The organism is Paraburkholderia solisilvae, from assembly GCF_902859875.1.
In the GTDB taxonomy this organism is placed as follows: domain Bacteria; phylum Pseudomonadota; class Gammaproteobacteria; order Burkholderiales; family Burkholderiaceae; genus Paraburkholderia; species Paraburkholderia solisilvae.
In genome coordinates this window covers 56936-111895 of record NZ_CADIKF010000011.1, presented here as the reverse complement: position 1 = coordinate 111895, position 54960 = coordinate 56936, and the positions used below count along the sequence as shown (strand labels likewise).

At 61.4% G+C, this 54960-nt stretch carries 58 protein-coding genes and 2 pseudogenes (2 of these 60 only partly in view); 21 read left to right on the top strand and 39 right to left on the bottom strand.

Translation table 11 applies throughout. From position 1 onward, the window contains the following. Positions 1–396, bottom strand: the start of a protein-coding gene (locus HV675_RS09525) for a hypothetical protein (protein ID WP_175110634.1). Its footprint begins 1725 nt before the window's first position; the window shows 396 of its 2121 coding nt (coding positions 1–396); the start codon lies at positions 394–396; its stop codon lies off the left edge, out of view. Between the two features lie 414 nt (positions 397–810). On the opposite strand from HV675_RS09525, the pseudogene HV675_RS32930 reads away from it, so the two are divergent. Then, a pseudogene (locus tag HV675_RS32930) lies at positions 811–870 on the top strand (hypothetical protein); the annotation flags it as partial. 180 nt (positions 871–1050) lie between these two features. On the opposite strand, the gene HV675_RS09515 reads toward HV675_RS32930, so the two are convergent. Beyond that, positions 1051–1608 carry a hemerythrin domain-containing protein gene (locus tag HV675_RS09515; protein WP_175110667.1) on the bottom strand — a complete coding sequence of 186 codons (558 nt, stop codon included), beginning with the start codon at positions 1606–1608 and terminating at the stop codon, positions 1051–1053. A 480-nt stretch (positions 1609–2088) separates the two neighbouring features. Between HV675_RS09515 and HV675_RS09510 the strand changes: the two genes are divergently transcribed. Next, positions 2089–2871: a bestrophin-like domain gene (locus HV675_RS09510; RefSeq protein WP_175110633.1), complete on the top strand. Its 783-nt coding sequence runs from the start codon at positions 2089–2091 to the stop codon at positions 2869–2871. 257 nt (positions 2872–3128) lie between these two features. Here the strand turns inward: HV675_RS09510 and HV675_RS09505 are convergent, their stop codons facing one another. The 5 genes from HV675_RS09505 to HV675_RS09485 form a co-directional block, all read right to left on the bottom strand. Next, positions 3129–3512, bottom strand: coding sequence for a nuclear transport factor 2 family protein (locus HV675_RS09505; RefSeq protein WP_175110632.1), 384 nt, complete (start codon positions 3510–3512; stop codon positions 3129–3131). Positions 3513–3545: 33 nt separating this feature from the next. Continuing rightward, positions 3546–4484 carry an aldo/keto reductase gene (locus HV675_RS09500; protein WP_175110631.1) on the bottom strand — a complete coding sequence of 313 codons (939 nt, stop codon included), beginning with the start codon at positions 4482–4484 and terminating at the stop codon, positions 3546–3548. Positions 4485–4989: 505 nt separating this feature from the next. After that, on the bottom strand, positions 4990–5292 hold the full coding sequence (locus HV675_RS09495) for a hypothetical protein (protein ID WP_175110630.1): 303 nt from the start codon (positions 5290–5292) through the stop codon (positions 4990–4992). 24 nt (positions 5293–5316) lie between these two features. After that, positions 5317–5529 carry a hypothetical protein gene (locus HV675_RS09490; protein WP_175110629.1) on the bottom strand — a complete coding sequence of 71 codons (213 nt, stop codon included), beginning with the start codon at positions 5527–5529 and terminating at the stop codon, positions 5317–5319. 178 nt (positions 5530–5707) lie between these two features. Continuing rightward, positions 5708–5995 carry a hypothetical protein gene (locus tag HV675_RS09485; protein ID WP_175110628.1) on the bottom strand — a complete coding sequence of 96 codons (288 nt, stop codon included), beginning with the start codon at positions 5993–5995 and terminating at the stop codon, positions 5708–5710. Positions 5996–6389: 394 nt separating this feature from the next. Between HV675_RS09485 and HV675_RS09480 the strand changes: the two genes are divergently transcribed. Next, positions 6390–7232, top strand: coding sequence for an STAS domain-containing protein (locus HV675_RS09480; protein WP_175110666.1), 843 nt, complete (start codon positions 6390–6392; stop codon positions 7230–7232). Between the two features lie 91 nt (positions 7233–7323). On the opposite strand, the gene HV675_RS09475 is transcribed toward HV675_RS09480, so the two are convergent. The 3 genes from HV675_RS09475 to HV675_RS09465 form a co-directional block, all read right to left on the bottom strand. Then, positions 7324–7731: an MAPEG family protein gene (locus HV675_RS09475; protein ID WP_175110627.1), complete on the bottom strand. Its 408-nt coding sequence runs from the start codon at positions 7729–7731 to the stop codon at positions 7324–7326. A gap of 243 nt (positions 7732–7974) precedes the next feature. Beyond that, complete coding sequence (locus HV675_RS32845) at positions 7975–8148, bottom strand: hypothetical protein (protein ID WP_343056778.1); 174 nt, start codon at positions 8146–8148, stop codon at positions 7975–7977. Positions 8149–8482: 334 nt separating this feature from the next. Next, a complete protein-coding gene (locus HV675_RS09465) occupies positions 8483–8941 on the bottom strand; it encodes a MarR family winged helix-turn-helix transcriptional regulator (protein WP_175110625.1) in 459 nt (152 codons plus the stop codon). Positions 8942–9311: 370 nt separating this feature from the next. On the opposite strand from HV675_RS09465, the gene HV675_RS09460 reads away from it, so the two are divergent. Next, positions 9312–10592 (top strand): FAD-dependent oxidoreductase, encoded by a 1281-nt coding sequence (locus HV675_RS09460; protein ID WP_175110624.1) that lies wholly within the window; start codon positions 9312–9314, stop codon positions 10590–10592. Between the two features lie 4 nt (positions 10593–10596). Here the strand turns inward: HV675_RS09460 and HV675_RS09455 are convergent, their stop codons facing one another. Beyond that, complete coding sequence (locus HV675_RS09455) at positions 10597–12093, bottom strand: aminotransferase-like domain-containing protein (protein WP_175110623.1); 1497 nt, start codon at positions 12091–12093, stop codon at positions 10597–10599. Positions 12094–12269: 176 nt separating this feature from the next. On the opposite strand from HV675_RS09455, the gene HV675_RS09450 reads away from it, so the two are divergent. Beyond that, positions 12270–12647 (top strand): hypothetical protein, encoded by a 378-nt coding sequence (locus HV675_RS09450; RefSeq protein ID WP_175110622.1) that lies wholly within the window; start codon positions 12270–12272, stop codon positions 12645–12647. A 17-nt stretch (positions 12648–12664) separates the two neighbouring features. Here the strand turns inward: HV675_RS09450 and HV675_RS09445 are convergent, their stop codons facing one another. The 3 genes from HV675_RS09445 to HV675_RS09435 are packed head-to-tail and all read right to left on the bottom strand — an operon-like array spanning position 12665 to position 16891. Further along, positions 12665–14122, bottom strand: a complete 1458-nt coding sequence (locus tag HV675_RS09445) for an efflux transporter outer membrane subunit (RefSeq protein WP_175110621.1) — start codon at positions 14120–14122, stop codon at positions 12665–12667. 17 nt (positions 14123–14139) lie between these two features. Further along, positions 14140–15732: an MDR family MFS transporter gene (locus HV675_RS09440; RefSeq protein ID WP_175110620.1), complete on the bottom strand. Its 1593-nt coding sequence runs from the start codon at positions 15730–15732 to the stop codon at positions 14140–14142. Beyond that, on the bottom strand, positions 15725–16891 hold the full coding sequence (locus HV675_RS09435) for an HlyD family secretion protein (RefSeq protein ID WP_175110619.1): 1167 nt from the start codon (positions 16889–16891) through the stop codon (positions 15725–15727). Before HV675_RS09435 ends, HV675_RS09440 begins: the two co-directional genes overlap by 8 nt. Before the next feature lie 95 nt (positions 16892–16986). On the opposite strand from HV675_RS09435, the gene HV675_RS09430 reads away from it, so the two are divergent. Further along, positions 16987–17742, top strand: coding sequence for a CerR family C-terminal domain-containing protein (locus tag HV675_RS09430; protein ID WP_175110618.1), 756 nt, complete (start codon positions 16987–16989; stop codon positions 17740–17742). Positions 17743–17855: 113 nt separating this feature from the next. Here HV675_RS09430 and HV675_RS09425 read toward each other — a convergent pair whose 3' ends face one another. The 5 genes and pseudogenes from HV675_RS09425 to gcvA form a co-directional block, all read right to left on the bottom strand. Beyond that, positions 17856–18215 carry a DUF4148 domain-containing protein gene (locus HV675_RS09425; RefSeq protein WP_175110617.1) on the bottom strand — a complete coding sequence of 120 codons (360 nt, stop codon included), beginning with the start codon at positions 18213–18215 and terminating at the stop codon, positions 17856–17858. Positions 18216–18775: 560 nt separating this feature from the next. Next, positions 18776–20158, bottom strand: coding sequence for a glutathione-disulfide reductase (gene gorA, locus HV675_RS09420; RefSeq protein ID WP_175110616.1), 1383 nt, complete (start codon positions 20156–20158; stop codon positions 18776–18778). Positions 20159–20255: 97 nt separating this feature from the next. Beyond that, a complete protein-coding gene (locus HV675_RS09415; RefSeq protein ID WP_175110615.1) occupies positions 20256–20942 on the bottom strand; it encodes a glutathione S-transferase family protein in 687 nt (228 codons plus the stop codon). 73 nt (positions 20943–21015) lie between these two features. Then, the gene (locus tag HV675_RS09410; RefSeq protein WP_175110614.1) at positions 21016–21642 is read right to left on the bottom strand and encodes a glutathione S-transferase family protein; all 627 of its coding nucleotides are present in this window, start codon (positions 21640–21642) and stop codon (positions 21016–21018) included. 234 nt (positions 21643–21876) lie between these two features. Then, a pseudogene (gene gcvA / locus HV675_RS09405) lies at positions 21877–22807 on the bottom strand (transcriptional regulator GcvA). Between the two features lie 203 nt (positions 22808–23010). On the opposite strand from gcvA, the gene HV675_RS09400 reads away from it, so the two are divergent. Next, positions 23011–23784 (top strand): SDR family NAD(P)-dependent oxidoreductase, encoded by a 774-nt coding sequence (locus HV675_RS09400; RefSeq protein ID WP_175110613.1) that lies wholly within the window; start codon positions 23011–23013, stop codon positions 23782–23784. A gap of 6 nt (positions 23785–23790) precedes the next feature. On the opposite strand, the gene HV675_RS09395 is transcribed toward HV675_RS09400, so the two are convergent. Further along, complete coding sequence (locus HV675_RS09395; RefSeq protein ID WP_175110612.1) at positions 23791–24564, bottom strand: class II aldolase/adducin family protein; 774 nt, start codon at positions 24562–24564, stop codon at positions 23791–23793. A gap of 450 nt (positions 24565–25014) precedes the next feature. Between HV675_RS09395 and HV675_RS09390 the strand changes: the two genes are divergently transcribed. The 3 genes from HV675_RS09390 (at position 25015) to HV675_RS09380 (ending at position 27413) form a co-directional block, all read left to right on the top strand. After that, the gene (locus HV675_RS09390) at positions 25015–25977 is read left to right on the top strand and encodes a proline iminopeptidase-family hydrolase (RefSeq protein WP_217478077.1); all 963 of its coding nucleotides are present in this window, start codon (positions 25015–25017) and stop codon (positions 25975–25977) included. A gap of 195 nt (positions 25978–26172) precedes the next feature. Next, on the top strand, positions 26173–26466 hold the full coding sequence (locus HV675_RS09385) for a hypothetical protein (protein WP_175110611.1): 294 nt from the start codon (positions 26173–26175) through the stop codon (positions 26464–26466). A 116-nt stretch (positions 26467–26582) separates the two neighbouring features. Beyond that, positions 26583–27413 carry a class I SAM-dependent methyltransferase gene (locus tag HV675_RS09380; protein WP_175110610.1) on the top strand — a complete coding sequence of 277 codons (831 nt, stop codon included), beginning with the start codon at positions 26583–26585 and terminating at the stop codon, positions 27411–27413. A 212-nt stretch (positions 27414–27625) separates the two neighbouring features. Here the strand turns inward: HV675_RS09380 and HV675_RS09375 are convergent, their stop codons facing one another. Further along, positions 27626–29008 (bottom strand): aminotransferase-like domain-containing protein, encoded by a 1383-nt coding sequence (locus tag HV675_RS09375; protein WP_175110609.1) that lies wholly within the window; start codon positions 29006–29008, stop codon positions 27626–27628. A gap of 53 nt (positions 29009–29061) precedes the next feature. Between HV675_RS09375 and HV675_RS09370 the strand changes: the two genes are divergently transcribed. From HV675_RS09370 to HV675_RS09360, 3 genes are all read left to right on the top strand, one after another. Then, positions 29062–29304 (top strand): hypothetical protein, encoded by a 243-nt coding sequence (locus tag HV675_RS09370; protein WP_175110608.1) that lies wholly within the window; start codon positions 29062–29064, stop codon positions 29302–29304. An 87-nt stretch (positions 29305–29391) separates the two neighbouring features. Continuing rightward, a complete protein-coding gene (locus tag HV675_RS09365; RefSeq protein ID WP_217478076.1) occupies positions 29392–29880 on the top strand; it encodes a PaaI family thioesterase in 489 nt (162 codons plus the stop codon). Positions 29881–30122: 242 nt separating this feature from the next. Continuing rightward, positions 30123–30545: a hydroxylaminobenzene mutase gene (locus tag HV675_RS09360; RefSeq protein WP_175110607.1), complete on the top strand. Its 423-nt coding sequence runs from the start codon at positions 30123–30125 to the stop codon at positions 30543–30545. 6 nt (positions 30546–30551) lie between these two features. Here the strand turns inward: HV675_RS09360 and HV675_RS09355 are convergent, their stop codons facing one another. After that, positions 30552–30737, bottom strand: coding sequence for a hypothetical protein (locus HV675_RS09355; protein ID WP_175110537.1), 186 nt, complete (start codon positions 30735–30737; stop codon positions 30552–30554). 346 nt (positions 30738–31083) lie between these two features. Here HV675_RS09355 and HV675_RS09350 point away from each other — a divergent pair, with 346 nt between their 5' ends. Continuing rightward, the gene (locus HV675_RS09350) at positions 31084–31668 is read left to right on the top strand and encodes an LOG family protein (RefSeq protein ID WP_175110663.1); all 585 of its coding nucleotides are present in this window, start codon (positions 31084–31086) and stop codon (positions 31666–31668) included. Between the two features lie 30 nt (positions 31669–31698). On the opposite strand, the gene HV675_RS09345 is transcribed toward HV675_RS09350, so the two are convergent. The 4 genes from HV675_RS09345 to HV675_RS09330 form a co-directional block, all read right to left on the bottom strand. Beyond that, positions 31699–32505 carry an isocitrate lyase/PEP mutase family protein gene (locus HV675_RS09345; RefSeq protein ID WP_175110606.1) on the bottom strand — a complete coding sequence of 269 codons (807 nt, stop codon included), beginning with the start codon at positions 32503–32505 and terminating at the stop codon, positions 31699–31701. Positions 32506–32661: 156 nt separating this feature from the next. Beyond that, positions 32662–33114 (bottom strand): carboxymuconolactone decarboxylase family protein, encoded by a 453-nt coding sequence (locus HV675_RS09340; protein WP_175110605.1) that lies wholly within the window; start codon positions 33112–33114, stop codon positions 32662–32664. 122 nt (positions 33115–33236) lie between these two features. Next, positions 33237–34658 carry a MocR-like pyridoxine biosynthesis transcription factor PdxR gene (gene pdxR / locus HV675_RS09335; protein ID WP_175110604.1) on the bottom strand — a complete coding sequence of 474 codons (1422 nt, stop codon included), beginning with the start codon at positions 34656–34658 and terminating at the stop codon, positions 33237–33239. A 148-nt stretch (positions 34659–34806) separates the two neighbouring features. Then, entirely contained in the window at positions 34807–35640 is an 834-nt protein-coding gene (locus HV675_RS09330) for a TetR/AcrR family transcriptional regulator (protein ID WP_217478074.1), read from the bottom strand. An 18-nt stretch (positions 35641–35658) separates the two neighbouring features. Here HV675_RS09330 and HV675_RS09325 point away from each other — a divergent pair, with 18 nt between their 5' ends. Together HV675_RS09325 and HV675_RS09320 are read left to right on the top strand one after the other, a co-directional pair. Further along, entirely contained in the window at positions 35659–37155 is a 1497-nt protein-coding gene (locus HV675_RS09325; protein WP_175110603.1) for an MDR family MFS transporter, read from the top strand. Between the two features lie 156 nt (positions 37156–37311). Next, a complete protein-coding gene (locus HV675_RS09320; RefSeq protein ID WP_175110602.1) occupies positions 37312–38529 on the top strand; it encodes an acyl-CoA dehydrogenase family protein in 1218 nt (405 codons plus the stop codon). Between the two features lie 21 nt (positions 38530–38550). Here HV675_RS09320 and HV675_RS09315 read toward each other — a convergent pair whose 3' ends face one another. From HV675_RS09315 to HV675_RS09280, 8 genes are read right to left on the bottom strand one after another with little or no spacing between them, the layout of a single operon-like run. Next, positions 38551–38850, bottom strand: coding sequence for a DUF971 domain-containing protein (locus tag HV675_RS09315; protein ID WP_175110601.1), 300 nt, complete (start codon positions 38848–38850; stop codon positions 38551–38553). Beyond that, positions 38847–39854, bottom strand: a complete 1008-nt coding sequence (locus HV675_RS09310) for a HEAT repeat domain-containing protein (RefSeq protein ID WP_175110600.1) — start codon at positions 39852–39854, stop codon at positions 38847–38849. The genes HV675_RS09315 and HV675_RS09310 overlap by 4 nt, the downstream gene beginning before the upstream one ends. A 55-nt stretch (positions 39855–39909) precedes the next feature. Continuing rightward, entirely contained in the window at positions 39910–40722 is an 813-nt protein-coding gene (locus tag HV675_RS09305) for an ABC transporter ATP-binding protein (RefSeq protein WP_175110661.1), read from the bottom strand. 2 nt (positions 40723–40724) lie between these two features. Next, positions 40725–41585 carry an ABC transporter permease gene (locus HV675_RS09300; protein ID WP_175110599.1) on the bottom strand — a complete coding sequence of 287 codons (861 nt, stop codon included), beginning with the start codon at positions 41583–41585 and terminating at the stop codon, positions 40725–40727. A gap of 51 nt (positions 41586–41636) precedes the next feature. Continuing rightward, a complete protein-coding gene (locus HV675_RS09295) occupies positions 41637–43064 on the bottom strand; it encodes an ABC transporter substrate-binding protein (protein ID WP_175110598.1) in 1428 nt (475 codons plus the stop codon). A 56-nt stretch (positions 43065–43120) separates the two neighbouring features. Further along, positions 43121–43366, bottom strand: coding sequence for a 4Fe-4S dicluster domain-containing protein (locus HV675_RS09290; RefSeq protein WP_175110597.1), 246 nt, complete (start codon positions 43364–43366; stop codon positions 43121–43123). An 11-nt stretch (positions 43367–43377) separates the two neighbouring features. Then, the gene (locus HV675_RS09285) at positions 43378–45117 is read right to left on the bottom strand and encodes a fumarate reductase/succinate dehydrogenase flavoprotein subunit (protein ID WP_175110596.1); all 1740 of its coding nucleotides are present in this window, start codon (positions 45115–45117) and stop codon (positions 43378–43380) included. Continuing rightward, the gene (locus tag HV675_RS09280) at positions 45114–45887 is read right to left on the bottom strand and encodes a GntR family transcriptional regulator (RefSeq protein ID WP_175110595.1); all 774 of its coding nucleotides are present in this window, start codon (positions 45885–45887) and stop codon (positions 45114–45116) included. Before HV675_RS09280 ends, HV675_RS09285 begins: the two co-directional genes overlap by 4 nt. A gap of 233 nt (positions 45888–46120) precedes the next feature. On the opposite strand from HV675_RS09280, the gene HV675_RS09275 reads away from it, so the two are divergent. Next, complete coding sequence (locus tag HV675_RS09275) at positions 46121–47461, top strand: LLM class flavin-dependent oxidoreductase (RefSeq protein ID WP_175110594.1); 1341 nt, start codon at positions 46121–46123, stop codon at positions 47459–47461. 47 nt (positions 47462–47508) lie between these two features. On the opposite strand, the gene HV675_RS09270 is transcribed toward HV675_RS09275, so the two are convergent. From HV675_RS09270 to HV675_RS09260, 3 genes are read right to left on the bottom strand one after another with little or no spacing between them, the layout of a single operon-like run. After that, complete coding sequence (locus HV675_RS09270; protein ID WP_175110593.1) at positions 47509–48282, bottom strand: ABC transporter ATP-binding protein; 774 nt, start codon at positions 48280–48282, stop codon at positions 47509–47511. Then, positions 48279–49232: an ABC transporter permease gene (locus tag HV675_RS09265; protein ID WP_175110592.1), complete on the bottom strand. Its 954-nt coding sequence runs from the start codon at positions 49230–49232 to the stop codon at positions 48279–48281. Before HV675_RS09265 ends, HV675_RS09270 begins: the two co-directional genes overlap by 4 nt. A gap of 9 nt (positions 49233–49241) precedes the next feature. Continuing rightward, on the bottom strand, positions 49242–50273 hold the full coding sequence (locus HV675_RS09260; protein WP_175110660.1) for an aliphatic sulfonate ABC transporter substrate-binding protein: 1032 nt from the start codon (positions 50271–50273) through the stop codon (positions 49242–49244). A gap of 292 nt (positions 50274–50565) precedes the next feature. Between HV675_RS09260 and HV675_RS09255 the strand changes: the two genes are divergently transcribed. The 3 genes from HV675_RS09255 to HV675_RS09245 are packed head-to-tail and all read left to right on the top strand — an operon-like array spanning position 50566 to position 52858. Then, complete coding sequence (locus tag HV675_RS09255) at positions 50566–51384, top strand: ABC transporter substrate-binding protein (protein ID WP_175110591.1); 819 nt, start codon at positions 50566–50568, stop codon at positions 51382–51384. A 14-nt stretch (positions 51385–51398) separates the two neighbouring features. After that, entirely contained in the window at positions 51399–52130 is a 732-nt protein-coding gene (locus tag HV675_RS09250) for an amino acid ABC transporter permease (protein WP_175110590.1), read from the top strand. Then, on the top strand, positions 52127–52858 hold the full coding sequence (locus tag HV675_RS09245) for an amino acid ABC transporter permease (RefSeq protein WP_175110589.1): 732 nt from the start codon (positions 52127–52129) through the stop codon (positions 52856–52858). The genes HV675_RS09250 and HV675_RS09245 overlap by 4 nt, the downstream gene beginning before the upstream one ends. A 216-nt stretch (positions 52859–53074) precedes the next feature. On the opposite strand, the gene HV675_RS09240 is transcribed toward HV675_RS09245, so the two are convergent. Further along, positions 53075–54196: an alkene reductase gene (locus HV675_RS09240; RefSeq protein WP_175110588.1), complete on the bottom strand. Its 1122-nt coding sequence runs from the start codon at positions 54194–54196 to the stop codon at positions 53075–53077. Positions 54197–54315: 119 nt separating this feature from the next. Beyond that, the gene (locus HV675_RS09235) at positions 54316–54687 is read right to left on the bottom strand and encodes a hypothetical protein (protein WP_175110587.1); all 372 of its coding nucleotides are present in this window, start codon (positions 54685–54687) and stop codon (positions 54316–54318) included. Here HV675_RS09235 and HV675_RS09230 point away from each other — a divergent pair. Next, positions 54662–54960, top strand: partial view of a LysR family transcriptional regulator gene (locus tag HV675_RS09230; RefSeq protein WP_217478084.1) — the beginning only. The gene runs 592 nt beyond the window's last position; only the first 299 of its 891 coding nucleotides appear in the window; its start codon is at positions 54662–54664; its stop codon lies beyond the right edge, outside the window. The two genes, HV675_RS09235 and HV675_RS09230, sit on opposite strands and share 26 nt — an antisense overlap.

Here is a 54960-nt window from a genome sequence, read left to right as displayed (position 1 = left end):
CCGATCATGAGGATTGCGAGCTTCTTCGGGCTCGCCGTGGGTATCGACAAACGGGGCGATGAGCCGCAAATGAGCGCCGTCGCGTCGGCGCCTCACATACCCGACCACCCTGCGGTGCTTATGCTTCGGGCTATGCGAATTGGGCGCCGCATCGTCGGATTCGCCTACCTTCCACACGAGAAGCCAGTCTTCGTAGGCTTCTCCGAACTCGCTAGGGCGCCTGAAGATCGCCGCGGCTTTGCCCATGGTCGGCGCCTGACCGCCTGTATCGACGCTATTGCGCACGAGTTCGTGCGGTAAAGCGGAGCGGATCACCTCAAGTTCGCTGGAATAACGGGCAACTTCGTGCTCGGGTATCAGCTCCCATTGCGCAACTTTCTCCTCACGCTTCGTCATCGGTTATCTCCTGCTACCGGATGTGTGTGCGTTCGCAAATCATGCGCGCGTGAGGCGGCAATAGCCGATGTCGCGCGTAACGGAAAATAGATGCGCAAAGCGCCTCTATTGAGTGCTTTCGCTTCTGGCGATGACCGCAGATAAGAAGTAGTAGGTCAGGTCCGCGTGTTCGAATGTGCGCCAACGCTCATATGCCGATGATTTGTGCGGTTACCGCTTGGGAAGAAACCATCGATTGCGGCGTTGACTGCTGTTCGCCTGCTTGGTGCGGGCGAAAGACAAGCCGTGCAGCTGATCATCAGCCAGCTTCGTTAGCGATCGTCCTGTCGACCGACGCAAGCGTTACGACAATTTCACGCGCTTGCGCAACGGCAACTTTCCTCGCCTTAAAACCTCTGTGCCACGCGGCTTGCAGTCGAAGCACACCAGCGCGGACACGGCCTTTCGGTGGATGGTGTGGTCGGCCCGAAAACCTGGGCGACGCTATTCAAGGACGCCGACGCGAGGCAGCCAGCCGAACCCGCGGTCAAGCGGGTGTCCAGTGCGTTGGTAGACAGGCACGACTTGCCTCTCGGACAGGGTCAGGGCTTGCGTCTGCACGCGTGCTTCAAGAGCGTGATGCTCTATGAAAGGGCATTCGCAAGCCGCACGGCATCACGCCGATCCGGCGAAAGCGATCGTGTTGTCGCCAACCAGTTTGCTGCCGGCTTCTTCCAGCTTGCTTTGCAATTGCTCCTTGCGGGCGTGAAGCTGCTTGCCCAACGCAAGCAAATCGGCGCCGCTCTTCTGAAACTCCGGGAAAAGCTCGTCTTCCTCTTCTTCGACGTGGTGACGCACCAGTTCAGACATCACCTTGAAGGTCGCGTCGAAGCCTTGTTCGCCGGGCTTGAGCGTAGTGAACTTCGAGATCAGCGTCTTGACCAGGAAATGTTCGACGAATGCCTCTTCGACGTCGATCTTGTCTTTACCCAAAGCCTTTTGCGCCGCGGGGTAGAGGATTTCCTCCTCGATGATTGCATGCACGGTCAGCGCTTCGCATGCTCGCTGTGCGAGCGTGCCCTTTGCCGCGAGGTCGTCGTTGCCGGCTTTTTCGAACGCGTCGAACAGTTTTTCGACTGCTCGATGATCCGCCTTCAACAATTCGATCGCATTCGATACAGGATTCGCCGTGGCGGACCCGGTGTCGGATTGCTTGCTCGTATCTTTAGCCATGGTGGACTCCTTGGATCGTGGGGTGGACGCGGCAGCTGACGGGCAGCCGTTGCGAACCGCAACGCGATGCTTGCCGCCGTCGTGCACGTGGAACGTGCAAGCGTCGTGCCGCGACGAGCGAACATTGGCTGCAACGAAGGGGCGACTACGTCATGCCGCCAGGCACGACAGATGCTGCCGACCGGCCGCTGATGTGGCGGCGCTCGGGCCCTATCGAGCCTTCCCTGCGGCTACACTGTGTCGTGCTTCTACGACGTCGAAAACCGGAAGGGGAGACCGTTATGCCGGCTGGGCGCCTGCGGCTCGAAGAAGCTTGACGGGACATGTTCCGGCAACCGGCGCATCCGGGCCGTGGCGTCGGCGACCGACGAGGCCTGTCAGTCATCCACATGCGGGTGACGCGGTCGACTGTCTGAAGAGGGTTTCTGTTGATCCACAAAAGCCCGATTCCATTTTTATCTACGTATGGAGCACGCTCAGATGATCGATACGTGGTTACACAATCTGCCTATATGGCAAATGGCAGTCGTCATTCTGGCTGCGACATTTCTGGCGGGTGCGGCGGTGCAGATCGTCACAGGTCGGCTTGCCGCCGGTCGACACGGCCGCTCCTTCATGGCGATTTCGCCTGGCCTGTTGTCGCCAATCGGCGTTATCTTCGGTTTGCTTATTGCCTTTACTGCTGCGCAAGTCTGGAACGATACGGAACGCGCGAATCTCGCGGTCGACACGGAAGCCGGTGCGCTGCGATCGGTCGTTGTGCTGTCCGCCGTTTTGCCGGACGACGCCCAGATCAAGCTGCAAACGCTGATTCGCGATTACATCGAGTACACGATAAAAACCGAATGGCCCATGATGGCGCAAGGTACCGTGACGCTCAAAATCAGTCCTCCTGCATTGAACAAGGCTCTTCAGTTCACGTTGTCGCTCGCGGCAAACACGCCAGGGCAGCAGACCGCGCAGCGTCAGATAGCCGTGTCGCTGGAGCAGGCGCTGGAAGCTCGCCGCCAGCGTATTCTTGTCAGCCGATCGGAAGTCAACGGTGTCAAGTGGGCATGCCTGATCTTTCTGGCCGTCTGCCTCCTGTTTTCAATCGCCCTGGTTCATTGCGGGAACCGGCTCACCTCTGCCGTCGCAATCGGACTCTTCTGCGCGGGGCTCGCGACGACCATGTTGCTGATCCTGTCGCACGATCGCCCCTTTACGGGAGACATTGCCGTGAAGCCGGAAGCGCTGATGCAAGTGATACCGGGGGATCACTAGCAGTACCCCAACGGGCCGTTTAGCCGGCCACGGGTATCGCGAATTCCGCCGCTTTGCCGGTGTTGTCGGAACAGCGCTGCATAACGCTTTTGTAGCGTGTGTAAAAGCGCACGGCGGCCTTCAGGCTTTATGTTTTTTCACTGACGCGCTAGCTGTGGCGGTGTTCGGCGGGCAAGGTCGGCTTGCGCGACAACGGTTAGTTAGCCGATGGACGTGCGGGCACGAGGCTATCGGGCCTACCGCACCGCAATGCGAGTTCACTCGATCTGTTGAACCCATTGACTTCGCCAACCCGGCGCCTCGAACGGATCGGAAAAATACTGGGTTTCGTGAACGACCTTATCGTCGCGGAACTCCATGATGCTCACCACGCATGTCGTTCGCCCGGTGTAGACAATCGTGTATTCCGTGATCCAGAGATTGCCTTCCCCTTGCATTCGCCTGACGTCGAAACCCGATGGCTTGTCCGGATGATGACCCCGCAGCGCCTGCAAATTGTTTCGCCCGATAATGCGTTCACCCGATTGAGGGTAATCGCAGATGGAGTCATCGCTATAGATATCGTGTTCTGCGTTGAGATCGCCGGCTGCCGATGCCTGCCAGTGCGCATTCAGCGCTTCACGGATTTTCGCTTCCTGCATGGGCCACCTCCGGACACGGTTTACATGGCGCAATCACGTACGTTGCGGAAGGAAGCCTCCGCTGCCGGTCTCGACGACCTGGTTGTACCGCTGCCTCGTCTCAATCCGATTGATCTCGTCAAACGCATCCGCCGGTAGCGCAGAGATGTCGAAATTCTCGTGCGCGCGCGCCGCACTCTTTGGCGTAGTCAGCAAAGCGCCGCCTCGCTGCACTGCCCACGCAAGCAGCACCTGCGCCGGTGTCTTGCCGATTCGTGCGGCAATCCGGGTGACGACCGGGTCCTCGAGCGGCCCGGGCCTGATTCCGTGACCCAATGGCGCGTAGGCCAGAAAAACGATCCCTTTCTTCTCGCAGAATTGCAGAAGTTCTGTTTCGGGAAGATACGGATGGGCTTCGATCTGCACCGCCGCCGGCTTGATTCGCGCCTCTTCGTAGAGCGACTGCAATTCGTCCAGCAGGATGTCGGATAGTCCGATCGCGCGGCATCGGCCATGATCGACGAGATCTTCCATCGCGCGCCACGTATCGAGTAATGTCACGCCTTTATCGTAGATGACGTCGCCGTTTTCATCGCGCGGGTCCTGCTCGTCCCCTGGTTGAAACGCAAACGGCGTATGGATCAGATGGAGATCCAGATAGTCGAGTCCAAGCCTGTTGCGACTCGCCTCGAAAGCTGGCCCGACGCGTTCGGGCCGATGATTGTTGTTCCACATTTTCGTGGTCACAAAGAGGTCTTCACGCGCGATTCCTTGCACAGCGACCCCTGCCCGTAGGGCCTCGCCCACCTCGCGCTCGTTTCGATACCGCTCGGCACAATCGAAGTGACGATATCCGGCTGCCAGCGCGTCCCGGGTGGCACGGGTAGTGGTCGCTCCATCCGGGATCAGCGTGCCGAATCCAAGCGCGGGCATATGGCCGCCGCCGTGATCGAGCGCTATCTTTCTGTTCTGGAAATCGGAAGACTCAATCATGGTGACACCTCCGTACGACTGGATGCCGTGCGACGAAGGATCGACGCCTGGGGCTGCAATGGCGGCGCCGGATCCATGAACGGAACAACGTCAATGTGTGCGAGTTGGTCAGCCGCTTTATCGCGAATGCGTGGCTAACGACTTCGTGAACACCCTACGCCGAAATTGATCGCTTGTCAGAAGGGCGGGCGATGATCAGCGCGTGCGACTTCGTCGCTTTGGCCAAGAAGTCGTTTCGACAATCCGCGCGTGCGCAAGCGTGCCGCGAAGCCATTCACTCGCAGGCCGGATGGTGTTTCTACGTGTGCAAGGGGAATCCGTTAAAGCGAGTCACGTTGACTCACGGCTCAGCCGCCATTAGGGGCAAACCGACGCCGAACAGGTCTGCTCGTCGAGATCAGGTCTGGCAAATGAATTGGGCCGCAGGAGAGCGCGGCAAGTGGATCAGCGAGGGATGACGACGGGGGGCGGCGTGGAGAAGGAGATCTGCGTGTGGCCGGGTGTGTCAGGCCGGCTCGAACGCGACCGCGCCCCGATCTTCAAAGTGTATGGCGCTGCGTACAAAGCGAAATACCTGTCCGGCGATCTCTATCCGGTTGCGGCCAGTCCGGGTGCGTTGAACGATTTCTCTCGCAATCGACGCGGCGATCGTCCCATGATAAACCAGCACGCTTTGGTCTCTGGATGCATTGCCAACGTACATCCCGCAGGACGCGTCACACTCCTGCATCATGATGACGCTTTCTCCCGCGCGCAACGGAAGCTCCAGATATTCGGCCAGACTTAACAGTGACTCGTGCGCTGACATGAGAGGGTCCTCGTGCATCGGTCGCTAGCCGTAACGCTTTTCGAGCCATTCCTTTGCCCAGTTGCTCGCGTACCGGATTGCGTCGTCGCGAAGATCGAAACCTGCGAGGTCGCCGCTCAGGTGGGTGAAGGCGGCGCCGCCCGACGGTGCGCCGCTGATTTTCGCGTGCGCCATATATTCGCCATCCGCGCGCCGTGGCGTCGGATCAATCACGAATGCAGCAAGATCGACATTCATATACCGCTCCACAGCGCTCGCGCGGATAAGGACCTGCGCCATGACGGTGTATCGTCGCGCTCGGGGTCGTCACGAGCCGGTCCACTACACGTCAAGTACGACAAACTGCACACATCGCGCACGGCATCACGGCATGCGAACCGGGCCGGCAGCTTTCAACCGCGCGTTTGGCTTCCTGCTACTCGCGATCCCAGATGGTTTGTCCGGACGGGCATCCGTCGATCAGGCCTTCGGCAAACGCGATCGACGCGCGTCTTGCATCACCGCCGTTCGTGAAAGGCCGATCGACTGCAAGCAGAAATACCCGGCTTCGAACCTCGGTTTCTGTTCGGTCGAGTTCATTGATACGAACCGCGGCGTCGAAGCCGTCGTCGTAGTTATGAGCGTAACCCGACCTGGTGGGGCGACGCGGATAAACAAGCGGACAGACTTGCAGTCCCCTGTACACGTAAGTGGCAGTAGCCATGGAAATACCTCTATAGCCGCGAATTCGCGACAGGGCTGACGGGGAGGGCTGATGCGGTATATACAACCGCACGGCGGGATTGAACAGGTGCTGCAGGCGAAGCTGTGGCAGCACTGACTTCAAGCTGGAAGAGACGCCCAGATAGACTCGGCGTCGACGAGCCCATGGTACGCGCTTCTGCGCGTTTGTACAGCGAAACTTTCGCTTTGTTTCCACGCGCAACGGTATAGCGGAAGAGGGTCTTATTTGGCGCTCGTATGTGGCTTTCTTATTTGCCTCAATGCGCCCCGCGCGATGGATGTGCAGGTTACCATGGGACGACGGTCATCCAGCCGTCTGCGCGCCGCCCTCAGCATCTGCCCCTCCATCTGCCCTCCATCGGGCAAAGGCTTACATGAATACTTTCTCTGGCGCGACGCTCTCCGCTTCATTGAACCGGCCCATCCTCCTTAAAGATTGGCTGGATCAGCATCTATTGATTTCGCTGGCACGAGGCCTGACCACCGAAGCGGATATGCGCAGCCAGTTCGCCGCGTTCATTGAGGTTTTTCTCGATACGCTGGAGTCCGCCGATTCACTCGATGCAAACCGCCCGGAATGGGTCGCCGTGCGCACGTTTCTGGGCGAGATGACGTCACACCGTGCAAGACAAGGATTCACGCCAGTGGAAACCGCGACGTTCGTGTTTTCGCTAAAGCAGCCGCTCTACGCACAATTGCGTGACGGGTCTGACGATCCGGCTGCGCTTGCCGACTGGAGCTGGTCGGTCAACCAGCTTTTCGATGCATTGGGTATCTATACGACAGAGGTCTTCCAGCGCAGTCGCGAAGCGATCATTCTGCGCCAGCAGGAGGAATTGCTGGAACTGTCGACGCCCGTCGTTCAACTCTGGGAAGGGATCATTGCCCTGCCGCTGATCGGCACCCTCGACTCGGCGCGCGCACAGGTGGTCATGGAAAGCCTGCTGCAAACGATCGTCGACACCGGCGCGGCGATCGCGATCATCGATATTACCGGTGTGCCGACGGTCGATACGCTGGTCGCCCAGCATCTGATGAAGACAATCGCCGCGGCACGTCTGATGGGCGCGGATTGCATCATCAGCGGCATCCGTCCGCAGATTGCGCAAACCATCGTGCACCTTGGTGTCGATCTATCAGGTGTGAGAACCAAATCGTCGCTGGCCGATGCATTTGCCGTGGCGCTTGAACTCACCGGCACTACGAAGCTTCGTTGAGCGGAACAGCGCGTATGAGATGAGCCGAAAGCTCATGCGGGCTTGCTGAATGGGTCCCGGGTTTTTTTCCGCGTCCACCCGTTCAGTCGGCTCAGAAGAAAGATTTCGCCATCGAGTGGGGGATGACCAGCCAGATAGCCCAGACGGCTAGTCCAAGCAGTACCAGCCAGGTCCCCAATGCGCCGATGAACTGCATCGTGAATCTGGGCCGCTCCATGCCGAACGCGTGCAGGATGCGCGCCGCGATGTAGACGGCGCCAAGTCCCTGCAGCCACGCCTGCGATCCGCCCGCATATTCGAGCAGCGCGGTGAGAATCAGCACGCAAGGCGTGTATTCCGCGAAGTTGGCATGCGCGCGCATGCGAGCCCGCAACTCGGGGATTCCGAGATCTCCTACCCCGCCAGGCCCGTTCAGTCGAATTCGTACGCAACGGTAAGCGAGCCACAGATTGAGTAGCGCGAGCGCGCCGGCAAAGCCAAGTGAGGTATGCAACGGCATGGCGAAGGATGCTCGATATGGGCGGCGGGGCAAGCAAGTTGGCCACGCCTGGTTTTGTTGATAAGGAAGTGCGCGGGGTACGGACCCGGAGGCTTGAGCGGCGGGGCAGCGATGTGCAGGAATTGAGCCCCCGAAATGGCTCGAGCCAACCCGGCCGATCAAATCAATCCTTTCGGAGCGGTTTGTGAGCAGGGTGCTTGAGTAACCAGGGCAGCCCTTCATGTTGCACTGCCCTGGCAAACATCATCCCACCTGCTTGTCACGTTGTACCTTGCCGAAATGAGAAGCAAGATACAGCCCCGTACCGACTGCACCCACCAGGGCAGCCACCACATCCGGAAGCGTGCCGGACACGCTCCAGTGACCGGCAATGGCTAGCGCGATGACGAGATTCGCGAATCCCCATAGGGTGTTCACGATTGGGGAGGAATCTCCCACCCCTCGTGGACGCGCAAAAGGCGTAGGGAAAGGATGTCCCTGTAGACCCGCACACAGATGCGGGACCGAATTACATAAAAACGCCCCGACAAGAAAAGGCCAGACATATTGCATGCGTTACCTCAGACATAGGTGGCGATAAAAACTGAAGGCAGCGGTATTGCGCGCTGCTTCAACTACTCGTTGAACCCTTCAAGAGCTTTTAGAACACTTCCGGAACAGCTCTGCTCTGAAGAAATTCAACGCTATTCGTGATCGCGCTCAGGGCAGTTATAAACAATCTGCAGAAACCGGGCTTGTGCGCGCTGGTCAATCAAAAATCGATGCGGCCGACCTCATCAAGGACGGTGCGCAGCGTTGCTGCTCTTCTTTTGCCGAACATATTTTCGAACTGGTCTTGCGCGATCTGCCAATACGTCATCGACTCCCGCAGCTTTCTCAGACCCTTCGGTGTCAGCCGCACGATTCGCGCTCGCTTGTTGTCCGGCGCGGGGTTGACCGAAACCAGGCCGTCTCTTTCCAAAGGACGAAGATTATGTGTCAGGGCACTTCGGCACAGCACAAGCTGATCGGCGAGTTCTCCCATGCTTGGCGAACTTGCTCGCTGGATGCACACGAGAATAGACAGTTGAGTCGCCTTCAGACCGCACGGCGCCATGTACGCGTCGTAGAGCAATGAAACTTTCCGCATTGCTCTGCGCAATGCCGTCGCATTGCAGCGCCCATTTTGCAAAATCACTTCCCTTAGCCCGGCGTATTCGGAGTCTGTCATCTTGCTTGCATCGTCAACATGATTGAATATTCAAGGGTTTATTTATACCTGTATGTGCAGTGGCATGCAACATTGAATACTCAAATGTTAATGTTTTATATTAGAAGCCATCACGCATGCGCACCAGGATGATGAATGAGCTCACCCTTCACAGGCTCTCCACGGGACTCCAGCACGACTCATCATTTCGAATACCGCTTTATCGAAAGGAATCAGTTCGCCATGCGCAGCTTCAATTCGGATTCAACTTGGGCAAGTCCTGATTTTTGCGTAAGGATTCGATGGTCTCGTTTCTTCTTCCACCTGGAAGAAGTTCGGGCGCAATACAGCGGGCAAAAACGTCATCCTAAATGGCTGGAAACTCTCTCATATGAACAGGAAGCCTTTGCGCGTCGCGATCATCGGCGCGGGAACGGGGGGTCTTTGCCTTGCGCACGCCCTTCATCGTCAGGGTATCGACGTCAATGTGTTTGAACGCGATCGCTCGCGCTTCGATGCGCCGCCCGGATATCGCATCGGGATCGATGGCATCGGAATGAAGGCGTTAAGAGAGTGCTTGCCTGAACATGTACTCGATTTTTTTAACGCGGCGTGCGCCCGTACGCCGCGATACCTGACCTACATGACTGAGCGGCTTCAGGAAACGCTCGGCGTGGATGTTGGCGATGTTGGAGTAGGACGTTCGACCACCCGCCTCATGTTGAGACAGGTCATGATGTGCGGCCTGGAAGACAGGATACACTTCGGCAAGAGCTTCGCCCGATACACCGAGTTGGCCGACCGCACGGTTACCGCGCATTTTGCCGACGGCAGCGTTGTGCAGGCCGATCTTATCGTCGGGGCCGACGGCGCTAATTCAAAGGTGCGTTCCCAGTTACTGCCATACGCGCGGATCGAAAATACCGGCATATTGGGGGTCGCGGGAACGACGCCGCTAAACGACCATACGCGAAAGCTGCTGTCGCCGAAGATGTTGAGCGGGATAACGTTGCTTCTCGCCCCAAAGGGCTTCGGCGCAGTCGTGCATGTCCTTGCGTTCGACAAGCCGCGAGACGTCTATGCCCAGTGGCCGGGAATGCGATACGTGGACAGGCGTGACGTCATCACGTGGGCGGTTTGGGGCGCCGCTTCCAACTGGCCCGCGAATCCGTTGAAGCAGGACACCGGGCATATCGAACTCGTGCTCGATGCGACGCGCGATTGGCATCCCGACCTCAGGGCACTTTACGCCGCTACCGATTCCGACAGTCTGTTTACCGCGAACATACGGACTTCGGTGCCGGTCGCCCCGTGGCAAAGCCGATCCGTCACGGTGCTGGGCGACGCCATTCATCTGATGACGCCGGGCGGCGGAGCGGGCGCCAATACCGCGCTGCGGGACGCGGCGCTGTTGTCGCGCATGCTGGGTAACGTCTCACAGGGCGACGGGACGCTCAGAGACGCGGTGGCCGCTTACGAACATCAGATGCGGCAATACGGTTATGAGGCAGTTTTAAAGTCACGCGAGCGCTTCAACGATCGCAGCCTGCTGCATCGGCCGGTCGCGGGACGCGCCACGCTTGGCCTCGTCCGGTTGGCGATGCGGATCGTCAACACAGTGCCCATGTTGAAGCGGCAGGTCGTGAACGAAACCCGACGCGAATTCGAATGATGCGTTAAGCCACGGTCGTGCGGAATGCGGATTCAACCGGCGCCGCGCCGCTGGCCGGCATCGCTTCCCTGGCGACCTTCCTCGCAACCGCCGCCACAATTGCTACAGCCTCCTCCAATCCCGCTGACCTTGGCGACCCGCAGTTAATCCGCAGACACGGCTCGAAGCGCCCGGAATTGGAAAAGATCACGCCCGGCGCCACGTACACGCCTTCCTGAAGCGCGCGCTCGAACACCTGCTCGGACGAAGTTCCGTCCGGCAGTTCCACCCACAAATGCATTCCGCCGCGCGGCACAGAAAGCTTCGTCCCCGGCGGAAACGACGTCGCGACTGCCTGCGCCATCCAATCCCGCTGCCTTTTCAGCGCAGCACGCAAACGCCGTAAATGCCGCTCATATCCACCCGAAACAATAAACTCCGCCACAGCGGTTTGGGTCAGCATCTCATTGGGTCGCGACAACGCGAACTTGAGCATCTCGATGCGCGCATGCCATTTTCCGCCGGCTATCCAGCCTAAGCGCATCCCGGGCGCTAGAACCTTATGCAACGACGAACAATAAATCACATTCCCGCTGCGATCCCAACTCTTCGCTGCGCGCAGTGCCATATCGCTATCCGCCGTCGCGCTGGAGCAGTCGTCCTCGATCAGCGCGATGCCGTTCTTCTCGCACCACTGCACGAGTGTTGCCTTCTGCTCGTCGGGCATGATGCTGCCAAGCGGATTCTGCAGATTGGGCATGGCCACCACAGCCTTGATGTCCTTATAACTGCGCACGGCCAGTTCCAGCGCCTCCAGCGATATGCCCGTCTGCGCGCTGCAAGGAATTTCCAGGGCGCGCACGCCCAGGCTTTCCAGAATCTGCAAAAGCCCGTAATAAGTCGGGCTTTCGACGGCGACCACGTCACCAGGATTCGCCACCGCGCGTAACGCGAGCTGCAGTGCCTCGGTACATCCGTGCGTGATGAGGATCTCATCGGGCGACAGTTGCACGCGCATGGCCAGCGCCAGTCGCGCCAACGCGGTGCGCAATGGATCGTGGCCGCGAGGTTTGACCGCCTCGCCATAGAGCATGGGGTCCCGTTGCAGCGCACGACGGGCCGCATTGCGCAAGGCATCGATAGGGTAGAGTCCGGCCGCGGCGCTGGCGCCGCCCAGATTGAACTTCACGCTTTCCTGCTGGCTGCGCGCGAGTACGTACGAGATGCGTTCGTGGATGCCGATGTACTGTGCCGGATCGGCCACCAGGTTTGTCGGCTCGTCGATTGATGTGATCGATGGGCGAGCCGGCGCGCACACGAAATAGCCCGAGCGCGGCCGCGCCTGCAGCAACCCTTCGCGCTCGAGTTGCCGGCACGCCTGCAATGCCGTGGAAAGGCTGACGCCGTGTGTCGCCATCAGCGTGCGTACCGACGGCATGCGATCGCCGGGCGCCAGGGTGCGAGCGCCGATTGCGTGACGATAGTGGTCGGCCAGTTGCTGGTAGAGCGGATCGGAGGACATGTCCAATGGTCCTTGGTTGATGCGCAGCAGAACAGATACAGAAAGCGTGCATTTGCATCGCAACAGACGGAGATTTTCGCATCTGTTCGGGTTTGACCGGGCGTGGCGTGTGCCTGTGAGCCGACGGCGGGCGCCGGTAGTCTCGATGTGTGTCCTTTGGCCTTCAGGAGCCGCCCATGCCACGCGATTCATTGATGCTTCCATGCGCTTCGCGATGCTTCGATCTGCAAACCGGGCAGTCGCTGCATGAATGGGTCGCGCGCGGCAGCGTACTGTATCTGGTCGACGGTCAAGTCGACGTGAAGCTGCCGCCGGTGTGGCTCGCCGAATCGATGTTCCAGCCGCATGACCGGCTAGGGCCCGGCTCGATGTTGAAGATCGAAACAGGCGGCTGGCTGAGCGTCACCGCGTCAGGTATTGCGATTGTGCACCTCGTACAACCGGCGCCGGCCGGTCTACGCCTGATCGCCTGGTTAGCGAGTGCCTTGAACAAGATCCGGTTCCGGGACGCGGGACGCCGTCGCAAGGATGTCGCTGACGTTCAGCGCTTTTAGAACGGGCGAACCCGGTGCTAAACCTGCCAGCCTAGACCGAGGCTTTTCTGCAGCGAGATAAAGTCCTTAAGCAACTCGGCCTGTCCTGCGACGACATTCTGCTGTGCGGTGAACTCCTGGCGCTGCGTATCAAGCAGATCGATCAGTGTGGCCACGCCGGCGGAATAGCGCTGGCGCATCAGGACCGCCGAGTGCGTGGCGGAGGCTTCCACCTTTTGCAAGGTGACCACGTGCTCTCGCTGGTGTCCATAGCGTGACAGCGATGAGTTCGCGTCCTGCAGCGCTTCGAGCACGGTCTTCGTATATTGGGCGTCGGCTTCGTCACGCGACGCCTGCGCGGCATGCACGCTGCCCAGCGTACGGCCGAAATCGAAGGCGTTCCATTGCAGATACGGCGCGCCGACCCAGCTGAAATTGCTCTTGCGTACGAGGTGGCCCGGGTCGCTCGCACTAAAACCGATGTCGCCAAACAGCGTCACTTTCGGGAAGAAATCTGCGATGTGTTCGCCGATTTGCGCATTGCTCGACGCGAGCCGCCGTTCCGCCGCGCGTATGTCGGGGCGCTGCTGCAACATTGCCGCCGGGTCGCCGATGGTGAGCGTCTCAGGCAATGCCGGCAGCGGGTGCGTGTCAGCGAGCTGTGCATCGAGCGCGCCCGGCGCACGGCCGGTCAGCACCGCGAGACGGTCGAGCGAGTCGGTTACTTGCGCATCGAGCGGAATGAGCGTCGCGCGCGTGTTTTCGACTTGCGTGGTCAGTCGTTCGACATCGATGTCCGCTGCCGTGCCGCGCTGCCTGCGCTGCTGCGTAAGCGTCAATATGCGCTGTTCGGTTTGAGCCTGGCGCTGCGCGAGTTCGAGGCGCGTCTGCTCGTCGCGCAGTTCGACGTAGGTGCGCGCGACTTCGGCCGCGAGCGATACCTGCGTGTCCGCAAGGTCGGCATCGACGGCTTGCGCGTTCGCCGATGCCGCTTCGATTGCGCGCCGTGTGCCGCCGAACAGGTCGATTTCCCAGGACGCGTCAAAGCCCGCGGTATAGAACTGCAGCGGTCCGCGTCCCGTCGACGATGAGCCGCCGGACGAGTTTCCCGAATTGAACGCGCTCAGATCGGGTTCGCGCGTGCGGAGCGCGGCTGCGTATCCCGACACCTTCGGCAATGCGTTCGCATCCTGCTGATCCAGTTGCGCGCGCGATTCCCGCAGCCGCGCCTGCGCGATATGCACATCGGGGCTGTGGGCAAGGGCTGCGGCAATCAGTTCGTTTAACTGTGGATCGTTGAGTGCTCGCCACCATTCGTTTGGCGCGGGCGCCGTGGTCATGCCCGCGGCAGGTGCGCGGACGAACGTTGCGCCGCTGATCGCATCCCGCGCAACGACGGGCGCGCCGTGATAATCCGGGCCGACCGTGCAGCCCGACAGGACGGACAGACATGCGGCGGCAGCCAATGCGAAACGCGTGGAACGGTTGAACGTCATGGTGAGATCAAAAGACATTAGTGTCCGGCTGACGGAGGCGGCGGCGCGTTCCGGCGCGGCGTTTTCAGCAGCAGCGCAAGCGGAACGCACGCAAGCAGCGCAATGCCGAGCAGATAAAAAGTTTCCGAATAGGTCATCACGGTGGCCTGCAGCTCGATTTGTGCCGCGAGCTGGCCCAGCGCGCGCATGTGCGAGTACGCCATGTCTCCCGTATGGGCAAACCAGTTCGCGGCGTTTGCCGCAAGCGTCTCCTGACCGGTCAGCGAGTTCGCGCTGACCGATTCGCGGATCATCGCGGTATGAAATGTCGTGCGCCGATCGATCACGGTGCCGATGATCGCAAGGCCGATCGATCCGCCGAGGTTACGGGCCATGTTATAGAGACCCGCGGCGTCGCCGGAATCTTCGCGCGCGACGGCCGCCATGGACGCCTGATTGAGCGGCATCATCGCGAGCATCTGTGCGATACCGCGTATCAGTTGCGACCAGACGAAGTCGGGGCCGGCGCTTTGCGCGGTCAGGCCGATATCGAGCATGCAACTGATCACATATAACAGCAGCCCGGTGATGACCAGCAGGCGGAAATCGAACCGGGTCAGCAGTCGCGGCAAAACCGGCATGATCATAAAAGCGGGCAGGCCCGACAGCAGCATGATCGCGCCCGACTGCTCAGCGTTGTAGCCCGCGACCACGCCGAGAAACTGCGGCAGCAGATACGACACGCAGTAAAGCGCCGCGCCGACTGCGGAGACGATCACGATCACGCTTGCGTAGTTCGGATTGCGCATCAGACTCAAGCGCAAGATCGGCTTTTTCGCGGTCACCTGCGAGGCGGCGATCAGCAACATGCCGAACAGCGACACGCACGCGAGCATGACGATGACCGACGATTCGAACCAGCGTTCGCGCTGACCTTCCTCGAGCACCACTGTCAACGAACTCAGGCCGATCGCAAGGCCGGCAATGCCGAGCCAGTCCGCTTTGAAAAACGCGTCCCAGTGCGGCCGGTCCGACGGCAGGCCGACCACTAGCAGCGTCATTAGCGCGAGGCAGATCGGCAGATTCATAAAGAAGCACCAGCTCCAGCTGATGTTCTCCGCGAGCCAGCCGCCGACGACCGGTCCGAGCAGCGGGCCGAGCAGCACGATCAGACCGAACACGGTCATGCCGACCGGCATCTGCGATATCGGCAGACGCGTGCGGATGATGGTCTGCGCGGTGGGAATCAGCGCGCCGCCGGTGAAGCCCTGGCCGATACGGCCGGCGATCATCATCGGCAGCGTGTGCGACCAGCCGCACATCATCGAGAACGCAATGAAAAGCGCGGAATTCGTGAACAGGAAATTGCGCAGGCCGAAGACGCGTGTGAGCCAGGCGGCCAGCGGAATCATCACGATTTCCGACATCAGGTAGCCGGTCGATATCCACGTGCCCTCGGTGCCGGTCGCGCCGATTTCGCCCTGGATCTGCGGCAGCGCGGAGTTCGTGATCGAGATGTCGAGCGTTGCCATCAGCGCGCCGAGCGCGCCCGCGGCGACGGCGATCCAGTCGCTCGTGCTGGCGCGCTTCTCAGCGTGCGGTGCGGCCGGCGTGGCAGTCGAATCAGCCACGATGGTTCTCGGCATCGACGCGCGCGTCGCGGTCGCGCGCGGAACGTGTGTCGACATCCACCGTCACCGACAGGCCCGGCAGCAGCACGCTGCGCGTCTCCGGGCCGGTATCGATGCGAATCCGCACGGGTACCCGCTGTACGATCTTCGTGAAGTTGCCGGTCGCGTTCTCCGGCGGCAGCAGCGCGAACTGCGAGCCGGTACCGGGCGAGAAGCTGTCGATCACGCCGTGCAGCGTATGGCCGGGCAGCGCGTCGACCTGCATGTCCACCGGCTGGCCGATGCGCATTTGGCCGACCTGCGTCTCCTTGAAATTGGCCACCAGGTAGGTGTTTTGCACGGGCACGACGGTCAACATTCGTGTGCCGGGTTGCACGTACTGGCCCACGCGCACCGTGCGATCGCCGACCTTGCCGCCGAGAACGCTGTGCACCACGGTGTTGTCGAGATCCAGCCGCGATTGCCGGGCGCTGGCCTCGGCCGCTTCGAGCTGCGCACGCGCCTGCGCGAGCTGCGCGCTTGCCGATGCGATTTGCGCGCGTGCTGCATCGACCGCCGCCGCGTTGGCGGCCAGCGTCGCATTCGCCTGATCGCGGCTGCTGGTCAATTCCGCGAGCCGTTCGCTGGTTTCGGCGCCGGTTGCGATGAGCGGGGCGTAGCGCCGCACTTCATCGCTCGCGTGCCGCGCGCTCACGCGCGACACCTGCTGCTGCGCCTGGGTCTGGGCGATATTGGACTGCTGCTGTTTGATATCGGCCTGCGCGCGTTCGATGTCGGCCTTGCGTGCGTCGATCGTGGCCAGCGCCTGTTCGAGTGCGACCTGGTACTGACGCGCGTCGAGTTGCACGAGCGGATCGCCCGGCTTCACGACCTGGTTGTCCGCGACGTAGACCCGGGTGACGTACCCGGCGATTTTCGGTGCGACCGTGACGCTGTCGGCCTGCAAATAGGCGTCGTCCGTGCTTTCGATAAAACGGCCCACGGTCCACCAGCGTGCGAGCCAGACCGCCGCGACGATCAACGCGACGATGCCGAGTGCGATCAGCACCGTGCGCCGGTTCAGGCGCTTCGCGCTCGGCGCGGGGGTGTCTTTGGCGGGTAACGGTATCGAAGCCGGCATGGAAGCCGGCTGAGGAGCAGAGCCTGCGGTCGTTGACATTGTTATCGGTCCAATTTTTTCCACTTGGCATAATTATTCCAGTTGTTCAAATTGTGTCAAGTGTTATATTTCCTCCGAGTCACGGAGAGAAATGCATGAACCCCGCAAAGAAGCTGCGCCGTTCGCCGGAGGGCGGCTATGCGCGCGGCGACGAGACGCGTCATCGGATCATCGACGCGGCAGTCGAGCTGTTTGGCGAACACGGTTTCGAAGGCGCGTCGACACGCGATATCGCGGCGCGCGCCGGCGTCAATGCGCCCGCGCTGCAGTACTACTTCGAAAACAAGGAAGGGGTGTATCGCGCGTGCGTCGAAGCGCTCGCCGACGAAGCCTTGAAGACGTTCGGTCCGGCCATCGAGCATGCGCAGGAACTGCTGCGCGGGAACGCCGATACCGAGGCGCTGATCGACGCTTTCCTGCGCATTCAGGCAGCGATTGCGGATGGCGCCTTTGCAAAAGCGAGCAAGCCTGGCCGGCGGCTCTTTTTCGCACGTGAGCAGGCCGGTTATGAACCTGAAAGCGCGACGCAGATTCTTGCCTGCCGGATTCGCGAGCCGCTAAACGATGCGAGCGCGCAGCTTGTCGCGCGAATTTCCGGGCGTGCCGCAGACGATCCGCTGACACTGATCCGTACGTTCAGTCTGCATGGGCAACTGGTGATTTTTCACGTCGCGCATCGCTCGATGCTGACGATGCTCGGCTGGAAAAGCATCGACGCGGAGAAGGCCGAGCAGCTCAAAACAATCGTGCGCGAGCAGACGCGCACACTGCTTGAACTGTGGAGTCTGGAGCGTGACGAGGCGCGTATTGCTGACGGGCGAACCGCGGGTAAAGGCAAAGCGCGCAAGTAGCCGTTCATTTCGCGTCGTCGCGCTGCGAGCGTTGCGTACGCAACGATGGCGCTGCCCGCAGGCAGCGCCACGACCGTAACGGCCGCGCATCGACGCGGCGCTGCAAGTGCCGCTCAATGCCCGAAATACACGGGCTTGGTGCCTGCCGCTTCTGCGGTGTGAGCCGGTTGCATCGGTTGCTCCGGCGCGCCCGACGCGGACGATCCGGGCATCACGCCGCCGTATCCACCACTCTCGGCTTCACGTACCTGCTGCGCGCCCACGCGTGCTTCGGCGGCCTGCGCCTCGCGTGGGTACGACGTTTGATCGCCTGCCGACGGGTTGTAGCCCGCCTGCTCGACCGCGATCAGATCCTGACGGACCTGCGCGCGGGTCAGCGAATCGTTCGACTGTGTGTACGTCGTCTGCGCGAACGCGACGAGCGGGGTGGCAACGAGAACGGCAACTGCGGCAACGAGTTTGATCGACTTCATCGTAGTCCTCCTTGAGGTTGAGGTTACGTGAAGTGTGTCCGCATGCACTGTGCCCGCGGTCGCGACCAGTCGGCGATGCGACACGGGTATCTGCAAGTATTTCCTGTGCACCAAAAAAGGCGGGCATCGTGACTTTTGAAAGTCAACAGTGCTTTCAGATACGTTGCCAATCAACCTTTATCGCCTTTGTGATCCAGCCGGTTGAGCAATGCTTACCTTGCACTCGCTGCGTTTGACGAACTGACGCACACGACGTTATGCAGGTGATGTCGTATGGCTATGTATCGTTAGCGTTGCCGCGAGTGCCGATTAAACGTAACGCAACCAGAATCGGCACGCACAATACAATTCGTACAAGTCATCGGCAGATGTCTGCGCGCAGCAACGCGGAAAGCAACACGAAAGTGTTTGGCGCAGCGAAGATGAGCGGCGTCGCGAAGCGCGAAGCAGAGACGGCGCGACGCGCTTCACGCCGGACTTTACATATGGCTGAATGCCGCGTCAGGGGCGCGGTCCCGGTTCTCCGGGCGGCGGAGGGCGATGCGCAGCGCGCTCTGCGCTCACGCCATGAGTTGCGAGACCGGCGGTCGCCACTTTTCTCGCATCGTCACGAGCTCTTCCGCGAGCGTCGGATGCAACGCGACGGTGGCGTCCAGATCGGATTTCCGCACGCCCAGCCTGAGCGAAATGGCCAGAACCTGCACGATCTCGGCAGCGTTGGGTCCCAGAACGTGACAGCCGATGACGCGGTCTGTCACAGGGTCGACGACAATCTTGAACAGCACATGCTCGGCGCGGCCCGATAGCGTGTTCTTCAACGGACGAAATCTCGATTTGTAGATGTCCACTTCCCCATATCGTTCGCGCGCCGCCTCTTCGCTGTATCCCACCGTACCGATCTCCGGTTGGGAAAATACGGCTGTGGGTATCGCGTCGAGGTTCGACGATCCCGGATTGTTCGCATAGTTTGCTTCGATAAACGCAATTCCATCGCGAATGGCAAGCGGCGTCAGGCTCTTTCTTCCGGTGACATCGCCGATCGCATAAATACCCGGCACCGAGCTCTGGTAAGAATCGTCGATTACGACTTCCCCGCTGGGGCCGCATTGAATACCAAGCTTGTCGATGCCAAGGCCGGCCGTGTTCGGCACGCGTCCCATCGCGAACATGACGGTGTCGCTCGCAATACGCATTCCGTTAGTGGTGACAAGTGCGAGGCCGGCGTCGTTTTTCTCGATCGCGCCGACCTCGCTATCGCCGGTGATCCTGATGCCCTGAGCGAGCAAGGTCTGGATCAACTCGTCCCGCAGATCATGGTCGAACCCCGGCAGGAACTGTGTGCCGCGGTGGACGATGTGGACCTCGACGCCAAGGCCGTGAAAAATGCACGCGAACTCGATGCCGATATAGCCCGCACCCGCTATGACGATTTTGCGCGGCAGCGTGTCGAGATGAAACGCTTCATTGGAGGTAATGGCGAACTCGCTGCCGGGAATGGAGGGAATGAAGGGACGTCCGCCCGTCGCGATCAAAATGCGTTCAGCCGTCACGGTTCGGTCTTCGCTAACGAGGTAAACCGTATGGGGGCCGCGTACTTCGGCACGGCTCTCGAAGACGGTCGCGCCTGCAATGGCGACATTTCTGCTGTAGATCGCGCTGAGCCTGTCGACCTCCTTGTCCTTATTTTCAATCAGCGTGCGCCAGTCGAAGCGCTTGGTTCCCGCGTCCCAGCCGTACGATCGGGCGTCGTCCGCCATATGGCCGAACTCGCTCGCATACACCAGCAGTTTTTTAGGCACGCAACCTCTGACCACGCACGTACCGCCAAAACGATGTTCCTCGGCAATCGCAGTGCTTACGCCGCGCTGCGCTGCCAGTCGTGCGGCGCGCACTCCGCCGGAGCCGCCGCCAATGACGAAAAGATCGAAGTCGAATTTGGGCATGAGTAACCTTTTCATGTTTCGGGGAACATCTGGCTTGATGGAGTGGTCAGGCAAAGTGCGCCGGTGTCGCGCTGTACAACAGGAAACGCACGGGTGCCTACGCTTTTTTCACTATGCGTTGCGGTTCAGGAGATGTTCTGCAAGCTTGTGGTATCGCCTGACATCGAGTGTCGCCGGGTACCTTCATGCCTTTTTGCACGGCGGGTCGCGCTTCGATTGCCTGCATCCAATGTTGAAGCGCACTCAGCCCTTCGATGGAGACGCCACACCGGCTGTGCCACTGCGCCCAACACCAGTTGGCAATGTCCGCGATCGTGTATTCCGGCCCGGCGAGCCAGGCGCTTTCACGCAAGCGGCGATCGAGAACCGTAAGAAGGCGGCGCCCCTCATTCTGGTAACGATCGATAGCGGGTTGATAGCGCTCATGCCAATTGCGATGAAACAGGTTGGCCTGGCCCATCATCGGCCCCAACCCGCCAATCTGAAACATGAGCCACTGAATGACGCGACTTCGCCCGTCGACATCCGACGGCATCAGGAGGCCGGTTTTTTCGGCGAGGTACATCATGATCGCGCCCGATTCGAAGACCGGAAAGCCAGCCCTGGAATCCCGATCCACAATGGCCGGAATGCGGCCATTCGGATTGATCTCGAGAAACCAGTTTTCCTTTTGCTCATTCTTCGACAGAGTGATCGCATGCACCCGGTACGGAAGGGCAAGCTCTTCCAGGGTGATCGACGCCTTCCAGCCATTCGGTGTCGATGCGGTATAGAGATCGATCATGGCAAGCTTCTCCCCAGCTCGCGGAGAGCCCGGACTTTTGATTCCATCGTGCGTTGTCCGCCCGTGTGCAAACTCAAGCCACTGCGTTGATGCTCGGTCGCCCGGCAATGCGATCCTGCCAGGCCCTAAGGCTGGAGCAGGTCGAGGGCACGCGGGTGTCGAGCGACGCCGCAAAGGTAATGCCGACAAAGGCGGTAATGTCGGCTACCGAGAATTGATTGCCTGCCAGATAAGGCTGCGTAGCGAGCACGCCGTCGAGATATTCCATGCAGTGCTTCGCACGTTCGAGGCTCTTCTCACCCCACTCACGGTTTTGATAGAGCTCGATCTCGGGACCGAGCCCGGGAGTCGCGTGGTGATAGTAAGCGACCACCGCTTCGAACAAACTGGCTTCCACGCGACGTTGCATCATGTGGATCAGCGCGCGATCTCTCACAGTCTTTCCCGTCAGGATCGGTTCACCATCGATATGGTCCAGGTATTCCGTGATGGCCGTGCATTCCGCAATGGTCGTCCCGTCTTCCAGTTCGAGCACGGGCACGAGGCCGAACGGGTTCTTCGCGAGAAAGGACGGACGTTTATGTTCGCCTTCCGGCAGGTTGATGCTGACGAATTCCACGCGATGGCTCAAGCGCTTCTCAGCGAGCGCAATCCGCACGCGAGTTGGATTGGGAAACCCTTTAAAGTCGTAAATCTTCATCTTGCTACACCCTGTCGGTCTGGTTTGTGTTCCGCGAGACGAACGCCTGAATACATTTCAACGTTCGGAGAGACCACAAAGTGAATCGGTCTCTTGCCCACCTGCATCCTGCCGACAAGAATAGATGACCAGTCGTCTTGTGTCAACGTAAAGCGTGTGCTTTTCGGTCGCAGGCTTTTCGTCGAGGCGGAACGGTTGCGCTAGCGATGTGGAAGGCCGCGCGATGCGGCGATTCTATTCGGCGTGCTTTCGCGAATATGCGACGGCTTCGTTGAACAGCCAGTCACGGAAAGCGGTGAGTCTTGGCAGACCAAAAGATTCAGGTCGGTACACGACGTAATAGGCGAAGGCCGAAGCGAAGTTTATGTCCGGGAACAAGCGGACGAGCCGTCCTGCTGCGAGATCGTCATGTGCCATCACGCTGCGTGCGAGCGCGACGCCAGTCCCTTCGATTGCCGCTTGCAGGACGGCGGCCGAGTTGTTGATTTGCAGGCCTCGCGTTGTCGCAACGTCAGGGAGCCCCGCTTTTTGCAGCCACAGGTTCCACGAAGGGAAGCCGGTATGACTGTCCATTGTCTGGTCGTGGATCAGCGTCGCGTGGATCAGGTCTTCAGGCCGCCGCAGGCGTCGATGCCCGCGCAGCAGTTCGGGTGAACACACCGGGTAGATGTCTTCCTCCATCAGCTTTTCCGCCGCGAGTCCGGGCCACTTTCCGTTGCCGTAGCGCACACCGATGTCGACCCGCTGCGTGACGAAATCCACTGGCTTGAGACTCGTGTTCAGGCGAAGGTCCGTGTCGGGCCACGCCGTTTGGAACCGGTCGATACGGGGCAGCAGCCACTTGGCGGCAAAGGCCGGGCTGACCGTTACGGTCAGCACCCCGCTGCTCGACCCTTCGCGAAGCCTTTCCATGCCGAGCATCAGCCTGTCGAAACCGGCGCGGATATCGGGTAATGCCCGCTCCGCCGCTTCGGTGGGGACAAGGCGGGCGCGTCCGCTCGATCCGCGGTGGAACTGGCGTGCCCAACCATTCCTCGAGCGTGCGCACCAGTTGACCTACCGCGGCCGGGGTGACGTGAAGTTCAGCCGCTGCCGCGGAAAAGCTTTGGTGGCGGGCGCTCGCTTCAAATGCGCGTAGCGCGTTCAGGTGGGCAGGCATCTTCATGGCGATAAAGAAAATCTTTCCATAGCTGACACTTTATCTCGTTTGTGGATGTCGGGAAAATTTCCAATAATGTTCACGACACCGCTGCATACCGACGGCGGTAGCGAGCGGAAAATCCTTTCATTGATCCATAGCTTTCCTTTCATGCCGGCGATCGAAAAAGCCAACGCTGGCTGATGGAAACGCAATAGCGGGAGTCAACCATGAGCAAACCATTCAGCGGCAAGAAACTGCTGGTCGTCGGCGGCACGAGCGGCATCGGTCTGCAGACGGCCCGGACGATTCTGTCCGAAGGCGGGCATGCGGTTATCGTCGGCAATCGTGTGCAAAAGGCGCAGGAAGCGCAAAAAGAACTTGCGGCGTTAGGGCAGGTCACTGCGTTGACTGCGGATCTTTCAAGTGACGAGGGACTTGCCGCGCTTCTGAAAACCATCGATGCGCAGCATTCGGATATCGACCTGCTCGTCAACGCTGCGGGGGTGTTCTTTCCCAAGCCGTTCCTGGACCATCAGCAGGCGGACTACGACCAGTACATGAAGCTGAACAAGGCGTTCTTCTTTATCACGCAGCGCGTTGCCGCCAATCTTGTCTCGCGTGGCCGGCCCGGTGCGATCGTCAATATTGGATCGATGTGGGCGAAGCAGGCTATCGCGGCTACCCCGTCCTCGGCGTATTCGATGGCCAAGGCCGGATTGCATTCGTTGACGCAGCATCTGGCGATGGAACTGGCGCCGAAACATATTCGCGTCAACGCGGTATCGCCGGCCGTTGTCCAGACGCCCATTTACGAAGGCTTCATTCCGAAGGCTGAAGTGGATAGTGCGCTGCAGGGTTTCAACAGCTTCCATCCGATCGGACGCGTCGGCGTGCCGCAGGACGTGGCCGAGGTGGTTGCTTTCCTGTTATCGGACAAGGCCGCCTGGGTGACGGGCGCGGTCTGGGATGTGGACGGCGGCGTGATGGCCGGCCGGAACTGATCGGCTCTAGTGCCGGTATGACGGGTCGAGCCGGTCGATCTGGCGCAACAGTGCGCCAAGTACATCCTCGCCTGCGCCGTGTCGCGGGTCATACTGCGGCGCATCGCGCGTGCTGCGAGCCGCGATGTCGTCGCTGACCCCGCGCGGCGCGCCAAGCGTGGCTGCGGCAAGTTGTATTTCGCATGCGCGGTTTAACGTCCATAGCCGCACAAACGCCTGGGCAATCGTGGAGCCCACGGCTAGCAAGCCATGATTGCGCAGAATCATCAGCGCTTTGTCACCGAGGTCGGCTACGAGCCGTGGCCCTTCGTCGGCATACACAGTGATTCCTTCGAAATCGTGGTACGCAACCATGCCGTGCAATTGTGCCGAATAGAAATTCGCATTCTCGAGTCCCGCCTGTGAGCACGCGACCGCGACGCCTGCAGTCGTATGCGTGTGCATCACGCAGTGTGCGTCAGGGACTTTCCGATGAATCGCGGAATGAATGACAAACCCAGCCCGGTTCACCGGGTACGGTGAACCATCTACTACGCGGCCATCGAGATCGATCTTGACCAGGTTCGATGCGGTGACCTCGGTGTAGTGAAGTCCGAACGGGTTGATCAGAAAATGTATATCGGGCCCGGGCACGCGTACGCTGATATGGTTGTAGATCAGCTCGGTCCAGCCCAACATGGCGAAGATCCGGTAGGTGCCGGCCAGTTTCACACGCAACGCGTGTTCCGTGCTGTCGTGTGAAACGGATGGTGCGCGCCGCGAGGCATCGGTCGATTTCATCACACTCTCCTTGTGTTTCCATCCGTCGCGCCAGTTCGACGGGGCGCAGCCCGATTCAACGCGTTATGGCGCGACAGGTGGCATTGAGCAAAGCATAAGGACAACAGTTTCATTCGACGACAGCCGGTCCGAATGCACGCGCTGAAACCCGAATCAGTTTCGATCGCGTTGTTAGAGTAATAAAATTCGACTTCCTATGTGTAACCTGTGTTAGTTTAAATATCAGGTATACATAAAAAGCATCGCAATACGCAGTGGCCAGGTCGCCTTACGATCATTTCCTGTAACCGATAAAAAATATTTCAGGACCATGATGCGCCGTATCGACTGTCGCTGTTCAAACTCACTCCGCCGGAATTTTGCCGAAACATAGGTGTTTTGATCGAACGAAGCAGGTGAAAAAATCGCTCAGATTGGAGAGCATCGAAGATGCGAGTGAGTCGACGCGATATGCTCGAAGCCATGACCATGACGCTGGTGTCGGCGTTTTACCCGGCGAGCTTTGCACGAGCGGCAGTGCAACCATCGGACGAGAACCTCGATGGTGTTCGCTGGGTCAGGTTGTCCAACGGCTACAAAGTCTGGACGCGACGCCTCGGGCGCGGCTCCACCAGGGTTCTGATTTTGAATGGCGGCCCGGGTCTGTCTCACGAGTACATGCAGTGCTTCGCCGACTTCTTACCCGCCGCCGGCTACGAAATGTACTTCTATGATCAGCTTGGATGCGGTCAATCCGACAAGCCTCGCGACAAAGGTTTGTGGACGCTTCAACGCTATGTGAGCGAGGTCGAGGAAGTTCGCAGTTCGCTAGGGCTCGACCAGGTGATACTCGTCACCCATAGTTGGGGCGCCATGCTCGGCATTGAATACGTGCTCCGGTATCCGGAAAACGTCCGCGCTTTCGTGCTCTCCGATATGTCCGCAAGTTATGCGGATTTCGCGAGGTATGTGCATGTGTTGCGCACCAGAATGCCCGACAAGGTTCAGGCAAGAATGTCTGCCCTTGAGCGGAAGGGAAAGACGGATGCCAACGAGTATCAGCATCTCGTCATGCAGTATCTTTACCACGTCTACATCTGCCGATCGAACCCTTGGCCGGTATCTGTGCAGCACTGCTTTGCAGGAGTCAACGAGCAAATATATTCCACCATGCAGGGTCCAAATGAGTTCGTGGTGACGGGTAATCTGAAGGAGTGGGATCGCTGGGCCAGCTTGCCGCGCATATCGACACCAACGCTCGTGATGGGCGCACGCTACGACGAGATGGATCCTGCGAGTGAGCAACGCGAGGCGTTCGCGATACCGCACGCCGAATTCTTCATGAGCGAAACGGGCAGTCATCTTGCGATGTGGGATGATCAGCAAGCGTACTTCGGCGCGCTGATGAAATTTCTGGATAAGCACCGCGTTTAGTGAAGCAACGCTTTCGCGCGCCGACTTATTCTTCTCTCCACGTCAACGGTCCGCCAATGCAGGCCATCGGAATGTCGAAACGCCCTTGGCGCAAATGCCCATAAAGTTGTCGTTTGTGACCGTATGCGTTGTCGGATGGAGTGAATACACTCGTCTCCGTTGTCCATCGAATCGATCTAGGTCAAGGAGATTTCTGTGAAAGTGTTAGCCGTTGGATCCATCGTCAAGCCCGTCACGCCAGAGCAGCACCAGGCAATCATGCCGCGCGAAGTGCCTGCCACGCTCAAGCTATACCTCGAAGGCAAGATCGAGCAATACTGGTATCGTCAGGATGCGCCGGGCGTGGTCTTCCTGATGGACGTCGAATCGGTCGAAGACGCCAGAGCGGCAGTGAATGCGCTGCCGCTGGCCGAGGGCGGCTTCGCGCAGTTCGCGCTCATGGCAGTGGGCCCGCTTGCGCCGCTGAGCCTCCTCATCGAAGCAAAGTAAGCAGGAGCAGAGAAAGTAATGTCTGTCGCAGGATCGCGTCTTCGAATACTGGAATGCGGTCCGCGACTTCATTGACTGAACGTGAGAGCTCGCGCTGAAACGGTAAGGAGAGCAGTGTGATCGATACGGGAAAGAATGAGCAGCACTACGGAAACACAAGCTTGATCGAGCGCTTGCAGGCCGGACTGAAAGCGGACGGGCTCGACAAAAAGGCGCTTCATCCGGAAGACCTTGCGGCGTTGGACCAGTTCCACTCCCGTGGTCTGGCAGCCACGGCGGAACTCGCACAGTCGCTCGCCTTCGATAGCCACACTCGCGTTCTCGATATCGGTTCGGGTTTAGGCGGGCCGTCCCGGTATCTGGCTATCAGGTACGGTTGCACCGTGCATGGCGTCGACCTCAATTCGTCGTTTGTGGACGCGGCAACGTTCCTCGCGCAGCGAACCGGGCTGTCCGATCGGGTCAGCTACTCCTGTGCGAATGCGCTTGCTCTTCCTTTCGATTCGGAAGCATTCGACGTGGCGTGGACGCAGCATGTCGCAATGAACATCGCCGACCGCGCGGGGCTGTACAGGGAAGCATGCCGGGTGCTGCGTCCGGGCGGCCGCTTTGCGATATTCGACGTGGTAGCCACATCCGACGAGCCTTTGCACTATCCGGTACCGTGGGCGCCGAGCGCCGAGACAAGTTTCCTCGTGACAGCCGACCGGATGCGCAGCCTGTTGCTCGAACAGACGTTTCAGGTGGTCGCCTGGTCGGATCGCACCGAGGCTGGCATAAGCTGGTTCGCGGAACGCGAAAAAGCGCGTGCCAACTCGCCGGCAATGCCTGCGTTAGGCCTTCATGTCGCAATGGGGCTGAGGTTCGGCGAGATGACGAAGAACCTCGCGCGTAACCTGCGCGAAGGAAAGGCAGCATTGGTGCAGGCCATCGTCGAAAAGCCATAAGGATTCCTGCCGCACGACCGGATGCAGGAGCCAGCTTTTCCTGATCCTTCAAATGCCGGCGCCTCAGGCCTTGTCAACGTCGATGATCGTCTTCGCGAAAGCTTCCGGTGTGTCTTGCCGAAGGTTGTGTCCTATGGCACCCGGGATGTTGCGATGTTCGTCAACCGTGTGCAGCCTTCGGCATGCACGACGGTCGCATGACAGTCGACGAGTCAGTCCTGCATCACCCTGGCGAGAACGTCGAACACACGTCTGTTGCCGCATTGAGTGACGTTGAAACGCAAATAACGACTCGCCGTGCGCGACAGACTGAACGCATCGCCGGGCGCGAGCACCAGGTTGTGTTCGATCGCCCGCTGGGCCACTTCACCGGAGTCGAGCCCCGCCGGCAATTGCGCCCACACGAACATGCCGCCTTGCGGATGCTGCCAGAGCGTGAAATCCAGTCTGTCGAGATGCTCGAGTGTGATGGCCGTGTTCCGTGCCAGCCGGGTTCGCAGGCTCTCGAGGTGGTGGCGGTAGCTGCCGTCCACCAGAAGTCGGTACGTGATCTGCGCGGCGAGATCGCTCGTGCCAAAGCTTGTCGCGAGTGCGAGATCCGTCAGTCCTTCTATCCAGTCGCCCCGGGCGGCGATATAACCGCAACGCAGCGCCCCGGTCAGTGTTTTGGAAAAGCTGCCAATGAGGATGACCCGCTCGAGGCCGTCGAGCGCCGCCAGTCCTGTCGACGGTTGGGCTTCGAGATCGGCGTAGACGGAATCTTCGACAAGAACGACATTGTGCGTCTCGGCAAGCTTGAGCAGGCGATGCGCGGTACCGATGCTCATATTCGTGCCGGTCGGATTATGCAGAACCGGCATCGTCAGGTAGAGCTTCGGACGATGCTCGACGCAGGCATGTGCAAAGCGGTCGAGATCGGGGCCTTGCGGTGTGTATGGTATGCCAACCACATTGACGCGCTGTGCCTGCAACGTAGACTGAAAATTGAAATAGCAGGGGTCGTCGATCAGCACCGTGTCCCCCGGCTGAAGCAGGAAGCGGCAAACGATATCGAGTGCACGTGTAGCTGAATCGGTGAGAAGAAGCGCGCCGGGATCGGCGGCAATATTGCGCTCGTTCAGGCGCCGGGCCAGCTGATCGCGTAATGGCAGAAAGCCCTGCGGCGTGCCATACGCGGTGAAATTCATCGTGTCCTCGCGCGTGACGCGCCGCATGATACGTCGCAATACATCGCCGGGCAGCCAATCATCAGGCAGCCAGCCGCAGCCGGGTTTCAGCGACGGGTCGTTGACGGCCATCGACTGACGCGTGATCCACATGTGATCGATGGCGCGCCTCGGTTGCGGTCCGGATTCCGCCAGCATGAAAGGGCGCACACGCGCGGCTGCGAAAAAGCCGGACCCGGGTTTGACGTTGACCTCTCCTTCAGCCACCAGCCGGTCATAGGCTTCGACAATCGTCGATTTGAAAACGCCCTGTAACTCGGCGAGGCGCCGGATGGAAGGGAGTTTTGCGCCTGGCGCGCTTTCTATCCGCTGGCGTATCGCCGCCATTGTCATATCAATGCGAGTCGGCGTTTTCGTGATGTCTGCCATCCGTACCTCTTGCGCGAGCAATACAGTTCAGTCGAATTGAATCGGGATTGTTTATGCTGATTGTAACCATCCTCCGCTCGATCAAACGACCGAAGCGACGCATCACATTCTTGCTGACCATGCAGTTGCAATTTCGCGGCTTGATCGACGCGATGCGATTCCGTGCTGTCCATTGCGCCCGCACAGTCTCATTGAAATACGTCGAACTGTCACTGGCGCCACACGATTGCATTCTTGAACATCACGTCTGCCGGGCTGATCCAAATGGCCGGAGGCGTCCTGTTCAATACACCTGAACGACCGTCGTTGCGAGCGGGGTTTCGGGAACAGGATGTCAAAGACGTGCGAGGGGACATTCCTTAACGACAGCAGTGAGCTTTTCCATGTCTTGCGACGATATCGAACGCATGGTCGGAGTGGTGTCGCGTGAAGTGCTGTGCGCCGAAGACGGCTTGTCCTTCGTGCGCGGCATGATGGAACGTCGTCATCCGCATTCGCCTTACGCCGACACGATGGGCTTTGAGCTTGTCGAGGTCGGCGAGGGTTGGGTGGTATTCGCCGGCAAGCCATCGGCCCGCTATCTCAATCCGATCGGCGTGATCCACGGCGGCTGGACGGCGACCCTGCTCGATTCGGCAATGGCTCACGCCACGCAAACGACGTTGAAGGCCGGCGAGGGTCATACAACGATTGAAATGAAGATCGGGTTTCTGCGCCCAATCACGCCTTCGACCGGAGTCGTTCGTTGTGAAGGCAAGCTGATACATCGCGGCGGCAGGATCTCGACGACGGAAGGCCGACTGATCGACCAGCGTGGAAAGTTGCTCGCACACGGCACGGAAACCTGCATGATCTTCCCCACCGAAACCTGAACGGCGCGATGAGCGGCCAGCTCGTCGACACCTCCGCAATCCCGAAGCGTAACGCACATTTTCGACCATCAATGGTGGCGTGAGCCCGCTGAGCCCGCATTTTTGAAGGATTGAAAGTCATGCAAGAACGCTGTGGCTCGCGCAGCGGCGAAGCAACATTCATCGTTACGCTAGTGGCGTCGACCTTCCTGATGGGATCGAGCTTTGTTGCCGCCCAAAAATCTGCTTAACGGAGAAAACCGATGAACCCGATTCCGCACCAGTTGTTGATCTCCGGCACGGTCCTGTTCCTGCTCAGTCTGCTGATCGGGTTCGCGTTGCCTGCCGTCGCCAATCCGCGCATGGGCGTATCGGCGCACGTCGCCGGAATACAAAGCGGCTTGACGCTATGGGCGCTCGGACTGATGTGGCAGTACATGGCTCTGCCTGCCGGCATGCAGCGGGCGACGCAACTCCTTGCGGTGCTGGGACTCTATGCCGTTTTCGCGAGCCTGCTGCTCGCCGCGTTATGGGGCACCAGCCGTGCCACGCCGATCGCCGGCGCCGGTCATCAGGCTAGCTTCCCGCGTGAGGTGACGGTCACCACGTTGCTCGCGAGCGGCTCGATAGCAAGCGTAGTAGCTATTGCATTGGTGCTGCGGGGCTTGTGGATGGGGAGAGCCTGAAGCACATCAATGAAACGTGAAATCGTCATTGCTGTCGGGAATCGCATCGAGCAGATCGCGCAACCCGCGCCAGAGCGTAAAACCGGTGGCGCGCATCAGCACGGCGAGCAGCGTACGCCAAACGGAATGGATGGTTGAGCGATGCACCGGGTGAAGGATTGTCGGGGTACGTATCCGCATACAGGTACACATGGATGTCTCCGTTTATGGTCCATCGTTTTAACAGGCCACATCGTGTGTGTGCAGGGACAGAAAGGAGGCGTCGATAAGGACTGTACTTGCCGGGCAAGCAGTATGGATGCCTGGAAGAGGTGCTGCGTGTCAATCAATCATGGTTCAGTTCGAAATCTGATTCATGGCCCTTGGAGACCGTCCAACGGGTTTGTACACTGCGTCCGCACGTTACCGGACACACTCGACTTCAACCTCTTCTTGCCAACCCGCAGGTTGCTGCCTCGCCACTTGCGCGTGTGGCCGCCTGGCATCGTCCTGCTGCGCGACGTCGTGAACACTCCGTGATTCCTCAGGACCTGAAATGATCAAGGCAATCTGCGTATATTGCGGCTCCGCGCTGGGAGCGCGCGCTGTCTATGCCGAAGCCGCCACGGCGTTCGGCCGGGCACTGGCGGAAGCGGACATATCGCTCGTCTACGGCGGCGGGCGCGTCGGCCTGATGGGCATGATCGCCGATGAGGTGCTCGCGAACGGCGGCCGTGCAGTCGGCGTGATTCCCGAACTGCTGATCGCGAGGGAAGTCGCGCATACCGATCTCACCGAGTTGCATGTCGTTCCCGACATGCACGATCGCAAGAAGAAAATGGCCGATCTATCCGACGCGTTCGTCGCGATGCCCGGCGGCGTCGGCACATTCGAGGAGTTGTTCGAAATCTATACCTGGGCAAAGCTCGGCTATCACGACAAACCGGTCGCGTTGCTCAACGTCGAAGGTTATTACGATCCGCTGCTGGCGCTGCTCCGGCATACGGTCGACGAAGGCTTCATGTCGCCCAGGCAACTCGAGACGCTGCAGGTGGCAACGCAGCCGGCCGAACTCATTGCGCACATGCAGCGTCTCATTCCGTTCTCCGGTGACAGATGGGCGCACAGGCGCGACCGTGTCTGAGTGAGTCGACGAAAATCGTGCAACGGTTTCCTAGTGTGTCGAAAAGAGGTCTTGCATCTGTGCGTATGACATCGCCCCCGTGGACAGCGGGTCCGAACGGCCGGTCTTCAGGAAGTCTTGAGCCAGTTGTTTCGCTTGACCCCAGATGGCTTGCGAGATCGCCGCGCCAGCGCTGAGGCGGCGTACGCCAAGCTTGCCAAGCGTCGCAGCGTCGGCCAGACCCGGCCAGGCCATCGTGTTCAACGGCAAGGCAATGTTGTCGACGACGGCCGCGATGTCATCCGCCAGTTTGATTCCCGGCAGGAACCATCCGTCGGCACCTGCGCTGGCGTACAGTTTGCCGCGCGCGATCGACTCGTCTACGAGCTCGGACGGGCTGAGGAGGTCCGCAAGAAACAGGTCCGAACGGGCATTGATGAAGAGGTCCGCGCCCGCTTTGGAAATGGCATTGCGAATCGCCTCGATCTTGTACACCAGAAGTGCTGGTTCATCCGAACCATCTTCGATGTTGATGCCGGCGACGCCTACCGCGACGAGGCGCATCACGTTGTCGGCCACCACCTTCGGATCATCGGAATAGCCGTTCTCGAGGTCGACGGAGAGCGGTATGTTCAATATGCGCGTCATGCGAGCCGCGGCGGCTACGACTTCCTCGGCAGGAAGCGTTCGGCCGTCCGCGTAACCCAGCGACCAGGCGAGCCCGGCGCTGGTGGTGGCGATGGCTGCCGCGTCCAGGCTTTCGAACAGGCGCGCGCTTGCCGCATCCCATGCGTTCGGGAGCTGCAGTGGCGTGGTGTTGTGATGCAGCTGACGAAACTCGGCGACAGTATTGGACATTTCTTTCTCCAGGAGCAGCGTGGCTGCTGCGATGCGATCCCTCGAAAGAGCAGAGGGGAGCGATCGGGTTGTGTGTTGAATTAGGCCAGGAAAACCGGGGATCGCGGTCAAACATCCGCATGCTGCGTGTCGATCCTGCTCCTCGCCCGTCGCCTATCAGGCGCTCGCGGCGGCCGGGGTTGAGCGAAACGCCACGCCGAACCGGTTGAATGCGTTCATCAGCGCGATCGCATAGGTCAGGTCGGCCAGTTCCTTGTCCGTGAACTCCGCGGCGGCGGCTTGATAGTCAGCATCGGGAATGCCGGTTTCGGACACGCGCGTCACGGTTTCCGCCCACGCGAGGGCGGCGCGCTCAGGAATGGCGAACACGTCGCCCGCGTCGCGCCACACGGGCACGAGAACGAGCTTGTCCACCTTGAGGCCGGACTTCAAAAGATCGCGCGAGTGCATGTCGATGCAATACGCGCAGCCGTTGATTTGCGAAACGCGCAGATACACGAGATCGACGAGCTGTTTGGGCAGGCCGTTTTTCTGAAGTGTCGTGTACACCGCGCCGAAAGCGTCGAAGCCTGCAGGAGAAGCCTTTACGTAGTCGATACGATGGGTCATGAGAGTCCCTGAGAAAGTATTGAACATACGCTATCCTGCCGCCTCTTGGCCTGGTTGCTAAGATCCATGATCGAACTTGTCCACCAGGCCATGATGGCCGGCTGCACAAGCGCGGCCCGCGGTCATAACAGCTTCAGAATCCGTTTCCCCAATTTTTCGGCGGTGCCCTGGGAGTCGATATTCGTGAAGCTCAGCAGTAAGGACGAGGCACCCTCGCCATCCATCGTCCAATCCGTCAGCGCTTCGGCGTACAGGCCCTGTTCCCGCATGCGCACGACGAGACGGCGATCCGAGCGTCGGCCCTGCAGTCGCAAGATCAGGTGCATGCCGCCGGGCTGTGCATCGATTCGGATGTGTTTGCCCAGCACGCTTTCAAGGCCCGCGACGGTCGCCGCGCGACGCTCGGCGTACAGTTTTCGCATCCGTTGTATATGGCGCGCGAAATGCCCTTCCTTGATGAACGCGCTGACGATCGCTTGTGTCAGTTCAGGACTGCCACCCACAAAGGTATGCATGATCTGCTCGAAGCGTTCCACCTGCGTGTTCGGCACGACAAGATACGCAAGCCGGATGCTCGGGAAAAGCACCTTGCTGAACGTGCCCGCGTACAGCACGCGCCCGTCGCGATCGAGGCTCTTTAGCGCAGGCAGAGGACGGCTGACATATCGGTATTCGCCGTCGTAGTCGTCTTCAATAATCCACGCGTTGTTTCGTGTCGCCCAGTCCAGCAGCATCAAGCGCCGAGGCAACGACAACGACACGCTTAGCGGACTCTGATGCGCCGGCGTGACCAACGCCGCACGCGCCCGCGGCGCAGACCTGATGCCTTCGGCGACGACCATGCCTTCCCCGTCCACCCGCACCGGGACGGCAGTCACGTTCATTTTGCCCAATAGCTCTCGCGAAGGCGGATAGCCCGGGTCTTCAAGCCAGACCCGATCTCCCGTCTTTAGCAACGCAAGCGTAATCAGCTCAAGGGTATGGCGATACCCGGATGTCACGAACACCTGAGACGGGGAACAATCGATGCCACGCGAGACCTGAAGATAGGCGGCGATTTCGGTGCGCAATGCCCGCAAACCGTAGACCGAAGGATGAATCATGTCGGACGGCTGCATCGAACGGACGCATCGCGCGCCGAGGCGTGCCCATATTTTTCTGGGAAACGCATCGAGTGCCGGCAAGCCCATCTGGAACGGCAAGATCGAATCCGGCCGGAAACCGGCTTCAGCGATTTCAGCAGTAGTCCGCGGCAGCGCGCTAGCAACTGGCGCTCGCGGCTCGAGGGTGGGCGTCACGATGGTCCCTGCCTGACCCCGTGCGACGATATACCCCTCGGCTGCGAGTAAAGAATAAGCCGCTTCGATCGTGCCTCTTGCCAGACCCAGTTCCTGGGTCAACGCGCGTGCGGATGGTATCCGGTCGCCTGGCTTGAGCAGACCGCTGGCAATAGCGTTGCGAAACCGGTCGTAGATCTGCCGGTAAAAAGGCGCGGCCGCCATCGGGTCCAGCGGCGAGATAGGGCTAGTCTTTGCGACGGTCATGGACTCGTTCACCTTGGAGGCATCGTAGAAACAGTCCTGCCATATTGACCCGCGGTGTCGATTCGGCGCAAATTAATGACGCATGCGCATGGTGCGTGGCTTCGTTTTGACGGGAATAAAACTCGCTTCAAAGGGTTAGTGATCCGCGTCAAGCGCGAGGCCGGGATGCGCGTCGCACCGGCAGGTCGGCAACGCCATTCGTGCTGTGCTGCCTGTTCCGCTTGCGGCGGCCCGTCGCAGATTGAGCGGCGACGGCGGGTTCGGCCGGCCACGCTTGCAACGCGCGTGCAACCGTGCGATAGAGTTCGTCCCGCGTCGCACCCGATTGCGCGGCAAAGGCCAGTCCCCAGCCTACGGTCATCACGTAGTGAGCGAGCTCATCCGCATCCGCATCGGCGGGAAGGTCGCCATCGTCCTTGGCCGCCTGAAAACGCTCACGCAGGCGTTCTCTGCGCTTCGCCCGATACTGCGCCATTTCGCGCCGGATAGACGCTGAGTCATCGGTAAACGGCAGCGCGCAATTCACCGCAAGACAGCCCGGCGGATACGCCTCATCCGTATAGAGATCCGCCAGCCGATACAGCATGCACTCGGCGACGCCGCGCGACGTCGGCTGCTGCAATGCCTCCTCCGCCCAGCCTAGACGCGTGTCCGAATAGTGCTTCAGGACCCGCTTGAAAAGTCCTTCCTTGCTGCCGAACGCGAAATAGAAGCTCGGCGGCGTAATGCCCATCGCCGCGGTCAGATCGGCGAGAGAAGTCCGCTCGTAGCCGTTACGCCAAAACAGACCGGTTGCCGTCTCGACCGCCGTGTCGACATCGAAGACCCTTGTTCTTGCCATGTTCCACCTTGTCGCCTTGTCCCTTTCAAATATAGCATCTCCTACAAAATAGCTTGACCTTGCTCCGCTCCTGTATCTATAGTGTTTACTACATTTAAGCGGTTGGATATTGCCGCGCCGCGCCAGTTCAATCAGCAACATCAACTTCGATAGGCCAGCATGCACGTTTCTGTCTCTTCATCGCGGCGCTCGCTCATCCTCGGCACGATCATGCTGGCAACCTTCATGGTGTCGATCGAGTCGACCATTGTGGCTACCGCCATGCCGCGGGTGGTCGGGCAACTGGGCGGCTTCAATTACTACAGTTGGGTCTTTTCCGCATTCCTGCTCGCGCAATCGGCGACGACCCCGATCTACGGCAAGCTTTCCGACATGTTCGGCCGCAAGCCGGTGCTGGTCGTCGGCATTGTGCTGTTTCTCGCGGGCTCGTTGCTGTGCGGCTTCGGCTGGTCGATGACTTCGCTGATCGTGTTCCGTGTACTGCAAGGGCTTGGCGCGGGCGCGATCTATCCGGTGGCGATGACGATCATCGGCGATCTGTACAAGCTCGAGGAGCGGGGCAGGGCACAAGGCATGATCGCCATCGTGTGGGCGGTCTCGGCGGTCGTCGGGCCGCTTGCGGGCGGCGTCATTGTCGATAACTTCGCGTGGGCGTGGATCTTCTGGATCAACCTGCCACTCGGCGTGTGCGCCATCATCGGTTTTGCGATTCTGCTGCGCGAGGCGGTTGAACATCGTCAGGTCAAGATCGATTATGCAGGCGCGCTGCTCTTTTCCATCGCGATCATCTCGCTGCTGGTTTTGCTGACGGAAACGAACGCGACAGGCGGGGTGCTGGTTGGGCTCGCCGCACTCTTTGTGGTGTCCGGCGCGCTCTTTATCTTTCGTGAAAAACGTGCCGCCGCGCCGATCATCTCGCTCGAGCTATGGACACGGCGTGTGATCGTCACCAGCAATGCCGCAACGCTGCTTGCCGGCATGGCATTGATTGGCCTGACCACCGTTCTGCCCATTTATGTGCAAGGCGTGCTCGGGCGTTCGCCGATCGTGGCGGGCATGACGTTGACCGCGCTTGTGGTGGGCTGGCCGCTCGCCGTCATGATGTCGGGCCGGCTCTTCAGGACCTTCGGTATCCATCGGACGGTGCGCACAGGCAGTGTGGCGTTTCCGGTCGGCGCGATGGTTCTGCTGTTCCTGACTCCGCATAGCGAGCCCGCGGTAGCTGCAATGGGTTCGTTCCTGATGGGATTCGGTATGGGACTCGTCAGCATTACGGGTATTGTGCTCGTGCAGGAAAGCGTTGAATGGTCGATGCGCGGCAGCGCCACTGCGGCGATCATCTTTTCCCGCAGCCTCGGCAGTACGCTCGGGGCCGCCGCGCTCGGCGCCATTCTCAATGTCGGTATCACGCACTACGGCAGCGGTGAACTGGCCACAAGGCTTCGCGATCTTCTCAATCATCCGACCGGGCTTGCCGATCTTGCGCACAATCCGAATGTCCGGATGGTTCTGTTTCATGCTTTGAACTGGAGCTTCTGGGGCGTCGTCGCAGTTGCGGTGCTCGCGGTCGTCAGCGCATGGCTGATCCCGGTTTCTCGCAAGGACACGGGCGATGTGCCGGTGAAGCATGCGGCCGAGGCGGCATCGGGAAATTAATGAACGCCTTTTCAATCCCGATCGACGTATAACAAAAGAAAAAATTTCTGGTTTTGTGCGGCATCCCCGGTCCTTATACTCGTTCACTGCGCTCGTTGACTGCAGCGGCGCGCATCGAACGCCCCTTGCACGTTCCCAGGAAAGAGAACCGACCGTATGAATGCCCCTCAGGAAATCGCGTCGAACGCGCGACTGCAGGCCGTACTGGCCGCATTACCCGAAACCGCCCACGCGATCGGCAAAGACGCCGCGCAACGTGAGGCAAGGCGTGAGCTTCCATGGGAGGGGTTCGAGATTTTCCGTCGATCGGGTCTCGGCGCGCTGCGCATCCCTGTCGAGTGGGGCGGCCTCGGCGGGTCGCTTGAAGATCTGTTCGAGGTCATCGCGACGCTGGCCGCGGCGGATTCGAATCTTGCACATGCATTGCGTCTTCACTACGACGTCACCGAGGTGTTGAGGCTGTCGCCGCGCACGCCGTTCAACGACGTGCAGATCGAGCGCGTGCGCGCCGGAGAAATTTTTGGTGGCGCGTCGACCGAGCGGGGCACGTCGCGGCCCGGCGAGATCGAAACGCGCCTGGTGCGCGATGGCGAGCACTACCGCGTGTCGGGCCGGAAGTACTACTCGACCGGCACCGCGTTTGCGGACTACGCGCGTATCAATGTGCTCGACGAAACCGGTGAGCACGTGTCGATCATGATTCCGGTGAAGCGCGACGGCGTACGCATTATCGACGACTGGGACGGCATGGGCCAACGCATGACCGCAAGCGGCAGTTTGCTGCTCGACAACGTGCAGGTGTTCACGACCGAAGTGATCAACCGCGGCAGCACGACGCTCGTCGGCCGTCACAGTGGCGCGCTGCGTCAACTGCACCTGGTCGCGACGGCGGCCGGGATTGTGCGCAACGTCGTCGCCGATGCGCGTCAGTATGTGATCGATCATGGCCGGCCGGTGATGCACAGCCCCGCGCCTTCGGCACGCGAAGACCATTTTGTGCAGCAGGTGGTCGGCGACCTGTCGGCGCACAGCCATGCGATCGACGGGCTTGTGCGGGAGAATGCGCGCGCGATGGACCGCTCCGCCGACGCAGTGCGCGCAGGCCGTCCAGAGGCCGACGCGCTCGTGCTGCAAAGCGCACTCGCCACGGCCAAAACTCAACTGGTCGTGAGCAAGCTCGCGCTGCATGCGGCCGAGCGTTTGTTCGAGACCGCGGGCGCATCCGCCACTTCACGCGTGTACAACCTCGACCGTCACTGGCGCAATCTGCGCACGATCTTCAGTCACAATCCGCTGCTGCATAAGGCGCGCGTGGTCGGCGATTACGAACTGAACGGCGTGACCACGCATCTGACCGAAGGGCGCGTGTTCTGAAGCCGGCGAGGGCCGGGTCGTTCATCGCACCGCTCCGTGCTGTTGTGCAACGGATTCCAGATACGTCCACGGAAAGATGCCGCGCGCGTGGCCATCGCTGAATAGCAGTTGCGCACCATAGCCCATCGGCTCGACGCCCGTCAGCGTCACGTCCGGGGCGATTGCGATATCGCGGCCGGCGAGTCGCGCGGCACGGCAAGCGGAGCACGGGCAGGCACGGCGCAATTGCGCGTGCGTGATCGTTTGCGTTTTGCCGTCGGCCCAGTGCAGTGTGAGTATGCGCGCCGCAGCATTCGTGTGGATTTCAGCGGGCGTTCTCATCGGGCACTCCCTTCCATTTGCTGGATTGCGATCCGTGCCGCTTTGCGGACCTCCGGGTCGCCGTCCTGCAACGCGGTGCGCAGCGCCGGTAGCGTATCCGCGTCATTCAATTCGCCAAGCGCGAGCGCGGCTTCCTTACGCAGATTGCTGATCGTATGCATCAACAGCGCGGCAACCTTGGGCGCGGCGTGGCGATCCTTCAGTTGACCGAGCGCGCGCACCGCGCGCAATCTCACTTGCCAGTACGCGTCATCGAGCGCCGTGATCAGCGGGTCGCGCGCCGCCTGCAGGCGCAGCTTGCCGAGCGTGGTCGCGGCCTGCTCGCGCACTTGCCATGCGTCGTCACGCAGCGCGTCGAGCAGCGCGGACGTCACAGCCGTATCGGCATGCGTTGCGAAGCCGAGCGCGCCGACCGCCGCACCGCGCACGTCCGCGCGCACGCCTGCCGCGTCGATCGCGAGTTTTGCCAGCGGCGCGAGCGCGCGCGGATCTTTCAACCAGCCCAGCACGCCGACCGCTTCGAGCCGCACATCATCGTTTGCGTCTGCGAGCGCGCGCAGCGCGGGGTCGAGCGCATCCGCATAGCGCAACTCACGCAAGCCGCGCAGCACGGCGCGGCGCACCGCCGGCTCGGGCCGTTCGGCCCAGCGCCGCAGCACCTGCCCGGACGACGGATCTTTCAGCTCGGACAAGCTGCGGGCCGCCGCGTCGCGAACGTCGCTGTCCGTATCGAGCAACGCATTGCATAACGCTTCGACGACATCTCGCTGTTCCCATGCGGCGAGCACGCCGGCGGCCTCGCGGCGCACTTCGGCCGCCGGGTCGTCGCGCAAGACCGCGACGAAGGCCGGCACCAGCGCCGCGTCTTCGAGGTCTGCGAGATCGAGCAGCGCAATGCGGCGCACGGCGGCATCGCCCGCGGCAAGACGAGCCGACGCGGCGGCCGCATCGTCCGGCAGCAAGTGGGTATCGAGGAAAGCGGGAACGGATGCGGTATCGGTCATGAGAAGAACGTCGAGGGTTGAGGGGCGGCAAACATCGCGCAGGCGACGTGTGACGTCACGCCGCCTGCGTTTGCGTGACGTCGTGCAACAGGCCAAGACAACGGCGTTTGATCTCGACGAACGCAGGCTCGGTCGTGCTTTCGTCGTTGCGCGGGCGCGGCAGCGGCACGGTGATGTCCGCGACGATGCGCGCGGGCCGCTGCGACAGCATGACGATCCGGTCGCCGAGAAACAGCGCCTCTTCGATGTCATGCGTGACAAACACGATAGTCGTGCGGATCTGCGACCACAGGTCGAGCAGCAGCGTCTGCATGTTGCGTCGCGTTTGTGCGTCGAGCGCACCGAACGGTTCGTCCATCAGCAAGATGCGTGGCCGGTTGATCAGCACGCGCGCGATCTCGACGCGCTGCTGCATGCCGCCCGACAGTTGCGCCGGATAGTGCGACGCGAAGCCGGCAAGGCCGACGAGCTCGAGCAGTTCGGTCGCGTGGCGGCGGCGTTCGCGCGCGCCGATGCCTTTCATCTTCAAGCCGAACGCAACGTTATCGACAACGGTTTTCCACGGAAACAGCGTGTGCTGCTGAAAAACGAGGCCGCGCTCAGCGTGCGGTCCGTCGACTGCGACGCCATCGACCGCGATCTCGCCATGCGTCACGGCGACGTGGCCCGCAATCGCGCTGAGTAACGTCGACTTGCCGCAGCCGGACGGGCCGAGCACGCAGAGGAATTGACCTGGCGCGATGTCGAGGTCGAACGCTTCGAGCGCCGCGAAGCGCGCGTGCGGCGCACCCACTTCGACGGTCAGCGCGCGCATGTCGATGCGGCCCGGCGCATGCCGGGCGATGCCGGCGAGACTCGCGGCGTCCATGCTCATTGCCGGGCTCCGCGCAGCCGATACCACGGCGTCAGCGCCGTGCCGATGCGCTTCACGAGCGCGCTGCTGCCCATGCCGAGCACACCGATCAGCGCCATGCCGACGACGATGTCCGCATAGTTCTGCAACGTGTACGACTCCCACGTGAAGTAGCCGATTCCGTACTGGCCGGCGATCATCTCGGCTGTGACGAGACAGAACCACGCGGTGCCCATGCCGATCGACAGGCCGGTGAAGATCGCCGGCGCCGCGCCCGGCAGGATGACTTCGGTATAGAGCGCAAGCGGCTTCGTGCCGAGGCTGCGCGCGGTGGCCACGAGGCGCGGGTCGAGCGCTTCGACACCGTGCACGGTGTTCAGCAGAATCGGGAACAGCGCGCCGATAAACGTGATGAACATCATGCTCAGTTCCGACGACGGAAACATCAGGATGGCGAGCGGAATCCATGCGACCGCGGGAATCGGCCGCAACACTTCGAGCGGCGGCAGTAGCGTGTCTTCGAGCATCCGGTAGCGGCCGATCGCGAGACCGGACCCGACGCCGACCGCGGCGGCCGCGCAGAAGCCGACCAGCACGCGGGTGACGCTGGCCGCGAGATGCATCGGCAGCTTCGGCGAATGAAGCAATGCCCATAGCGCCGGTATCACGTCGGCCGGCGATGGCACATTCGCGAACGTGACGATGCCGAGCGACAGCCGGTAGTGGACCGCAAGCTGCCACATCGCAACGCACAACGCGAGCGACGCGGCGCGCAGTGCGGCGCGGCGCGTGAGCGATGAACGGATGCCGGCGCCGACGGCGCGCTTGCGCAACGCGCGGGACGGGTGGCTTTCGGCAAGTTCGAGCGTGGCGGCCATGCGGGCTCCTTGAAGAATGACGGAAATGGCGGTCGGGGCCGTTGCGGGCTGCTAGCGCGCCGCAACCGCTTGCGCGGCGCCGGTTTTCGCGGCCGCGTAATCGAGCACCGCGCCCGAGGTGCGCAGCGCATACGCATCGGCGCCGGATTTCAGCAGGAACGCGGTGACCGCGCCGTGCGCATCCTTCACGTACCACGCGTCGTTCGCGAACAGCTTGAGCCCGCTGTCGTGATCGCGCACGTACACTGCGCGTACCTTGCTGCCGCCTTGCTCGAGCTTGTCGAGCGCTGCGAACGCCTCACCGGGCTGCGCATAGTTGCGCACCTTCTGCTCGTTCGAGAGCCACACCTGCGCGACGTCGCGTACGTCGGCAATCGGCTTGCCGGTTTGCGCATCGTTCGCGACGAGCGGCGTTTTCGCGTAGTTCTTCAGCGCCGCGTCGTAATCGAGCCCGGATGCCTTGAATGCGGCGCGAATGTAACGATCGTCGATAAACGTGTTCGGATCGAGATTCACGTCCGTTTTCTTCAGCAGCTTGAGCGTGTCGATGGCGGTTGCGACCGCCTGCCGGTATTCGGGCTTCCACGTGAAGTCGCGCGTTTGCAGGCCGAGCGGGCCGTGATAGAGGTAGTCGACGGGCGCCTCGATGCCCGTCACTTTCTCGATCAGCAGGCTGTATTTTTCCGGGTCCTGCGAGATCAGGCGGTTGGCCTCGATGGCGGCGCGCAAATAGGCGACCACCACTTCCGGATACCGCTGCGCATACGCCGCATCGACAAGCGCGCCATGGAATGTCGGCGCGTGAGTCTGCGCGCCGTCGTAGATCTTGCGCGCAATGCCGCGGTACGGGAACAGGTCGGCGAACGGCACGAAGTCCGCGTGCGCGTCGATCTTGCCGGCCTTCAGCGCGCTGCCGGCCACTTCGGGCGCTTGCGTGATGATGTTGACGTCGGTGTCCGGGTTCCACCCTTGCGCCTTGATCGCGCGCAGCAGCATGCCGTGCGCCGTCGACGCGAACGGCACCGAAATCGTCTTGCCTTTCAGGTCAGCGAGCGAGTGAATCGGCGAATCGAGCGGTACGACGATGCCATTGCCGCTGCCGTCGACGCTGCCGGACAGCACCGTAATGAAGACACTTTTCTTGCCCGCTTTCTGGAATGCCGCGCCGTTCAGCGAACCGGGGAAGTCGGCCATCGTGCCGAAATCGAGCTTGCCCGCGACCATTTCGTTGGTGAGCGGCGCGCCGGACGTGAAGTCTTTCCACTGCACGTCGTAGGTGACGTTCGCGTATTTGCCGTCGTGCGGCAGGTACTTGTCGAGCAGATGCAGTTCGCGAATCAGCAGGCCGCCGGTTGCGCAGTTGATCGTCGTGTCTTGTGTGCCGATGGCCACGCGGATGGTTTCCGCATGCGCGGCGGCTGTCGCGGCGAACAGCAACGGTGCGGCGACGAATCGAACGAGTGCGAGTCGCAGGTTCATGGCTTGGCTCGTATTTGAAGTGAGGGAGGCAACGGCTGTGCGTTGCATGCAACGGGCTAGCGCAGCAGATACGGAATCTCGACTTTCACGGCGCCGGTCGGACAATCGCGCTCGCAGGGCATGCAGTACCAGCATTCGTCGAACTGCATATAGGCCTTGCCCTTGCTCATATCGATCGCGAGCAGATCGAGCGGACAGACGTCGACACAAACGGTGCAACCCTTGTCGGCGATGCAGCGCGCTTCGTCGATCGTCACCGGCGCGTTGCTGCGCTGATAGATGTCGTGCGGGGTGTAGGACATGATGACGCTCCTCAGGTCGCTTCGGCGAGCGCGGCCGGCTCGCGGATACGCAACTGGTTGTATGCGCCGGATTCCGCATCCGGGACGGGCACGACGTACGGTTCGACCGCGCGCTTCGCGTTCGTCATCCGGCCATTCGCGTCCTTGTACAGATGCGTGTGGCAGAACCATCGCGCGTCGTCGCGTTGCGGATAGTCAACGCGATGGTGGTACAAGCCCCAGCGGCTCTCGGTGCGAAACAGCGATGCGCGCGCGGCCATCTCCGCGCAGTCGCGAATCGCGCGCACTTCGGCGGCGCGCATCAGTTCGTGCGGATGGTTCGCCTTGATCGATGCGATGTCGTCGGCAATTTCGCCGAAGCGCTGCAAACCGATTTCCATCTTCCGCGTGACCTTCGGCGGTTGCAGATAGTCGTTGACCATCCGGCGCAGCTTGTATTCGACCTGCGACGGCGCGAGGCCGTGGTCGCGTTCGAGCGGTGCATAGACGCGCGCGCGTTCGGCCGCAACCTGAGCTTCGTCGACGGGCGCGTGCTCACGCCCTTCGACATACGCGGCGGCATTCTGACCGGCGAACCAGCCATACGTGAACGCGCCGAGCATATAGTTGTGCGGCACCGCGGCCATGTCGCCGGCCGCATAGAGGCCCGGCACCGTGGTCTCGGCGCGCGCGTTCACATAGACGCCGGATGCGCTATGGCCGCTGCACAAGCCGATCTCGGAGATATGCATCTCGACCATCTGATGCCGGTAGTCGGTGCCGCGCCCCGCATGAAAGCGTCCGCGGCTCGGGCGTTCGTTCGTATGCAGGATCTGTTCGATCGTCTGGATGGTTTCTTCCGCGAGGTGGTCGAGCTTCAGGAACACCGGCCCGTTGCCGCTTTGCAGTTCCTGATAGAACTCCCACATCATCTGACCGCTCCAGTAATCGCATTCGATGAAGCGTTCGCCTTTGCCGTTCGCGGTGAAGCCGCCGAGCGGGCCGGTCACGTACGCGCACGCCGGGCCGTTGTAGTCCTTGATGAGCGGGTTGATCTGGAAGCACTCGAGGTTGGCGAGCGCGGCGCCCGCGTGATACGCCATCGCGTAGCCGTCGCCGGCGTTGGTCGGGTTTTCGTAGGTGCCCATCAGGTAGCCGGACGCGGGCAGGCCGAGCCGGCCGGCCGCGCCGCAGCATAGAATGACCGCTTTCGCGCGCACCACATGGAATTGCGCGGTGCGGCAGTCGAAACCGAGCACGCCGCAGACGGCGCCGTGCGCATCAGTCAACAGGCGCGTCGCGACAATGCGGTTCGTGATCGCAATGCGCGCGCGTTTGAGCTGCCGGTAGAGCACTTTCTTGATGTCGTGGCCCTCGGGCATCGGCAACACATATGCGCCCATGTGGTGCACTTTTTTCACTGCGTAGTCGCCGTTGCCGTCTTTCTCGAACTTGACGCCCCAGCGATCGAGCTGCTCGATCGTCGTGAAGCTGTGCTTCGCATACGCGTAGACGGCTTCCTGATCGACGATGCCATCGTTGGCGATGGTGATTTCACGCGTGTACTGCTCGGGCGTCGCATGGCCCGGGATGACCGCGTTATTCAGGCCATCCATGCCCATCGAGATCGCGCCGCTGCGTTTCACATTCGCTTTTTCGAGCAGCAGCACGTTGAGATTCGGATTGCATTCCTTTGCCTTCACCGCGGCCATCGGGCCGGCCGTGCCGCCGCCGACCACGACTATGTCGTATTCGAGCACTTCAGTGTTCATCGCGTTTTCCCTGTTTTCGTGCGCGCTTTTTCGCGGTCGATGCGCAGCCGGTACTGGAACGCATCGCCGCGGAAATACAGATGCTCATAGTCGAGCGGATGACCGGCTGCGTCGTGCGTCAGGCGTTCGATGCGCAAGACCGGGCTGCCTTCCTCGACGCGCAGCGCGTCGACGATGTCGTCGTCGGCGAGGATCGCGTCGATCGACAGGTCCGCATGGCCGAGCGGCACCCCGCAGTCGTTTTCGAGAATCAGAAAGATGTCGCGCGTCGCGAGATCCGCATTCGCCAACCGCTTGCCGAGGGTTTCGGGCACCCACGTCAGCTCGAGCGAAACCGGCTCGCGATTGAGCAGGCGCACGCGATGAATCTCGACGACCGGCGCGCCCTCCGGCACGTTCAGCTTTTCCGCGACCTGGCGATTCGCCTTGACGATGGCGAAATGGCGCAATTGATTGACGATTTCATAGCCCATCGACGACATCGCTTCCGCGAAGCCTTGCAGCGAGGTGACGTTCTGGAACGCCTTCGGCTTCGATACGAAGGTGCCCTTGCCATGCAGGCGGAACACGATGCCTTCTTTCTGCAGATCGCCGAGCGCTTGCCGCACGGTGATGCGGCTCACGTCGAAGATCGCGCACAGTTCGTGCTCCGACGGCATCTGACTATGCGGGGCGTAAGTGCCGTCGAGGATGCGCGCGCGCAGCGTGTCCTTGATCTGCGCGTATAGCGGTTGTGGCGACAATTGCACGAGGTTCGTTGCTCTAGGCATCGGCTCAACTTGTCATGACAAGATCAGACCCGAGTGTAGGCAAGCCCCGCTGCGTCTCCAACGAATGAATTCTGCTATCCATTTTCACCGGTCAGGCGAAATGCATTCGCGCGCGGTGTCGTGTCGCGCCGCTTTGCATTTCATCGCGAGCCGTCTGCGCGGTTCGGCGGTTTGGCGTAGTGTTACTCCCATTCCAGCCGCTCACGGCGCTCGCGCGCCCTCGATTCGACACCATGACACCTACCCGCCAGCTTCATCTCGGCGCATTTATGCGCCCAGTCAGTCTTCACACCGGCGCATGGCGTTTTCCGGGCGCATACCCGGACGCCAACTTCAACTTCGCGCATCTGAAGCGTTTCGCGCAGACGCTCGAACGCGGCCGCTTCGACGCGTTCTTTATGGCCGATCATCTTGCTGTGCTCAACATGCCGGTGAACGCGCTCAAGCGGAGTCAAACCGTTTCGTCTTTCGAGCCGTTTACGATGCTTTCCGCACTGGCGGCGGTCACCGAGCGCATCGGGCTGGTCGGCACCGCGTCGACCACATTCGACGAGCCTTATCACGTCGCGCGCCGTTTTGCATCGCTCGATCATATAAGCGGCGGTCGCGCGGGGTGGAATCTCGTGACCACATCCAACCCGGACGCCGCGTTGAATTTCGGGCTTGACGAACATGTCGAACATGGCGAGCGGTATCGGCGCGGACGGGAGTTTTACGATGTCGTCACCGGCTTGTGGGATAGCTGGGCCGACGATGCATTCGTGCGCGACGTCGAAAGCGGCCTTTACGTGGACCCGGAAAAGATGCACGTGCTCGGCCATAAGGGCGAGCATTTCTCGGTGCGCGGTCCGTTGAATGTCCCGCGCCCGGTGCAGGGCTGGCCGGTGGTGGTGCAGGCGGGCTCGTCCGAGGCCGGACGGCAGGTGGCGGCCGAGACTGCCGACGCGGTGTTTACCGCGCAATCGACGCTCGAAGCGGGCAAGCGCTTCTACGCCGACGTGAAAGGCCGGCTCGACACGTTAGGCCGGCCGCGCGAGCATCTGGTCATTCTGCCGGCGACATTCGTGGTGGTCGGCGATTCGCTCGACGAGGCGCGCGAAAAGCGCGCGTTGCTGGATACGTTCGTCCACTATGACAGCGGCATCGCATCGCTTTCGATCGCGCTCGGGCACGACGTGTCCCGCTTCGATCCCGATGGTCCGTTGCCCGAGATTCCCGAGACGAACGACAGCAAAAGTGCACGCCAACGCGTAATTGACTGGGCGCAGGCTGAAAAGCTGACGATCCGGCAGCTCGCCCAGCGCATCGGCGGCGTCTCCGGGCTCGAAATGGTCGGCACGCCCACGATGATCGCGGACCAGATGGAACAGTGGCTCGTCGAGGAAGGCTCAGACGGGTTCATCGTGGTGTTTCCGTACTTGCCCGCGGGGCTCGACGATTTCGTCGACAAGGTCGTGCCGGAGTTGCAGCGGCGCGGCATTTTCCGGCGCGAGTATGAAGGCGCGACATTGCGTGAGCATCTCGGGCTGCCCCGTCCGGGGAATCGCTTTTTCGGCGCAGAGCGGCTGCGATAACGCTAGTGATAGCGCGATAGCGGTCTTTGCCTGCCAGCGCAATGCAGTCAGGCAGGGACGAGTGCTTCGAGGCTGGCGAACAGGTCGGCGCGTAGTGCGGCATTGAATGTCATGTCGCGCGTGCGCGGCCGCGGTGCATCGACTGCGAATTCCCGCACGATGCGCGCTGCGCGTTGACTGTCAGGCGCGGCCATCAGCAATACGCGATCGGACAGATACAGCGCTTCATCCAGATCGTGCGTGACCATGAGTGCGGCCGTCCGGTGCGCACGCGTGATCGATAGCAACAGATCTTGCAGCCGCATTTTCGTGATGGCGTCGACGGCGCTGAACGGCTCGTCGAGCAGCAGCAGGCGTGGTTGGGTGAAGAGGCCGCGCGCAAGCGCGACGCGTTGCGCCATGCCGCCCGACAGATGCTTCGGCCATAACCGGCCGGTTCCCGCGAGACCCACTTCATCGAGCAGCCGGTCGACACGCGCGCCGCACGCGCCGCGTGCCCGCGCCGGGAAGCTCACATTGTCGGCAACACTGAGCCACGGCAGCAGACGCGGTTCCTGGAAGATTACGCCCGATTGCGGCGAGGGTCCATGCTGGACGGCGCCGTCAAGCATGATCGTGCCGGCGAAATCGCGATCGAGGCCGGCGACGATGCGCAGCAACGTGCTCTTGCCGCAGCCGCTCGCGCCCACGAGACTGACAATCTCGCCGCGCGCGACGGATAGTCTGGTTCCCGCGAGCAACATGCGCTCGCCGAAACGTTTCGCGTCGATCGCGACGTCGAGCAATGGATGTGCATCGTGAGGCGATGACGGCGCGATCATGATCGTTGCTCCGGATCGGTGGTATCGCGCCACTCCAGCACGCGTGCCTCGGCGAGCTTCATCGCACTGTCGGTCAGTTTGCCGAGCAGCGCGAGCAGCAGAATCGCGCCGAACACAATGTCCGGGCGACCGGTTTCGCGACCGTCGCTCAACAGATAGCCGAGTCCGCGGGTCGCCGCGATCAGTTCGGCGGCGACCATAAACATCCATGCGAGGCTAAGACCGGTGCGCAAGCCCGTAAAAACATGCGGCAGCGCGGCGGGCAGCAGGATACGGAAAAACGACGCAGCGCGGCTTAGCCGATAGATATCGCCAAGCTCGACGAGCTTGCGGTCGACACCCCGCATACCCGACACCACCGCGAGATGGACCGGAAAAAACGCGCCGATGGCGACAAGCGTGATCTTCGGCGCTTCGTCGATGCCCATCCACAACAGCAGAATCGGCACCCATGCGAGCGATGGAATGGCGCGCAACGCCTGGAAGCTCGGATCGAGCAGCGCGTCGAGGCGCCGGCTCAAGCCCATGGCCGCACCGAAAACGAGTGCAAGCGCCGCGCCGCAGCCGAAACCGGCCAATACGCGCAACGTGCTTGCGACGACATGCCTGAACAACCCGCCGGCGCCGAGTTGGGCGAGCGCGGCGGCAATGCTCGTTGGAGCCGGCACCAGATGCGCGGGCAACACGCCGCTGCGGACCAGTGCTTCGACCAGAGCGAGCAGCGCGAACGGCAGCAGCCAACCGGCGATGCGCCAGCGCGACGTGCGGCGCAACGTGTGTTTCGGGGATGGCGCGATGCGCCGCGCGGGCGCGATCGACGCGGCCGGCCCCGCGCGATCTTCAGCCGCGTTTTGAGCAGCAGGCTGAACGAATGGAGGTGTGACGGATTGTTGACCGGCCTGCGGCGCGCGGAACGCGAACGAATCCGTCAGCGAATCTTCGGCGGCCATCGGTTTGTCCTATTCCGAACCGGCGGACGCGATCACCGGTTGTGCGATGCGCACGTCGATCAACGCATCGATCACCTGATTCAGATCCGTGCCCGGCTTGACGAGTTGTTCCTGCACGAGTACCGGCGCCGCGGCCTTCAATGCGGCGATCTGCGTGGCGCCCGGTTGCGGCTGGCTAAAGTCCGTGCGGCTCAGTTGCAGCTTCGCGACCGCGAGCGACACTTTCGAATCTTCGGCGACGATGCTTGCGGCTTCGTCCGGATGCGTGCCGATCCACCGCCGCGCTCGTTCATACACTTTCAGCACGCGCGCAACCGTGTCGGGGTACTTCGCGATGAAATCTTCGCGTGCGTTCAGGAATCCCCATGTGTTGAAGTCGACATTGCGATAGAGCAGACGGGCGCCGTTGTCGATTTGTGCGGCGGCCATATGTGGATCGAGCCCGGCCCACGCGTCGACCTGTCCGTTGATGAGCGCGGTGCGCCCATCGGGATGTTGCAGGTTGACGATCTCGACGTCATCGCGCGACAGACCGGCCGTATGCAGCGCACGCAACGTGAACAGATAGGGATCGGTGCCCTTCGTGGCGGCGATCTTCTTGCCTTTCAGGTCTGCGATCGTCTTGAGCGGCGAGTCCTTGCGAACCACCAGCGCGGTCCACTCGGGGCGCGAAAAAATGTAGACGGTGCGGATCGGATTGCCGTTCGCTTTACCAAGCACCGCGGCGAGGCCCGCGGTCGAACCGATGTCGATTGCACCGCTATTCAGATACTCGAGCGCGCGATTGCTGCCGAGGCTCAGCACCCAATCGATTTTCGTGTGATCGGCCGCGAACTCCTGTTCGAGCCAACCGTTACGCCTGATCACGAGGCTTTCGGGCGAATAGTACGCATAGTCGAGCTTCAGTTCGGCGGGCGCGGGCGCGCTGGCGGCGCAGAGCGCGGCGGTCGGCGCCGCAATGAGCAGCGTGAGCGCCGCACAGGCGGTGAAAGCGCCTTTGAGCGCGCGTTTGACTGCGAACCTGAACGCGTATTTGCCCATGACCGCGAGCGATGTTTTCGAACCGTGTGACATGGGCCGTCCTTTGTATCGATTGAACCCCGATCGATTACTGTAGGCCGGAGTGGTCTGCGGCGAAAAATAACAAAAAGTCAGAACGAAAGAAGCGGCGCGCATATGATCCTGCACGCTTAGCACGTGACGATTTGTTCGTTCACTTACGTGTGTGCGACTTGCTAAAGTCGCGGCTCGCCGCCACGGAAATTAGCGGGCAGCACAAGTACGATGCCTCGCGCCCGTGGCGCCCATGAACGCTGCCAAATAATCTTTAACAATGAAAATTCAAACGCTCGCTGCGGCACTGACGGGGTTGCTGCTCGCTTTTTCCAGTGTCGCGCACGCCGACCGGCTCGACGACATCAAGAAAGCGGGCGTATTGCGTGTCGCGACGTTCGACAGCAATCCGCCATTCGGCTTTGTCGATCCGAAGTCCAGTCAGATTGTCGGGCTCGACGTCGACTATGCGCGGGCCGTCGCGAACCGGCTTGGCGTAAAGCTCGAAATCCAGCCGACCAATCCGGCCAATCGCATTGCGTTCCTGAAGTCGGGCAAGGTCGATCTGGTGTTCGCCAACTTCACGATCACCGACGAACGCAGGAAAGAAGTGGACTTCAGCACGCCGTATTTCGCGTCGGGTACGCAGTTTCTCGCGAAGAAAGGCGCGCTCACCTCGCCGCAACAGCTGAATGGACTGCGTATCGGCGCGGACAAAGGCACGACGAACGAACAGCAGGTGCGCGCGCAATTCCCCGGCGCAACGATCGTCGCTTACGACGACACGCCTTTCGCCTTTGCGGCGCTGCGTACGGGCAATGTGCAGGCGATCACGCAGGACGGCCCGAAGCTTGTCGCGCTGCTGGCCAATGTGCCGGACAAGGCGAACTACGAAATCCCGCCGTTCACCATCTCGAACGACTATGAAGGCGTCGGTGTGCCGAAAGGAGAGGCGCGCCTCCTTCACACAGTCGACGACACGCTGAAGGAACTCGAGGCGAACGGGACGGCCGCAAAGATCTATGACGCGTGGTTCGGTCCGTCGAGCCGTGCGCCGCTGCCGCGTCTGTTCCGCATCGGCGACGCACAAAAGAGCTGAACGGAAAGATCGCAATGGACGGCTGGCTGGAACCGAAGTACGTCGGGTGGATTGTCCACGGCTTCATCATGACGTTGACGCTTAGCGTAAGCGTGATTGTCGCGTCGAGCGTCGCGGGCTTCGCGCTTGCATTGGCGCAGCACGCACGGCGACCGGGCGTGGCGCGCGCCGCGGCGCTTTACGTGCTCGCGTTTCGCAATTCGCCGTTGCTCGTGCAGTTGCTGTTCTGGTACTTCGGCGTCGCGGCGCTGTTGCCGACCGCGTGGATGACGTGGCTCAATACGCCACATACGGTCGCGGCGGGCGGGGTCACGCTTGCGTGGCCGTCGTTCGAATTCGTCGCGGGATGGGTCGGCCTCACCTGCTATTCAACGACATTTGTCGGCGAGGAATTCAGGGCTGGCCTGCGCGGCGTGCCGCGCGGTCAGCACGAGGCCGCCGCGGCGCTCGGGTTTTCGCCGTTTGCGGCGTTCCGTTACGTGATCCTCCCGCAGGCGGTGCGTATTGCGATGCCGCCGCTGGCCGGTCAGTACATGAACATCGTGAAGAATTCGTCGCTGACGATGGCGATTGGTTTGGCTGAGCTTTCGTATACGTCGCGGCAAGTCGATACCGAAACGTTCAAGACGTTCCAGGCGTTCGGCGCAGCCACGGTGCTGTACATCGTTGCAATCGCATCGATCGAGGCCGCGCTGCTGGTCGGGCGCCGCATCGGCGCGCACGCGCAAGGGCAGAGGCAAGCATGAACCTGCAAGAATGGCTTGCGACGCTGCGCTATGTGCTGCTCGGCACGTTTCCGCATGGGCCGCTCGGTGGCGCTGCGCTAACCGTTGTGTTGTCGATCGTATCGGCGCTGCTGTCCGCGCTGTTCGGACTCGCGGGCGGCATTCTGCTCTCGCTGACGCGCGGCGCCGCCCACCTGGCGCTCGTCGCGGTGATCGGCTTTTTCCGCGCGATTCCGGTGCTGATGCTGATCTTCTGGACGTTCTTCCTGATGCCGATGTTGCTGCATATCGATGTGCCGGCGCTGGCGGCCGTCGTGTGCGCGCTGGCGTTGATCGGCGGCGCTTATCTGTCGCATTCGGTCGATGCGGGGCTCGCGGCGGTGGGCGCCGCACAGCAGCAGGCGGCGCTGTCGCTCGGCATGACCCGCTGGCAGGCGCTGCGCTATGTGCAGTTGCCGCAGGCGCTGCGAATCATGGCGCCGTCGTTTATCAATCAATGGGTGACGCTCGTGAAGGACACGTCGCTGGCGTACATTGTCGGCGTGCCGGAGTTCACGTTCCTTGCGACGCAGATCAATAGCCGGTTGATGGTGTATCCCGCGCAGATTTTTCTGTTCGTGGCGTTGATGTACCTCGTGATGTGCACGGCGCTGCAGCGGTGCGCGAGCCGTTTGCTGGACAGATTGCACAAACCGGTGAAGGCGGCCGAACCGGAGGTCGGGGCTGCGGTTCGACAGGCAATTTCGTGAGAGCCGGTGTGCATTCGCATTCGATATCGGCGAGCTCCGATGTGGTTTGTCGCGACGTGCGGCGGAGCTTCGAGCCACGGGGCGCGTAGTGACGCACGGTTCGGTTGCGGCAAACGCGCAAGCCGCCCGCCGCGCAAGGTGAACATCGCGCGGCGGGCGGCGCTTCGGGTCAGAAAAGCCGCGGCAAGCGGCGCGGCAGGACGCGAGCCTGTGGCGTCACGCGGCAATGCGCTGTTCGCGATTTTCGTCGCGATGGAACGGATAGTCGGTATAGCCGACGTCGGTGCCACCGAAGAACGTCGCGCGGTCGTACCGGTTCAACGGCAGATGTTTGCGCAGCCGTTCCGGCAGGTCCGGGTTCGCGATGAAATGCCGGCCGAACGCAACCAGGTCCGCGTCGCCGGATCGCACGATGGCTTCGGCGCTCTCGCCGTCGAAACCGCCCGCGGCGATGATCGGACCGTGAAAATACGCGCGCAGCGTCTTCGCCGCGACGGGGCTTTGATCGTGCGCGTCATTCTCGATGTTGCCCGCGATGCGCGGCTCGATCAGATGCAGATACGCAATACCGAGCGTGTCCAGTTCTTTCGCGACATAGCTGAATAACGCGCGTGGATCGCTGTCGGACATATCGCCCCACGAGCCGTTCGGTCCGAGACGAACCGCCACCTTGCCGGCGCCCCATACGGAGATCACCGCGCGCGTTGTTTCGAGGAGCAGGCGGGCGCGATTGGCGATCGAACCGCCGTATGCGTCGGTGCGCCTGTTGCTGCCGTCCTGAAGGAACTGGTCGAACAGATAACCATTGGCCGCGTGCAGTTCCACGCCATCGAAGCCTGCCTTGACACCGCGTTCCGCTGCCGCGCGGAAACGCTCGACAATCCCGGCAATTTCGCCTGTTTCCAGCGCGCGGTTAGGCGTGTTGGGCACCCAGCCCGCTTCGGTGTACGCAACGCCGCCATGCGGCACTTCGGACGGACCTACCGGACGGCCGCCGCCGGGCTGCAATTGCGCATTCGATTGACGGCCCGCGTGATACAACTGAAGAAAGATCGTGCCGCCTTTGGCGTGCACCGCGTCCGTCACGGCTTGCCAGCCGGCGATCTGGCTGTCGTCGTACAGACCGGGCGCGCCCAGATAACCGTTGCCGTCCAGCGCGGCGATGGTCGCCTCGCTGATCAGCAGTGCGCCCGGGGACGTGCGTTGCGCGTAATAGCGTGCCATCAACGGGCCCGGGCGTGCACCGGGTTCCGCGCGCATCCGGGTGAGCGGCGCGAGCACGACACGATGGGCCAGCTCATACGAGCCGACCGTGACTTTCGAAAAGAGACTGGACATTTTGGTTCTCCGCACAATTGAGCGATTCAGTAGAAGCTGCTGCGTGATGCCGCGACGCGGCGACGCTTGACGCAAATATAGGAGCCGCACGCGGCGGGAAAAACGGTCCGCCGGTGCAATCACTTCGGACAGGCGTGTCCGCAATCGCCGGATGCGTTGCTGCGCGGGGAGCGCGGCATGTGCCTTACACTGCGTTCGATACCGCGCAAGACGGAGAGCCTCGTAATGAACAAATCCAACCCCGCCTCGTTAGAGAAAAGAACGGCCGCACGCAAGCCGGGCGTCGGGACGAACGCGAAAACAGATGGGAAGGCGAGCGCGGGAACGGGCTCAGGACGGAGCGCCGGGGCAAAAGGCGCCAACGCCGCCAACGCCGCCAACGCCGCCAACGCCACCGCCAAGGCCACCGCCAACGCCACCGCAAACGCCACGACAAGCGCCGGAAGCGGGCGCGCGAGCGGCGCGCTGGACCACATGAGCGGGATGGTCATCTTCACCCGTGCAGCCGAAGCACTGAGCTTCGCGGAAGCGGGCCGGCAACTCGGGCTTTCGTCGTCGGCGATCGGCAAAGCGGTGGCGCGGCTCGAGGCGCGTCTCGGCGTGAGGCTGTTTCACCGCAGCACGCGCAGCGTGCGGCTCACGCCCGAGGGCGAGCTTTTTCTCGCGCGTTGCGCGCGCATCCTGAACGAGGTCGAAGAAGCGGAGTCCGAACTGGCGGCATCGCGCGAGAAGCCGATGGGGCGGCTGCGCGTGAGCATTCCGCT

What these genes read in the sequence shown, in the direction of transcription:
- HV675_RS09240 (WP_175110588.1), bottom strand. Translation starts at nt 54,196, where the DNA reads ATGTCCAGTCTCTTTTCGAAAGTCACGGTCGGCTCGTATGAGCTGGCC.
- HV675_RS09445 (WP_175110621.1), bottom strand. Translation starts at nt 14,122, where the DNA reads ATGACGTTCAACCGTTCCACGCGTTTCGCATTGGCTGCCGCCGCATGT.
- HV675_RS09500 (WP_175110631.1), bottom strand. Translation starts at nt 4,484, where the DNA reads ATGATTGAGTCTTCCGATTTCCAGAACAGAAAGATAGCGCTCGATCAC.
- HV675_RS09375 (WP_175110609.1), bottom strand. Translation starts at nt 29,008, where the DNA reads ATGGCAGACATCACGAAAACGCCGACTCGCATTGATATGACAATGGCG.
- HV675_RS09450 (WP_175110622.1), top strand. Translation starts at nt 12,270, where the DNA reads ATGCCACGCGATTCATTGATGCTTCCATGCGCTTCGCGATGCTTCGAT.
- HV675_RS09425 (WP_175110617.1), bottom strand. Translation starts at nt 18,215, where the DNA reads ATGAAGTCGATCAAACTCGTTGCCGCAGTTGCCGTTCTCGTTGCCACC.
- HV675_RS09275 (WP_175110594.1), top strand. Translation starts at nt 46,121, where the DNA reads ATGACACCTACCCGCCAGCTTCATCTCGGCGCATTTATGCGCCCAGTC.
- HV675_RS09325 (WP_175110603.1), top strand. Translation starts at nt 35,659, where the DNA reads ATGCACGTTTCTGTCTCTTCATCGCGGCGCTCGCTCATCCTCGGCACG.
- HV675_RS09430 (WP_175110618.1), top strand. Translation starts at nt 16,987, where the DNA reads ATGAACCCCGCAAAGAAGCTGCGCCGTTCGCCGGAGGGCGGCTATGCG.
- HV675_RS09460 (WP_175110624.1), top strand. Translation starts at nt 9,312, where the DNA reads ATGAACAGGAAGCCTTTGCGCGTCGCGATCATCGGCGCGGGAACGGGG.
- HV675_RS09495 (WP_175110630.1), bottom strand. Translation starts at nt 5,292, where the DNA reads ATGTCAGCGCACGAGTCACTGTTAAGTCTGGCCGAATATCTGGAGCTT.
- HV675_RS09515 (WP_175110667.1), bottom strand. Translation starts at nt 1,608, where the DNA reads ATGGCTAAAGATACGAGCAAGCAATCCGACACCGGGTCCGCCACGGCG.
- HV675_RS09235 (WP_175110587.1), bottom strand. Translation starts at nt 54,687, where the DNA reads ATGACCATCCCGCTCATGTGGTCCAGCGCGCCGCTCGCGCGCCCGCTT.
- HV675_RS09260 (WP_175110660.1), bottom strand. Translation starts at nt 50,273, where the DNA reads ATGGGCAAATACGCGTTCAGGTTCGCAGTCAAACGCGCGCTCAAAGGC.
- HV675_RS09295 (WP_175110598.1), bottom strand. Translation starts at nt 43,064, where the DNA reads ATGAACCTGCGACTCGCACTCGTTCGATTCGTCGCCGCACCGTTGCTG.
- HV675_RS09315 (WP_175110601.1), bottom strand. Translation starts at nt 38,850, where the DNA reads ATGAGAACGCCCGCTGAAATCCACACGAATGCTGCGGCGCGCATACTC.
- HV675_RS09345 (WP_175110606.1), bottom strand. Translation starts at nt 32,505, where the DNA reads ATGTCCAATACTGTCGCCGAGTTTCGTCAGCTGCATCACAACACCACG.
- HV675_RS09465 (WP_175110625.1), bottom strand. Translation starts at nt 8,941, where the DNA reads ATGACAGACTCCGAATACGCCGGGCTAAGGGAAGTGATTTTGCAAAAT.
- HV675_RS09340 (WP_175110605.1), bottom strand. Translation starts at nt 33,114, where the DNA reads ATGACCCATCGTATCGACTACGTAAAGGCTTCTCCTGCAGGCTTCGAC.
- HV675_RS09250 (WP_175110590.1), top strand. Translation starts at nt 51,399, where the DNA reads ATGGACGGCTGGCTGGAACCGAAGTACGTCGGGTGGATTGTCCACGGC.
- HV675_RS09320 (WP_175110602.1), top strand. Translation starts at nt 37,312, where the DNA reads ATGAATGCCCCTCAGGAAATCGCGTCGAACGCGCGACTGCAGGCCGTA.
- HV675_RS09395 (WP_175110612.1), bottom strand. Translation starts at nt 24,564, where the DNA reads ATGAAATCGACCGATGCCTCGCGGCGCGCACCATCCGTTTCACACGAC.
- HV675_RS09510 (WP_175110633.1), top strand. Translation starts at nt 2,089, where the DNA reads ATGATCGATACGTGGTTACACAATCTGCCTATATGGCAAATGGCAGTC.
- HV675_RS09410 (WP_175110614.1), bottom strand. Translation starts at nt 21,642, where the DNA reads ATGAAGATTTACGACTTTAAAGGGTTTCCCAATCCAACTCGCGTGCGG.
- HV675_RS09490 (WP_175110629.1), bottom strand. Translation starts at nt 5,529, where the DNA reads ATGAATGTCGATCTTGCTGCATTCGTGATTGATCCGACGCCACGGCGC.
- HV675_RS09310 (WP_175110600.1), bottom strand. Translation starts at nt 39,854, where the DNA reads ATGACCGATACCGCATCCGTTCCCGCTTTCCTCGATACCCACTTGCTG.
- HV675_RS09485 (WP_175110628.1), bottom strand. Translation starts at nt 5,995, where the DNA reads ATGGCTACTGCCACTTACGTGTACAGGGGACTGCAAGTCTGTCCGCTT.
- HV675_RS09480 (WP_175110666.1), top strand. Translation starts at nt 6,390, where the DNA reads ATGAATACTTTCTCTGGCGCGACGCTCTCCGCTTCATTGAACCGGCCC.
- HV675_RS09290 (WP_175110597.1), bottom strand. Translation starts at nt 43,366, where the DNA reads ATGTCCTACACCCCGCACGACATCTATCAGCGCAGCAACGCGCCGGTG.
- HV675_RS09455 (WP_175110623.1), bottom strand. Translation starts at nt 12,093, where the DNA reads ATGTCCTCCGATCCGCTCTACCAGCAACTGGCCGACCACTATCGTCAC.
- HV675_RS09270 (WP_175110593.1), bottom strand. Translation starts at nt 48,282, where the DNA reads ATGATCGCGCCGTCATCGCCTCACGATGCACATCCATTGCTCGACGTC.
- HV675_RS09245 (WP_175110589.1), top strand. Translation starts at nt 52,127, where the DNA reads ATGAACCTGCAAGAATGGCTTGCGACGCTGCGCTATGTGCTGCTCGGC.
- HV675_RS09505 (WP_175110632.1), bottom strand. Translation starts at nt 3,512, where the DNA reads ATGCAGGAAGCGAAAATCCGTGAAGCGCTGAATGCGCACTGGCAGGCA.
- HV675_RS09415 (WP_175110615.1), bottom strand. Translation starts at nt 20,942, where the DNA reads ATGATCGATCTCTATACCGCATCGACACCGAATGGCTGGAAGGCGTCG.
- HV675_RS09435 (WP_175110619.1), bottom strand. Translation starts at nt 16,891, where the DNA reads ATGTCAACGACCGCAGGCTCTGCTCCTCAGCCGGCTTCCATGCCGGCT.
- HV675_RS09365 (WP_217478076.1), top strand. Translation starts at nt 29,392, where the DNA reads ATGTCTTGCGACGATATCGAACGCATGGTCGGAGTGGTGTCGCGTGAA.
- HV675_RS09285 (WP_175110596.1), bottom strand. Translation starts at nt 45,117, where the DNA reads ATGAACACTGAAGTGCTCGAATACGACATAGTCGTGGTCGGCGGCGGC.
- HV675_RS09280 (WP_175110595.1), bottom strand. Translation starts at nt 45,887, where the DNA reads ATGCCTAGAGCAACGAACCTCGTGCAATTGTCGCCACAACCGCTATAC.
- HV675_RS09305 (WP_175110661.1), bottom strand. Translation starts at nt 40,722, where the DNA reads ATGGACGCCGCGAGTCTCGCCGGCATCGCCCGGCATGCGCCGGGCCGC.
- HV675_RS09370 (WP_175110608.1), top strand. Translation starts at nt 29,062, where the DNA reads ATGCTGATTGTAACCATCCTCCGCTCGATCAAACGACCGAAGCGACGC.
- pdxR (WP_175110604.1), bottom strand. Translation starts at nt 34,658, where the DNA reads ATGACCGTCGCAAAGACTAGCCCTATCTCGCCGCTGGACCCGATGGCG.
- HV675_RS09400 (WP_175110613.1), top strand. Translation starts at nt 23,011, where the DNA reads ATGAGCAAACCATTCAGCGGCAAGAAACTGCTGGTCGTCGGCGGCACG.
- HV675_RS09475 (WP_175110627.1), bottom strand. Translation starts at nt 7,731, where the DNA reads ATGCCGTTGCATACCTCACTTGGCTTTGCCGGCGCGCTCGCGCTACTC.
- gorA (WP_175110616.1), bottom strand. Translation starts at nt 20,158, where the DNA reads ATGCCCAAATTCGACTTCGATCTTTTCGTCATTGGCGGCGGCTCCGGC.
- HV675_RS09355 (WP_175110537.1), bottom strand. Translation starts at nt 30,737, where the DNA reads ATGTGTACCTGTATGCGGATACGTACCCCGACAATCCTTCACCCGGTG.
- HV675_RS09300 (WP_175110599.1), bottom strand. Translation starts at nt 41,585, where the DNA reads ATGGCCGCCACGCTCGAACTTGCCGAAAGCCACCCGTCCCGCGCGTTG.
- HV675_RS09265 (WP_175110592.1), bottom strand. Translation starts at nt 49,232, where the DNA reads ATGGCCGCCGAAGATTCGCTGACGGATTCGTTCGCGTTCCGCGCGCCG.
- HV675_RS09390 (WP_217478077.1), top strand. Translation starts at nt 25,015, where the DNA reads ATGCTCGAAGCCATGACCATGACGCTGGTGTCGGCGTTTTACCCGGCG.
- HV675_RS09330 (WP_217478074.1), bottom strand. Translation starts at nt 35,640, where the DNA reads ATGTTGCTGATTGAACTGGCGCGGCGCGGCAATATCCAACCGCTTAAA.
- HV675_RS09360 (WP_175110607.1), top strand. Translation starts at nt 30,123, where the DNA reads ATGAACCCGATTCCGCACCAGTTGTTGATCTCCGGCACGGTCCTGTTC.
- HV675_RS09255 (WP_175110591.1), top strand. Translation starts at nt 50,566, where the DNA reads ATGAAAATTCAAACGCTCGCTGCGGCACTGACGGGGTTGCTGCTCGCT.